The sequence below is a fragment of the Micromonospora rubida genome (assembly GCF_009908295.1).
In the GTDB taxonomy this organism is placed as follows: Bacteria; Actinomycetota; Actinomycetes; order Mycobacteriales; family Micromonosporaceae; genus Micromonospora; species Micromonospora rubida.
On record NZ_JAAALO010000002.1, the window covers coordinates 161,490 to 217,754 of the forward strand.

54 protein-coding genes (1 of these 54 cut by a window edge) are annotated in these 56,265 nt (G+C 72.6%); 24 read left to right on the top strand and 30 right to left on the bottom strand.

Annotation, left to right across the window (positions count from 1 at the left end):
• Nucleotides 1-154: 154 nt before the first annotated feature.
• The 3 genes from GVV04_RS05150 to GVV04_RS05160 all read right to left on the bottom strand — a co-directional run bounded on the left by GVV04_RS05150 (nt 155) and on the right by GVV04_RS05160 (nt 3,222).
• The gene (locus GVV04_RS05150; protein WP_161685024.1) at nt 155-1,501 is read right to left on the bottom strand and encodes a M16 family metallopeptidase; all 1,347 of its coding nucleotides are present in this window, start codon (nt 1,499-1,501) and stop codon (nt 155-157) included.
• Nucleotides 1,502-1,586: 85 nt separating this feature from the next.
• On the bottom strand, nt 1,587-2,879 hold the full coding sequence (locus GVV04_RS05155) for a M16 family metallopeptidase (RefSeq protein WP_161685026.1): 1,293 nt from the start codon (nt 2,877-2,879) through the stop codon (nt 1,587-1,589).
• Nucleotides 2,880-3,006: 127 nt separating this feature from the next.
• Complete coding sequence (locus GVV04_RS05160; RefSeq protein WP_161685028.1) at nt 3,007-3,222, bottom strand: hypothetical protein; 216 nt, start codon at nt 3,220-3,222, stop codon at nt 3,007-3,009.
• A gap of 407 nt (nt 3,223-3,629) precedes the next feature.
• Between GVV04_RS05160 and GVV04_RS05165 the strand changes: the two genes are divergently transcribed.
• From GVV04_RS05165 to GVV04_RS05175, 3 genes are all read left to right on the top strand, one after another.
• Entirely contained in the window at nt 3,630-4,724 is a 1,095-nt protein-coding gene (locus GVV04_RS05165; protein ID WP_161685030.1) for a 3-deoxy-7-phosphoheptulonate synthase, read from the top strand.
• Nucleotides 4,725-5,008: 284 nt separating this feature from the next.
• Entirely contained in the window at nt 5,009-5,233 is a 225-nt protein-coding gene (locus tag GVV04_RS05170) for a hypothetical protein (protein ID WP_161686677.1), read from the top strand.
• Nucleotides 5,234-5,325: 92 nt separating this feature from the next.
• On the top strand, nt 5,326-5,526 hold the full coding sequence (locus GVV04_RS05175; protein WP_161685032.1) for a hypothetical protein: 201 nt from the start codon (nt 5,326-5,328) through the stop codon (nt 5,524-5,526).
• Between the two features lie 106 nt (nt 5,527-5,632).
• On the opposite strand, the gene GVV04_RS05180 is transcribed toward GVV04_RS05175, so the two are convergent.
• The 3 genes from GVV04_RS05180 to GVV04_RS05190 all read right to left on the bottom strand — a co-directional run bounded on the left by GVV04_RS05180 (nt 5,633) and on the right by GVV04_RS05190 (nt 6,905).
• The gene (locus GVV04_RS05180; RefSeq protein ID WP_161685033.1) at nt 5,633-6,172 is read right to left on the bottom strand and encodes a DUF1360 domain-containing protein; all 540 of its coding nucleotides are present in this window, start codon (nt 6,170-6,172) and stop codon (nt 5,633-5,635) included.
• Nucleotides 6,173-6,243: 71 nt separating this feature from the next.
• Nucleotides 6,244-6,579 carry a hypothetical protein gene (locus tag GVV04_RS05185; protein ID WP_161685034.1) on the bottom strand — a complete coding sequence of 112 codons (336 nt, stop codon included), beginning with the start codon at nt 6,577-6,579 and terminating at the stop codon, nt 6,244-6,246.
• A complete protein-coding gene (locus GVV04_RS05190) occupies nt 6,579-6,905 on the bottom strand; it encodes a DUF6158 family protein (protein WP_161685035.1) in 327 nt (108 codons plus the stop codon). Before GVV04_RS05190 ends, GVV04_RS05185 begins: the two co-directional genes overlap by 1 nt.
• 119 nt (nt 6,906-7,024) lie before the next feature.
• Here GVV04_RS05190 and GVV04_RS05195 point away from each other — a divergent pair, with 119 nt between their 5' ends.
• Both GVV04_RS05195 and GVV04_RS05200 read left to right on the top strand, forming a co-directional pair.
• On the top strand, nt 7,025-7,477 hold the full coding sequence (locus GVV04_RS05195; RefSeq protein ID WP_161685036.1) for a hypothetical protein: 453 nt from the start codon (nt 7,025-7,027) through the stop codon (nt 7,475-7,477).
• A gap of 50 nt (nt 7,478-7,527) precedes the next feature.
• Nucleotides 7,528-7,854: a DUF3817 domain-containing protein gene (locus tag GVV04_RS05200; protein WP_161685037.1), complete on the top strand. Its 327-nt coding sequence runs from the start codon at nt 7,528-7,530 to the stop codon at nt 7,852-7,854.
• Nucleotides 7,855-7,882: 28 nt separating this feature from the next.
• On the opposite strand, the gene GVV04_RS05205 is transcribed toward GVV04_RS05200, so the two are convergent.
• On the bottom strand, nt 7,883-8,368 hold the full coding sequence (locus GVV04_RS05205) for a DUF6232 family protein (protein WP_328822218.1): 486 nt from the start codon (nt 8,366-8,368) through the stop codon (nt 7,883-7,885).
• A gap of 534 nt (nt 8,369-8,902) precedes the next feature.
• Between GVV04_RS05205 and GVV04_RS05210 the strand changes: the two genes are divergently transcribed.
• A complete protein-coding gene (locus GVV04_RS05210) occupies nt 8,903-9,892 on the top strand; it encodes a C40 family peptidase (RefSeq protein ID WP_161685040.1) in 990 nt (329 codons plus the stop codon).
• 74 nt (nt 9,893-9,966) lie between these two features.
• Here the strand turns inward: GVV04_RS05210 and GVV04_RS05215 are convergent, their stop codons facing one another.
• The 4 genes from GVV04_RS05215 to GVV04_RS05230 form a co-directional block, all read right to left on the bottom strand.
• Nucleotides 9,967-10,956 (bottom strand): sigma-70 family RNA polymerase sigma factor, encoded by a 990-nt coding sequence (locus GVV04_RS05215; protein WP_201753057.1) that lies wholly within the window; start codon nt 10,954-10,956, stop codon nt 9,967-9,969.
• Nucleotides 10,957-11,416: 460 nt separating this feature from the next.
• On the bottom strand, nt 11,417-12,370 hold the full coding sequence (gene murQ, locus GVV04_RS05220) for an N-acetylmuramic acid 6-phosphate etherase (RefSeq protein WP_161685044.1): 954 nt from the start codon (nt 12,368-12,370) through the stop codon (nt 11,417-11,419).
• Complete coding sequence (locus GVV04_RS05225) at nt 12,367-13,281, bottom strand: MurR/RpiR family transcriptional regulator (RefSeq protein WP_161685046.1); 915 nt, start codon at nt 13,279-13,281, stop codon at nt 12,367-12,369. Before GVV04_RS05225 ends, murQ begins: the two co-directional genes overlap by 4 nt.
• Before the next feature lie 174 nt (nt 13,282-13,455).
• Complete coding sequence (locus tag GVV04_RS05230; RefSeq protein ID WP_161685047.1) at nt 13,456-14,175, bottom strand: dTMP kinase; 720 nt, start codon at nt 14,173-14,175, stop codon at nt 13,456-13,458.
• 153 nt (nt 14,176-14,328) lie between these two features.
• Here GVV04_RS05230 and GVV04_RS05235 point away from each other — a divergent pair, with 153 nt between their 5' ends.
• The 10 genes from GVV04_RS05235 to GVV04_RS05275 all read left to right on the top strand — a co-directional run bounded on the left by GVV04_RS05235 (nt 14,329) and on the right by GVV04_RS05275 (nt 23,451).
• On the top strand, nt 14,329-14,913 hold the full coding sequence (locus GVV04_RS05235) for a nucleotidyltransferase family protein (RefSeq protein ID WP_161685049.1): 585 nt from the start codon (nt 14,329-14,331) through the stop codon (nt 14,911-14,913).
• A gap of 86 nt (nt 14,914-14,999) precedes the next feature.
• The gene (locus tag GVV04_RS05240; protein ID WP_161686679.1) at nt 15,000-15,230 is read left to right on the top strand and encodes a hypothetical protein; all 231 of its coding nucleotides are present in this window, start codon (nt 15,000-15,002) and stop codon (nt 15,228-15,230) included.
• Between the two features lie 13 nt (nt 15,231-15,243).
• Nucleotides 15,244-16,017 carry a metallophosphoesterase family protein gene (locus GVV04_RS05245; protein ID WP_161685051.1) on the top strand — a complete coding sequence of 258 codons (774 nt, stop codon included), beginning with the start codon at nt 15,244-15,246 and terminating at the stop codon, nt 16,015-16,017.
• A complete protein-coding gene (locus GVV04_RS32100; RefSeq protein ID WP_201752967.1) occupies nt 16,008-16,151 on the top strand; it encodes a GPGG-motif small membrane protein in 144 nt (47 codons plus the stop codon). Before GVV04_RS05245 ends, GVV04_RS32100 begins: the two co-directional genes overlap by 10 nt.
• Nucleotides 16,152-16,320: 169 nt before the next feature.
• The gene (locus GVV04_RS05250) at nt 16,321-16,815 is read left to right on the top strand and encodes a TspO/MBR family protein (protein WP_161685053.1); all 495 of its coding nucleotides are present in this window, start codon (nt 16,321-16,323) and stop codon (nt 16,813-16,815) included.
• A 315-nt stretch (nt 16,816-17,130) separates the two neighbouring features.
• A complete protein-coding gene (locus GVV04_RS05255) occupies nt 17,131-18,477 on the top strand; it encodes an ABC transporter substrate-binding protein (protein ID WP_161685055.1) in 1,347 nt (448 codons plus the stop codon).
• Nucleotides 18,478-18,547: 70 nt separating this feature from the next.
• A complete protein-coding gene (locus GVV04_RS05260) occupies nt 18,548-19,597 on the top strand; it encodes a carbohydrate ABC transporter permease (protein ID WP_161685057.1) in 1,050 nt (349 codons plus the stop codon).
• Nucleotide 19,598: 1 nt separating this feature from the next.
• The gene (locus GVV04_RS05265) at nt 19,599-20,564 is read left to right on the top strand and encodes a carbohydrate ABC transporter permease (RefSeq protein WP_161685059.1); all 966 of its coding nucleotides are present in this window, start codon (nt 19,599-19,601) and stop codon (nt 20,562-20,564) included.
• A 62-nt stretch (nt 20,565-20,626) separates the two neighbouring features.
• Nucleotides 20,627-21,694: a LacI family DNA-binding transcriptional regulator gene (locus GVV04_RS05270; protein WP_161685061.1), complete on the top strand. Its 1,068-nt coding sequence runs from the start codon at nt 20,627-20,629 to the stop codon at nt 21,692-21,694.
• Nucleotides 21,695-21,774: 80 nt separating this feature from the next.
• Entirely contained in the window at nt 21,775-23,451 is a 1,677-nt protein-coding gene (locus GVV04_RS05275) for a glycoside hydrolase family 13 protein (protein WP_161686681.1), read from the top strand.
• A 36-nt stretch (nt 23,452-23,487) separates the two neighbouring features.
• Here the strand turns inward: GVV04_RS05275 and GVV04_RS05280 are convergent, their stop codons facing one another.
• The 4 genes from GVV04_RS05280 to xylA all read right to left on the bottom strand — a co-directional run bounded on the left by GVV04_RS05280 (nt 23,488) and on the right by xylA (nt 28,889).
• A complete protein-coding gene (locus tag GVV04_RS05280; protein WP_161685063.1) occupies nt 23,488-24,912 on the bottom strand; it encodes an MFS transporter in 1,425 nt (474 codons plus the stop codon).
• Between the two features lie 101 nt (nt 24,913-25,013).
• On the bottom strand, nt 25,014-26,114 hold the full coding sequence (locus tag GVV04_RS05285; protein ID WP_161685065.1) for a DUF5925 domain-containing protein: 1,101 nt from the start codon (nt 26,112-26,114) through the stop codon (nt 25,014-25,016).
• A 41-nt stretch (nt 26,115-26,155) separates the two neighbouring features.
• Nucleotides 26,156-27,691 carry a xylulokinase gene (locus GVV04_RS05290; protein WP_161685066.1) on the bottom strand — a complete coding sequence of 512 codons (1,536 nt, stop codon included), beginning with the start codon at nt 27,689-27,691 and terminating at the stop codon, nt 26,156-26,158.
• Nucleotides 27,692-27,701: 10 nt separating this feature from the next.
• Nucleotides 27,702-28,889 (bottom strand): xylose isomerase, encoded by a 1,188-nt coding sequence (xylA, locus tag GVV04_RS05295; RefSeq protein WP_161685068.1) that lies wholly within the window; start codon nt 28,887-28,889, stop codon nt 27,702-27,704.
• A gap of 67 nt (nt 28,890-28,956) precedes the next feature.
• Here xylA and GVV04_RS05300 point away from each other — a divergent pair, with 67 nt between their 5' ends.
• Nucleotides 28,957-30,195, top strand: coding sequence for an ROK family transcriptional regulator (locus tag GVV04_RS05300; RefSeq protein ID WP_328822220.1), 1,239 nt, complete (start codon nt 28,957-28,959; stop codon nt 30,193-30,195).
• 91 nt (nt 30,196-30,286) lie between these two features.
• On the opposite strand, the gene GVV04_RS05305 is transcribed toward GVV04_RS05300, so the two are convergent.
• Complete coding sequence (locus tag GVV04_RS05305; protein ID WP_161685072.1) at nt 30,287-30,916, bottom strand: MarR family winged helix-turn-helix transcriptional regulator; 630 nt, start codon at nt 30,914-30,916, stop codon at nt 30,287-30,289.
• A gap of 99 nt (nt 30,917-31,015) precedes the next feature.
• On the opposite strand from GVV04_RS05305, the gene GVV04_RS05310 reads away from it, so the two are divergent.
• The gene (locus GVV04_RS05310; protein ID WP_161685074.1) at nt 31,016-32,146 is read left to right on the top strand and encodes a PP2C family protein-serine/threonine phosphatase; all 1,131 of its coding nucleotides are present in this window, start codon (nt 31,016-31,018) and stop codon (nt 32,144-32,146) included.
• Nucleotides 32,147-32,167: 21 nt separating this feature from the next.
• On the opposite strand, the gene GVV04_RS05315 is transcribed toward GVV04_RS05310, so the two are convergent.
• The 8 genes from GVV04_RS05315 to GVV04_RS05350 form a co-directional block, all read right to left on the bottom strand.
• A complete protein-coding gene (locus tag GVV04_RS05315) occupies nt 32,168-33,652 on the bottom strand; it encodes a sugar transferase (protein ID WP_161685076.1) in 1,485 nt (494 codons plus the stop codon).
• Between the two features lie 218 nt (nt 33,653-33,870).
• A complete protein-coding gene (locus tag GVV04_RS05320; RefSeq protein WP_161685078.1) occupies nt 33,871-35,613 on the bottom strand; it encodes a substrate-binding domain-containing protein in 1,743 nt (580 codons plus the stop codon).
• 186 nt (nt 35,614-35,799) lie between these two features.
• A complete protein-coding gene (locus GVV04_RS05325) occupies nt 35,800-36,837 on the bottom strand; it encodes a lactonase family protein (RefSeq protein WP_161685080.1) in 1,038 nt (345 codons plus the stop codon).
• Nucleotides 36,838-36,962: 125 nt separating this feature from the next.
• On the bottom strand, nt 36,963-37,565 hold the full coding sequence (locus tag GVV04_RS05330; RefSeq protein ID WP_161685082.1) for a GTP-binding protein: 603 nt from the start codon (nt 37,563-37,565) through the stop codon (nt 36,963-36,965).
• The gene (locus GVV04_RS05335) at nt 37,546-37,932 is read right to left on the bottom strand and encodes a DUF742 domain-containing protein (RefSeq protein ID WP_161685084.1); all 387 of its coding nucleotides are present in this window, start codon (nt 37,930-37,932) and stop codon (nt 37,546-37,548) included. Before GVV04_RS05335 ends, GVV04_RS05330 begins: the two co-directional genes overlap by 20 nt.
• Nucleotides 37,922-38,344, bottom strand: coding sequence for a roadblock/LC7 domain-containing protein (locus GVV04_RS05340; protein ID WP_161685086.1), 423 nt, complete (start codon nt 38,342-38,344; stop codon nt 37,922-37,924). The genes GVV04_RS05335 and GVV04_RS05340 overlap by 11 nt, the downstream gene beginning before the upstream one ends.
• Nucleotides 38,344-40,698, bottom strand: a complete 2,355-nt coding sequence (locus GVV04_RS05345; protein ID WP_161685088.1) for a sensor histidine kinase — start codon at nt 40,696-40,698, stop codon at nt 38,344-38,346. The genes GVV04_RS05340 and GVV04_RS05345 overlap by 1 nt, the downstream gene beginning before the upstream one ends.
• A gap of 239 nt (nt 40,699-40,937) precedes the next feature.
• Entirely contained in the window at nt 40,938-42,428 is a 1,491-nt protein-coding gene (locus tag GVV04_RS05350) for a catalase (RefSeq protein WP_161685089.1), read from the bottom strand.
• 253 nt (nt 42,429-42,681) lie between these two features.
• On the opposite strand from GVV04_RS05350, the gene GVV04_RS05355 reads away from it, so the two are divergent.
• Together GVV04_RS05355 and GVV04_RS05360 are read left to right on the top strand one after the other, a co-directional pair.
• On the top strand, nt 42,682-43,341 hold the full coding sequence (locus GVV04_RS05355; RefSeq protein ID WP_161685091.1) for a hypothetical protein: 660 nt from the start codon (nt 42,682-42,684) through the stop codon (nt 43,339-43,341).
• An 11-nt stretch (nt 43,342-43,352) separates the two neighbouring features.
• The gene (locus tag GVV04_RS05360) at nt 43,353-44,432 is read left to right on the top strand and encodes a hypothetical protein (RefSeq protein ID WP_161685093.1); all 1,080 of its coding nucleotides are present in this window, start codon (nt 43,353-43,355) and stop codon (nt 44,430-44,432) included.
• Between the two features lie 121 nt (nt 44,433-44,553).
• Here the strand turns inward: GVV04_RS05360 and GVV04_RS05365 are convergent, their stop codons facing one another.
• Nucleotides 44,554-44,928, bottom strand: coding sequence for a winged helix-turn-helix transcriptional regulator (locus GVV04_RS05365; RefSeq protein WP_235965719.1), 375 nt, complete (start codon nt 44,926-44,928; stop codon nt 44,554-44,556).
• A 162-nt stretch (nt 44,929-45,090) separates the two neighbouring features.
• On the opposite strand from GVV04_RS05365, the gene GVV04_RS05370 reads away from it, so the two are divergent.
• The gene (locus tag GVV04_RS05370; protein WP_201752969.1) at nt 45,091-46,023 is read left to right on the top strand and encodes a quinone oxidoreductase family protein; all 933 of its coding nucleotides are present in this window, start codon (nt 45,091-45,093) and stop codon (nt 46,021-46,023) included.
• 411 nt (nt 46,024-46,434) lie between these two features.
• On the opposite strand, the gene GVV04_RS05375 is transcribed toward GVV04_RS05370, so the two are convergent.
• The 3 genes from GVV04_RS05375 to argS form a co-directional block, all read right to left on the bottom strand.
• Nucleotides 46,435-46,611 (bottom strand): DUF397 domain-containing protein, encoded by a 177-nt coding sequence (locus GVV04_RS05375; RefSeq protein WP_161686684.1) that lies wholly within the window; start codon nt 46,609-46,611, stop codon nt 46,435-46,437.
• A 184-nt stretch (nt 46,612-46,795) separates the two neighbouring features.
• The gene (locus tag GVV04_RS05380; protein ID WP_161685097.1) at nt 46,796-47,188 is read right to left on the bottom strand and encodes a hypothetical protein; all 393 of its coding nucleotides are present in this window, start codon (nt 47,186-47,188) and stop codon (nt 46,796-46,798) included.
• 148 nt (nt 47,189-47,336) lie between these two features.
• A complete protein-coding gene (gene argS / locus GVV04_RS05385; protein ID WP_161685098.1) occupies nt 47,337-49,058 on the bottom strand; it encodes an arginine--tRNA ligase in 1,722 nt (573 codons plus the stop codon).
• A gap of 368 nt (nt 49,059-49,426) precedes the next feature.
• Between argS and GVV04_RS05390 the strand changes: the two genes are divergently transcribed.
• Nucleotides 49,427-49,795, top strand: coding sequence for a hypothetical protein (locus tag GVV04_RS05390; protein WP_161685099.1), 369 nt, complete (start codon nt 49,427-49,429; stop codon nt 49,793-49,795).
• Nucleotides 49,796-50,025: 230 nt separating this feature from the next.
• On the opposite strand, the gene GVV04_RS05395 is transcribed toward GVV04_RS05390, so the two are convergent.
• Nucleotides 50,026-51,789: a glycoside hydrolase family 6 protein gene (locus GVV04_RS05395; protein ID WP_161685100.1), complete on the bottom strand. Its 1,764-nt coding sequence runs from the start codon at nt 51,787-51,789 to the stop codon at nt 50,026-50,028.
• Nucleotides 51,790-52,373: 584 nt separating this feature from the next.
• On the opposite strand from GVV04_RS05395, the gene GVV04_RS33875 reads away from it, so the two are divergent.
• Nucleotides 52,374-53,630 carry a putative sodium/potassium/calcium exchanger gene (locus GVV04_RS33875; protein WP_161685102.1) on the top strand — a complete coding sequence of 419 codons (1,257 nt, stop codon included), beginning with the start codon at nt 52,374-52,376 and terminating at the stop codon, nt 53,628-53,630.
• Between the two features lies 1 nt (nt 53,631).
• The gene (locus GVV04_RS05405; RefSeq protein ID WP_161685104.1) at nt 53,632-54,357 is read left to right on the top strand and encodes a class F sortase; all 726 of its coding nucleotides are present in this window, start codon (nt 53,632-53,634) and stop codon (nt 54,355-54,357) included.
• Between the two features lie 78 nt (nt 54,358-54,435).
• Here GVV04_RS05405 and GVV04_RS05410 read toward each other — a convergent pair whose 3' ends face one another.
• Nucleotides 54,436-56,265 carry the 3' portion of an NAD-glutamate dehydrogenase gene (locus GVV04_RS05410; RefSeq protein WP_161685106.1) on the bottom strand. 3,231 nt of this gene lie beyond the right edge of the window, so the window shows 1,830 of its 5,061 coding nt (coding positions 3,232-5,061); the start codon falls outside the window, past its right edge; the stop codon is at nt 54,436-54,438.

A 56,265-nucleotide genomic window follows, 5' to 3' on the forward strand; every position in this document is an offset into this window, starting at 1 on the left:
CGGGCCGCCGTTGGGCGGGCCGGTCGGCGGGCCGCCGTTGGGCGGGCCGGTCGGCGGGCCGCCGTTGGGCGGGCCGGTCGGCGGGCCGCCGTTGGGCGGGCCGGTCGGCGGGCCGCCGTTGGGCGGGCCGGTCGGCGGGCCGCCGTTGGGCGGGTCAGCCGACGGCGTCGACGATCTCGCCGAGGTTGGTGGCGGCGAGATCGTCGCGGATCAGCGCGGCGTCGCCCTCCACCACCAGGGTGAGCGACTCCGGGTGCAGGTGGCCCGCTGCGGCGGCCGAGACCTCCTCGACGTCGGCGGCGAGCAGCGACTCACGCAGCCGGGCGTGGTAGTCGTCCGGCAGGTCGTGCACGACCAGGGTGGTCAGCGCCGACGCGATCGCCCGGGGGCTCTGCAGCTCGACCGAGAGCTGCCCGGCCCGCCAGGACCGGGCCACCGCAAGCTCGTCCTCGGTGACCCCGCCGACCTGGGTACGGCTGATCTCGCCGACCGCCTCCACCAGCGCCGGCGCGGTCACCGCCGTCTGCACTCCCGAGCTGACCGCGAACCGGCCGAACCGCCGGGACGAGGCGAACTCGCCCCGGATGCCGTACGTGTATCCGCGCACCTCGCGGATCAGGTGGTTGAGCCGGGAGGTGAACGCCCCGCCGAGCACCGTGCCGGCCAGCAGCGACGGCACGTGGTCGGGGTGTGCCCGGTGCGGCGACGGGTGGCCCAGCCGCAGCGTGGACTGCACCGACCCGGGCCGGTCGACCAGGATGATCCGCCGCCCGGCGCGCAGCGACACGTCGATCGGGCCGCCCGGGGAGACCGGGCCGCCACCGGTGCCGGCGAACGCCGCCGCGCCGAGCGCGTCCAGGTCGAGGCGCTCCAGGTCGCCGACGACGATCAGGGTCCCGGGGCGGAGGAACCACTCGGAGTGGAAGACGGTGATGTCCTCCGGGTCCAGGCCGGCCACCGAGTCCGGGTCGCCGTACATCGGGCGGCCCCACCGGTTCTCCGCGCCGAACAGGTCGGCCCGCAGGGCCGCGTCGGCCCGGGGGCCCGGGTTCGCCCAGTCCATCCGCAGCGCGGTGGCCTCGTCGTCGCGGACCCGCCGCACGTCGTCCGGGTCCAGCCGGGGCGTCCGGACGGCCTCGGCGAGCAGCTCCACGGCGGCGGGCAGCCGGTCCACCGGCACCTGGACGCTGACCTGGAACGAGTCCCAGTCCAGCCCGGTCACCAGCTCGGTGCCGAGCCCCTCCACGGCCAGCGCGTACGCGGTGGCGTCCCGCTGCGCGGTGCCCTCCTCCAGCGCCTTGGCCAGCACCGCGCCGAGCCCTTCCCGGCCGGCCGGCTCCCGCCCGGCGCCGGCGTCGAGCAGCAGCAGCGCCACGGCCAGGTTCTGCCCGGGCAGGTGCGCGGCGACCACCTGGCCGCCGGCCACCGAGCGGCGCACCACCTGCGGGAACCGGTACGGCCGGGCCAGCCCCGGCCCGGGGCGGTCGGCGATCAGGCTCATCGGGGTTTCCTTCCGTTCACGACTGCGGGGCCGGCGGGCAGCGGGGAGCGGCGGCCCACCGGGCGGCGCCGCTCGGTCGTCGCCCTCACGCGCTCTCCTCGGGCAGGTAGGTCAGGGTCACCCGGTTCTCGGGGCGCAGCATCTCGGCGGCGAGCTCGGCGATCTGGTCGGCGGTCACGGCGAGCCAGGCGGGCAGCCGCTCGGCGGCGACGGCCGGATCGCCGAACTGGGTGGCGTACCGGCCGAGGGTGTCGGCGCGTCCGTCGACCGTGGACATCTGCCGCCACCACCCGGTGCTCAGCAGCGCCTTGGCCCGGTCCAGCTCGACGGCGGTGACCGGCACGGTGGCCAGCTCGTCGACCACCTCGGTCACCCCGGCGGCCAGCCGTTCGCCGCTCACCCCGGGGCGGGCGGTGGCGGTGGCGATCAGCGGGGCGGGGGCGTGCGCGAGGTCCACCCCGTAGGAGCCGACCAGGTCGGGCTGGGCGATCCGCTCGCCGTCGGCGAGGCGCTGGTAGAGCCGGCTGCCCCGGCCGCTGCCCAGCACGGTGGCGAGGACGGTGAGCACGTCGTACCCGGGGGTGCCGAAGGCGTGGGTGCGGTGCGCGACGAAGACGCGGGGCGCGGGCACCGCGGCCGTGACGGTCTCCGCCACCGGCCCGCCACCGCCCGGCACGTGCCGGCCATCCGGCGCGGCCGGGATCGACTCCCGGGCCGGAAGGGCGCCGAAGTACTTGTCGGCCAGCGCGAAGACCTCGGACGCGGTGGCGTCGCCGACCACGGTCAGCACCGCGTTGTTCGGCGCGTAGTAGGTGCGGTGGAAGTCCTGGAAGGTGGTCAGGGCGGCGGCGTTCAGGTCGGCCATCGACCCGATCGTCGCGTGGTGGTAGGGGTGCCCCGGCGGGTAGAGCAGCGGCAGCAGCCGCAGCCACGCGTCGCCGTACGGGACGTTCTCGTAGCGCTGGCGGCGCTCGTTCTTGACCACGTCCCGCTGGTTGTCCAGCGTCTCCTGGGTCAGCGCCGGCACCAGGCCGCCCATCCGGTCGGCCTCCAGCCAGAGCGCCAGCTCCAGATGCTCGGCCGGGACGGTCTCGAAGTAGTTCGTCCGGTCGGGGTTGGTGGTGGCGTTCAGGGAGCCGCCGGCACCCTGGACGAGCTTCATGTGCTCGGTCTTCGCCACGTTCACCGAGCCCTCGAACATGAGGTGCTCGAAGAGGTGGGCGAAACCGGTCTGCCCGTCCGGCTCGTGCCGGGAGCCCACGTCGTACCAGAGGTTCACGGCGACTGCGGGGGCGGCGCGGTCCTCGCTCACCACCACGCGCAGGCCGTTGTCCAGTCGGGTCGTTTCGATCGGCCAGGGGTAACCGCTGTCGGGCATGGCCCGACGCTATCCGATCGGGGGGACGGAAAGGTGACGCGACCGTGGTCCGGCGCGGCGACGCGCCGCCGCCCGCGCCTCCCGCCGGCGTAGGCCGGGGCGCGGACGGCCGCCGCACCGGGTCGGCTCAGTCGGGAGGCTCGATCGGGTCCACCGTCTCCTCCGAGGTGCGCTGCTCCGGCACCGTGTCCAGGGCGGCGTTCTGGTCCGCCTCCCGCAGGTCCGACTCGGTGAGGATGGCGGCGGCCTGGGCCCGCGGGTCGTCGCTGCCGGCGGCGGCCTCCTCGGGCAGCAGGTGGGCCCGGGACTCGATCCGGTCCTGGTCGCTGTGAGCATTCGTCATGCCGGCCTCTGTACCCCGTACGCGGCTCATCGGAACGGGCCGCACGGCGACCTGCCCGCGACGGTGGCGCGCAGCAGCGCACGACGGTCCGTTCGAACCTCCCGGGCACGGCTTGGCGCGCTGGCGCAGCTCACGACGGATCAATCGATGATGGCGAACGTCAGGCGCGGCTTCGCCGACGGCCGGATGAGCCTCCCCCATCGAGTCGGGTACCCTGGGCGTCGTGACGCGTTCGTATCGATGGTTTAGGCAGCCGGCTGGAGGAGCCGGTGACTTCACCATGATCTGACGTCACTCCTCTTCGAGCCGGCCGGGCAGGAACATTGGTTCCTGCCCTTTTGCGTACGAGCAGCCGGCTCGACCTCGGGCGCCGGCCCCGGGGCACGGTCGGCGGAAGGAACCCCACCGTGAGCACCCCGGACAACCATCGCGTCATCGACCAACGGATCGATCGCGTCGTGCCATTGACCACCCCTGCCCTGCTGCACCACCACCTGCCCCTGGACGCGACGCTCACCGAGGCCGTGCTCGACGGCCGGCGCGCGGTCGGCGGGGTGCTCGACCGCGCCGACGACCGGCTGCTGGTGGTGGTCGGCCCGTGCTCGGTGCACGACCCGGCCGCCGCGCTGGACTACGCGGCCCGGCTGCGGACCGCCGCCGACCGTCTCGCCGACGACCTGCTGATCGTGATGCGCGTGTACTTCGAGAAGCCGCGCTCGACGGTCGGCTGGAAGGGCCTGATCAACGACCCCGGGCTCGACGGCTCGGGCGACGTGAACACCGGCCTGCGCACCGCCCGCGCGCTGCTGCTGGACGTGCTGCGGCTGGGCCTGCCGGTGGGCTGCGAATTCCTCGACCCGATCACCCCGCAGTACATCGCCGACACGGTGGCCTGGGGTGCGATCGGCGCCCGCACGGTGGAGAGCCAGGTGCACCGGCAGCTCGCCTCCGGCCTGTCCATGCCGATCGGCATGAAGAACCGCCCCGACGGCAGCGTCGGCACCGCCGTGGACGCCATCCGGGCTGCGGGCGTCCCGCACGTCTTCCCCGGCATCGACGTCTCCGGCACTCCGGCGATCATGCACACCCGGGGCAACGCCGACGGCCACCTGGTGCTGCGTGGCGGCAACGACGGCCCGAACTACGACGCCGCCTCGGTGGCCGGGGCGCTGGACCTGCTCCGGGCGGCCGGCCTGCCGGAGCGGGTGGTGGTCGACGCGAGCCACGCCAACAGCGGCAAGGACCACCGCCGCCAGCCGCTGGTCGCCGCCGACGTCGCGGACCAGCTCGCCGCCGGCCAGCGCGGGATCGTCGGCATCATGCTGGAGAGCTTCCTGCTCCCCGGCCGGCAGGACCTCGACCCCACCCGCGAGCTGGAGTACGGCCGCTCCGTCACCGACGCCTGCCTCGGCTGGGACACCACCCAGGAGGTCCTCGACACCCTGGCCACCGCCGTCCGCGCCCGCCGCACCACCACGGCCTCCCTGGCCCTCCCGGCCTAACCCCACCACCCCCACGCCCCCACCCTTCCCGCCTCGGTGATCAAGAGCTTTGCGTCAGGTCCAGCGCGATTCCTGGACGCAAAGCTCTTGATCACCGCCTATCGAGCGTGGGGGCGAGGTCGGTGACGTTTGACCGTTTCTGGCTCGGGTAGCTGACCGGCGTGACCGACGACGCACCTGTGACGGACGCAGCCGTGGACGACGCCGAACTGGCCGCCGACATCGAGCTGGCCGAGGACGCCGAACTGGCCGTCGACACCGAACTGGCAGCCGAGGACGCCGAACTGGCCGAGGACGAGGAGCCTGTCGAGGAGCCGGACACCCAGCCCCTCGACGAACTGCTCGACGAGATCTACCACGGCCAGGAGCGGATCAGCCAGGCGGACATCTACCGCCGGGCGGTCGCCGCTGAGCTTCCCGCGGCGCTGCTCACCCGGATCGCCGCGCTGCCCCAGGGCGAGTACGCGGTGGACGAGGCGGCCGACCTGCTGGGCGGGTCGGCCGTCTGACGCCTCGGGTTCGGGCGGCACGAGCAGGCACCGGGCCGTCACCGGGCCGACCGCGGCACCGACCCCGCCCCCACCACGGAGAGGACAGCGAGATGACCGATCGCGAGGAGCAGCGGGAGGAGCACGTCCCGGCGCTCGGCCAGCCGCCGGAGGGCCCGGACACCATGCCCGAGCCGGACTTCGCCGATGAGCACGACCTCACCGCCGTCGACCCCGACATCATCACCGGCGACGAGGACGATGAGGAGCGCGAGACGGAGTCGCCGCACGGCTGGTCCGGCATGCAGCGCTGACGCCGGACGGGACGACAGGCAGCGCCGACGCGGCCGAGCAGCATGCAGCGCGCTGACGCCGTACGAGTACGGGGAGGGGCCCGGGCCCCTCCCCGTACCGTGTCAGTCAGTCCTTGTCGTGACCGCCCTCGGCGGCCTGCTGGGCAATGGCGTAGCCCATCTGGAGGAAGTCGGAGGCCGCCACCGCGGTCAGCGCGGTGGCCACCAGCCGGGTCAGCCGGGGGGCCAGCACCAGGCCACCGGTGAGCCCGGTGGCCACCCAGACCGCCAAACAGAACGGGCAGCTCAACAGCTCCCCGATGGCGTGCCGGGTGGGGCTGCCCGAGTCCCGGACCTGCTCCATCACCTCGCCGGAGCCGCTCGGCCGGTCGTACCGGGTGAACGGGGCGCGCAGCGGGCTGGTCACCGCGTCCTTGGACAGCAGCCGGCTGAGCTTGTGGGTGGCGATGGAGAGCAGCACCACGTCCGACGGGCTGGGACGTTCCGGCACCGGCCGGCCGGTCGCCCTGACCAGTGCGGCGATCGTCGCGGTCACACCGGCGTAGGTGCCCATCGCCACCAGGTAGCCACCGAGCGGCCGGTGCTCGTGCGGCGCGTACGCCTGGCGCAGCCGCGCCACCTTCTGCTTCAGGCTGCTGTTGCTCAACCCGGTCTCCTCGTTCTCTGTTCTCTGCGCGTGCGGCGCGCTGCCCGCCGGCAGCGGATCCGGGGGCCGGCTCACCCGGCGGTCAGGTTTTCGGCCACCTCGCGGGCGAGGTTGGCCAGGGTCTCCTCGGCCTGTCCCGGGTCCGCCTGGCCGGACGCACCGGTCAGGTCGAGCTGAACCTGGGCACCCCCGGCGGGAGCGGGCTCCACCCGGATCTCGGCCGACCAGCCGGAGGCGGAGCCGCTGGCCCACCGGGCCCGCATCTGCCCCGGGCTGACGTCGGGGCGGCTGCGACCGTCGGACCGCAGCGGCTGGGGCAGCCACGCGGCGGCCCGGTCCGGGTCGGTGGCCGTGCTGAACACCACCTCGGGTGGCGCGGACATCCCGCGCTCCGCGTGCGCCGCCATCACTCGTCCCGCAGCCGGGCCGGGTCGACCTCGCGTCCCGGATGCCGGGCGAGGTACTCGGTCTCAAGCTCCGCCGTACGACGCAGGTGGTTCGCGAGCGCCGAGTCCGCCGCGTGCCGCAGCGTGTCCAGCCGGGTGCGGTGCAGGCTGTGTATCTCGCGGATCAGGTCCTCGTCGGCGAGCACGGTGGGGTCGATCCCCGGCTCGCCGTCGACGGCCCCGTCGTCGGTGGACATGTCGTGGACATGGTCGCCGTCCCACTCGGGCATTCGCTGCTCCGGGCTGGCTTCCACCGGGCCGCCGGTCTGCCGCACTGGTTCGGTCATCGTCGCCCCTCGTCTCGTCTGGGCTGGCGTCTAGACGGATGCCCACACCGGCCACCACCAAACCCCCGAACTACGACGCCGCGTCGGAGATCGTCCCGGCTCCCGGTACCCTCGAACCCATGAAACGGCTCTGGACACCGGCGTGGATCGCCCGCCACGTGGCCATGGTCGTGCTGGTCGTCAGCTTTCTCGGGCTGGGCTGGTGGCAGATCACCCGGGCCGCCGACGGCAACTCCATCAGCTGGGGTTACGCCATCGAGTGGCCGGTCTTCGCCGCGTTCGTCGTCTTCGTCTGGTGGCGTGAGCTGTGGCACACCCTGCGCTCCGCCGCCGACGGGCCGTCGGCGGGCGGCGGGGAGACGGGCGGCGAGGGGCAGGTGGGCGGCGACGTCATGGTCGACGCGGCCGTGTCGTCCGGCACCCCGACAGGGGTACGCCGACCCGTGCGGGTCGTCCGGGTGCCGGCGGTGCCGGCCGGCGGCCCCGAGGACGCCGACCTGGCCGCGTACAACCGCTACCTGGCATGGTTGAACGCCAATCCGGGCGCCCGGCCCGGTGACTTTCCCGGTTGACGCCGGTTCGCGACTACCCGGCCGAGGCCGGTTCGGAAGGACGGACGAAGGTGGGCGGAGCCCTTACCCGGTACCGCGTGATCGCCTGGATCGTGGGCGTGGCGCTGGCCGTGCTGGTCCTGATCGGCATGCCGCTGAAGTACGGGTTCGACGAGAAGACGGTGGTCGCGGTCGTCGGGACCGCGCACGGCTGGCTGTACATGCTCTACCTGGTGGCGACGTTCGACCTGTCCCGCCGGGCGGACTGGCCGCTGAAGCGGATGCTGCTGGTGATGCTCGCCGGCACGGTGCCCTTCGTGTCCTTCTACGCCGAGCGGCGGGTGAGCCACTGGCTGGCCCCCGAGCACGCCCGCACCCCGGAGCCGGTCACCGGCTGACGCTGCCCTCCGCGCTGACCGGCCGGTGTCAACGGTCCGGGTGCCAGAACCCCTCCACGGTGGCCGGCGCGACGCCCCAGCCGCCGTACCGCACGCCCTCGCGGGCCCGGTGCACGGCGCGGCTGACCTGCCCGAACTGCCGCTGGTCGTCGCTGCTGAACAGCAGCACCTCGACGCCCCGGTGCCAGCCCCACAGCTCGTACGGCGGCGGGCGCCAGCGGGCGCCGGCCACCGCGAGCAGCACGGGCAGCAGGGCCACCGCCCCGAGGGCCAGGTACGCCCCGGCGGTCAGCCGTTGCAGGCCGCCGGTGAAGCCGAGCAGCAGCCCCACCCCGGCGATCATGACGGCGGTCACCGCCACCGCCCGGACGGCGATCCGGTCGTGTGGGCCCCGGGCGGTGTGCAGGTGGGTCAGGTCGGCGATCGCGAAGCTGCTGTGGCCGACGGTGAACCGGTCCGTCGTGACGACGATCCCGGGCTGGGCGTAGAGCAGGGCAGGGGGCGCGGGGGTCACCCTCGGTGACCGGCGCGGGCGGGTAGCGGAGCCATCTCGGACCAAGGCTGTCTCCCACGGCTGAGGGGCCGGGAGCGGTTCCCGTGGCGCCGGTGGACGCCTGACGGGATTCCCGGCTCCGCTCCATTCTCTGACCGTCGCGCCAGCCCAGGCCCGGTTTTTCGGACCCGGGGGCGGGCCTGCGGCCCCCTTCGCGCCGGCAAGAGGCCACCATTTCCGGCTTGTCCGGCTATTAATCGTCCCGTCCGGCGGCATCCGCCCAGAACGACGAAAGCCTCGGATCGCCCGTTCGGCGCCTCAGGCCCTGCCGGTAGTGCCGGAACGACTCCCCTTTCACTACAGAACGTGATTGCATCTCGCGACACATCCGGCCGTTTCGCCACTTTCGCCCATGCTTCACCTGCGGGTAACTTCCGTCCCGGGTTAGGTTGTGCGGGTCGGACCGGTCGACGGCCGTCCACCCGGACAGCCCCGGGCCGGCGTCGCCGCGGCGTCCGCGACGCCCGGCGACTGGTGGGGAGGAGCCCTCCGCTCTTGTCGTCCCTCAGAAATTCGCTGCGCGCACTGGCGGCGGCCGGCCTCGCGGCCGTGCTGATCGTCCCGGCGTCGGCGGCTCAGGCCGAGCCGTCGCCCGCCGAGCTGACCCAGCGGATCGAGAAGTCCTCGACCGAGCTGGAACGGGTCGTCGAGTCCTACAACAAGCTCACCGAGGACATCAAGGCGAACAAGGCCGCTGCGGCCAGGCTGACGGCCCGGATCGGGCCGCTGGAGGCGCAGACCGCGCAGAGCCGGGCGGACGTCGGCGAGATCGCCGTCACCGCATACAAGACGGGCCGGCTGGACACCGCCAACGCACTGCTGAGCGCGGGCGGCCCGAGCAACCTGCTGGCCCGGTTGGACACCCTCGACCAGCTCACCCGGCAGCGCCAACAACGGATCTCCGGCTTCACCGAGAGCCAGCGCCGGCTGCTCGACCAGAAGGCCCGGCTCGACGCGACGCTGGCGAAGCAGGCCGCGCAGGCCAAGCAGCTCGCCGCCGGCAAGAAAAAGATCGAGAAGGACCTGGCCGAGCTGTACGAGATGCGCCGTCAGGCGTACGGACGGGCCACCGAGCCGGCGGCGCCGAGGGCGAAGTCGAAGTCGGGCGGGAGTTCCGCCGAGCAGGCGCCCGCCGTTTCCGGCCGGGCGGGCACCGCGGTCCGGTACGCGTACGGCGCCATCGGTAAGCCCTACGTCTGGGCCGCCGACGGCCCGAACGGGTACGACTGCTCCGGCCTCACCTCCGCCGCCTGGCGGGCGGCCGGCAAGTCGCTGCCGCACAACACGAAGATGCAGTGGGGCGTGGTCAGCCACATCAGCCGTAGCGAGCTGCGCCCGGGCGACCTGGTCTTCTACAACAGCCTCGGGCACGTGTCCATCTACGTCGGCGGGGGCCAGGTGATCCACGCGCCGACCTTCGGCCGCAACGTGGAGAAGCGGGACGTCGACCTGATGAAGCCCTACGGGTACGGCCGGGTCCGCTGACGGCCCCGACAATGACGGCGAACGGCCGGCGTCCCCCTGTCGGACGCCGGCCGTTCGCCGTCATTTTCACCAGGTCAGGCGGCCTGCAACCCCTCCGCCCGGGCGAGTTCGCGCAGCCGGCCAAGGGCCTGGATCTCCAGCTGCCGGATCCGCTCCCGGGAGAGGGAGAACCGCGAGGCGACCTCGGTCAGTGAGTGCTCCCGCCCGTCCTCCAGGCCGTAGCGCGCCCGCATGATGCCGGCCGACCGGTCGTCGAGGTGGTTGAGCAGACCCTCGATGCGCTGCCGCTCCAGCCCGGTGAGGACGATGTCCTCAGGCGACGGGGCGTCGCTGTCGGCGACCAGGTCGCCAAGCTTGGTGTCCCCGTCGTCGCCGACCGGGGTGTCCAGCGACACGGTGTCCTGCGACCAGCGGACCAACTCGTTGACCCGCGCGACGGTCACGCCGAGGGACGCCGCGATCTGCTCCGGCTCCGGGTCGCCGCCCAGCTCGCGGGTCAGCTGCCGGACCACGTTCCGCATCCGGTTGACGTCCTCGACCAGGTGCACCGGCAGCCGCACCGTGCGCTCCTGCTGGGCGATGGCCCGGCTGATCGCCTGGCGGATCCACCACGTCGCATAGGTCGAGAACTTGTAGCCCCGCTCGTAGTCGAACTTCTCGACCGCCCGGACCAGGCCGGTGTTGCCCTCCTGGATCAGGTCGAGCATGGGCATGCCCGAACGCACGTAGCGGCGGGCGATGGAGACGACCAGCCGCAGGTTGGCGCGGATGAAGAGGTCCTTCGCCCGCTCCCCCTCGGCGACCACGCCCTCCAGGTCGTCCCGGTCGGCACCGACGGGAATGCGGTCCTCGTCGAGCAGGTGCTGGGCGTAGAGGCCAGCCTCGATCGCCTTGGAGAGGTCGACCTCCATGGCGGCGTCCAGCAGTGGCGTCCGGGAGATCTCGTGAAGGTAGACTCCGACCAGGTCGCGCTCCTCGGCCACCTCGTCGGTTCGCATGCCGATGTTCTTGTCCACGTTGTCCACGGTCCCCTCGCTCGCGCCGGTTGCCCGGTTCCTTGCCATCCCCACGTCCATCAGCCCTCCCCGTGACTTCCGCTGTGCCCACCGGTGCTGACCTGACACCTGCACAACAGTTAAGACGGGCCCGGGATTCCATGTCGTGAGTCGAAAGTGTCACGAATGCCTGAGTAGTAGCTGAGAGCCCGGTCCATGTTTGCTGTCAGCACCCCTGTCGGGCGACTCGCCGTTCGCGCCACGGACTTCCGGCGGACCGTCGGAATGCCACCGCCCAGGCATGGCATCACTGCCGGCCCCGGGCGCACAGCGACCCGCGTCACCGCGGTGCTGCGATCCTGGTCACCGCCTGATACGCGCCGACGGACCGGTCGGTTCATTCACGGACACTGAATACCCTCACCCCGGTTGAACAATCCGGGGTGGGTGTGAAGTCCCACTCCGGCCGGGGCCGTGACCATCGTCACGGTCGTGTCCCGACGCGGCGTCCCGGTGACGGAACCGCCGCTCAGGAGGCGAGCAGGGCGATGGCGCCGCGGACCTGGTGGGCGGAGCGGGCCAGGGCGGCCCGGGCGGCGGACACCTCGGCCCCGGAGACCAGCGACACGAGGGCGGTCTTCAGGTCGCCGTCGGCCTCGTGCAGGGCCAGCCGGCAGACCTCCTCGGCGCAGCCGGTGGCCTCCACCAGGATCGAGATCATCCGGCCCCGCAGCTTGGCGTTGGTGGCCACCACGTCGATCATCAGATTCGAGTAGACCCGGCCCAGCCGCACCATCACGGCGGTGGAGAAGGTGTTGAGTACCAGCTTCTGCGCGGTGCCCGCCTTCATCCGGGTCGACCCGGTCACCACCTCGGGGCCGGTGTCCACGCCGATGAAGACGTCGACCGCCGAGGCGGCCTTCGCCTCCGGGTTGGCGCAGACCAGCACGGTCGAGGCCCCCTGCTCCCTGGACGCGGCGAGCGCCCCGAGAACGTACGGGGTGCGCCCGCTGGCGGCCAGGCCGACGACCAGGTCGCCGGCGCCGACGCAGTCCGCCGCCGCGGCCGCTCCGCCCCCGTGGTCGTCCTCGGCGTCCTCGACGGCCCGCCACATCGCGTCGGGGCCGCCGGCGATGTGGGAGCAGAACCAGTGCCGGGGCGAGTTGAAGGTGGGGGCCAACTCGGCGGCGTCGAGCACCCCGAGCCGGCCGGAGGTGCCGGCGCCGAAGTAGTGCACCCGGTGCCCGCCGCGCAGCGCGGCGACCGCGAGGTCGACGGTGGCGGCGATCTCGTCGAGGACCGCCGCGACGGCGGCCGGCACCCGGCGGTCCGCCTCGTTGATCACGGTGAGCACGTCCCGGGTGGACATCAGGTCGAGGTCGACGCTGAGCGGGTTACGCCGCTCGGTCGGCGCGCCCACCCGGACCACCGGGCGGGCCGGGACCGCGGCCACCTCGTCGGGCTCGACCCGGCCGGCGGTCATCCCCGCCTCCGGGTGGAGCCGACCCGGTGGGTCTGCACCGCCTCGGCGGTGACCTCCAACGCCTTGCGGGCCCGCGTCCGGTTGCGGGCGGCCACGCCGACGAAGAGGCAGTCGACCACGGTCAGCTGGGCCAGCCGGCTGGCCATCGCGCCGGAGCGGTAGGTGGTCTCCCGGGCCGCCGTGGTGAGCACGAAGTCGGCGACGTCGGTGATCGGCGAGCGGGGAAAGTTGGTCAGCGCGGCCGTGGCCGCGCCCCGGGACCGGGCCTGCTCCAGCACCTCGATCACGTCGGCCGTGGTGCCGGTGTGCGAGATGCCCAGGGCGACGTCGCCCTTGCCGAGCAGGGCCGCCGAGGTGAGCGCGGTGTGCACGTCGGGGAAGTAGAACGCCGTCCGGCCGATGCGGTGCAGCTTCTGCTGAAAGTCGGAGGCGACGAAGCCGCTGGCGCCCGCGCCGTACACCTCGATCCGGCCGGCCCCCACGATCGCCTCGACGACCTGCTCGCAGACGGCCGGGTCGAGCTGCTCGGCCGTCTCCTCGACGGCCCGCGCGTCGTTGAACGCGATGGTGGCGATGATCTGGGCCAGGTCGGCACCGGGCGGGATGTCGCCGCCGACCACCCGGGCGTCCGGGGGCTCGATCCGGCGGGCCGCCTCGGCGGCGAGCCGGATGCGCAGCTGCGGGTAGCCGTTCATGCCGACCGAGCGGCAGAACCGGATCACGGTCGCCTCGGATGTCTCAGCGGTGGTGGCGAGGTCGGTGATGGTGCGCCGGGCGGCGTCCGCCGGGTCGGCGACCACCAGCCGTGCCACCCGCTGCTCAGCGGGCGACAGCGAGGGCAGCAGGCCGCTGATGTGGACGATCAGTCCACCCGGCTCGTGACTCGCAGAAATCTTCGGACTCTTCGCCACGGATGAAACTTACTTTCATGAAGCGTGAGCGTCAACCATCTCCCCGCGTATCGGAAAAAAGTACTCTGGACGTTCATCAGTGTTGCGCCGAACACTGCCATTTCCGCAGCCTCCGGCGCTTCCCCCGGGGCCCGGCCGCCGTGTTGGCCGGCGGCCCGATGCGAGCGTTCCGGCCTACGGGCGGGCCTGAGCTGCCAGCCGGCGGCCCCCGCCCCGGTCTGCCGCGTCGACCCGGCCAGGACCGGCCGGCGCGGGCCGCTCGGCCGGCAGCCACGCGGCCAGGTGGGCCCGGATCTGCCGGGACACCTCCTCCGGCGGGCGACCGGCATCGACCACCACGAAGGTCGGAAACTCGGGCAGCGTCCGGTACGCGGTGTCGGCGGCGGTCAGCCAGCCCATCGTCTCGTGGTCGGTGCCGCGCCGCTCGATCCGCCGGTACGCCTCGGCTGGGTCGACGGTGAGCAGGAAGGTGACCTGCGGCAGCGGGAACATCCAGTACCCGGCGCGGGCCAGCCGCTCCCAGCGCTGCCCGCCGTGCGCCCGGATGCTGGCGTACTGGCAGGCGGAGTAGCGGTCCATCACGGCCGTGCGGCCGGTGACCACGCAGCTCAGCAGGGCCGCCGCGATGGCGAGCCAGCGCAGCAGGGACTCGACGGCGAGCAGGCCGCGCCGGCCGACCAGCCGCTCGGCGTCCGGGCGGCCGAGCCGTTGTGCGAGGCGGCCGAGCCAGCGACGCCCGCCGGCGTTGCGGTGGTATGTCGCCGGCCGCCCGGCGGCGGTGAGCGCCTCGGCGAGATGGTGGGCCTGAGTGGTCTTGCCCGAGCCGTCGATGCCGATCAGGGCGACGGCGCGCAGTCGGGCCTTGCCGCGCCGCTCCCGCAGAGATCTGGCCACCCTCCCCAGCCTATCGGACCCGTGCCCACTTCGGTGATTTGTCCCGTCCGCACCCCATTGCCACCGTCGGGTCGGGCTCAGGTGTGGGCGACCTCTGTGCCGGGTACGCAATTCGAATCCGCCTGTCCACCTAACGACCGACGGGAGAGCCAGATGGCCGAGCGCGGGGACGAGACCCTGGTGCACACGCTCAAAAAGGTCGCCGCCGTGCTCAAACAGTCCGAGATCCCGTTCGCCCTCGGCGGCAGCTTCGCGGTGTACGCCCACGGCGGGCACTCCAGCGACCACGACGTCGACTTCCTGATTCGTGGGGAGGACGTCGACCGGGCCCTGGAGGCACTGATCGAGACGGGCTTCACCGCCGAGCGACCGCCCGAGGACTGGCTGGTGAAGGTCTACGACGGCGGCCGGATGGTGGACCTGATCCACCGGCCGATCGAGACCCCGGTGACCGAGGAGACCTTCGCCGACACGATCGTCCGGCCGGTGGACGCGATCCACATGCCGGTGCTCTCGGCGAGCCAGCTCATGGTGCACAAGCTGCTCAGCTTCTCCCAGCACTACTGCGACTTCGCCCGGGCGCTGCCGCTGGCCCGGTCGCTGCGGGAACAGATCGACTGGGAACGGGTACGGAAGGAGACGCAGCACTCGCCGTACGCCGAGGCGTTCCTGGTGCTGCTCGACCGGCTGGACGTGGTGCCGCAATCCGGCGCCACCGAGGAGAGGGAGATCGTGTGAGCGCCTACCGCGACCACGCCGCCGGGACGCCCGCCGTCGCCGCCGGCCCGCCCGCCGTCGCCGCCGCCGGCCCGCCCGACGAGTACGTGGAGGCCGAGATCCAGCGGCTGCTCGCCGAGGACCCGGCCGTCGCCGAGCAGGGCATCACCGTGGTTCGCCGGGAGCGGGGCCTGGTGCTCTACGGCGAGGTGGAGAGCCCGCACCGGCGGGAGGAGATCCTGCGCCGGGTGGCCGAGCGCTTCCCCGACGTGCCGGTCACCAGCGACATCGGGGTGATCCGTGCGCAGGCGCCCACGGAAGTCGAGCAGTTGCCGTGAGGGAGGTCGAAAGGTGATCCGGATCGCCGCCGTGGGCGATGTGCACGTGGACCAGGACGTGGTGGGCCGGTTCCGGCCCGCCCTCAACGAGCTGCCCGACTGCGCCGACGTGCTGCTGCTCGCCGGTGACCTGACCCGGCACGGCACCGAGGCCGAGGCGCGCTGCGTGGCCGAGGAGTTCGGCGGGCTGGGGGTGCCGGTGGTCACGGTGCTCGGTAACCACGACCACCAGCACGACCGGGTGCCGCAGGTGGTCGAGGTGCTCCAGGAGGCGGGCATCCGGGTGCTGGAGGGCGAGGGGATCGTGCTGGAGGTCGCCGGCGGGCGGCTCGGCGTGGCCGGGGTGAAGGGCTTCGGCGGCGGCTTCGCCGGCCGGTGCGCCAGCGACTTCGGCGAGCCGGAGATGAAGTCGTTCGTCCGGACCACGAACGAGAGCGCGGAGGCGCTGGGCGTGGCGCTGCGGGGGCTGGACTGCGACCTGCTGGTCGCGCTCACCCACTACTCCCCCGTGCCCGACACCCTGGCCGGCGAGCCGCTGGAAATCTACCCGTTCCTCGGCTCGTACCAGCTCGGGCAGGCCATCGACTCGGCGCCGACCGCGCTGGCCCTGCACGGGCACGCGCACGCCGGCAGCGAGCGGGGCACCACCCCGGGCGGGGTCCGGGTCCGCAACGTCGCCCACCCGGTGATCAAGCAGGCGTACAGCATCTTCCACCTGGGAGATCATCTGGACGCCGGCGAGGTTTCCCGGATCAGCCACTCGGGTATTCAGCAGCCATGGAGCTGATTCTTTGGATTCTCGCAGTCGTTCTCGTGGTCGCCGGCGTTCTGGCACTCTTCCGCCGGCAGATCCTGTGGGGCGTCGTCCTCATCGTGGTCGGGCTGTTGGTCGGCCCGGGTGGTGTCAGCATCTTCAGTTGACGCCTGAGCTCGTATCCCCCCTCCCTGACCCGCCGGGGTCGTCGTGACCGGAGCTCCGTCCTCCCAGACAGGAGCACCGGACAGGACGGCCCCGGCGTCCTGCTGTGCGTAGGCCGGGTGGGCCCGCGGGCGGCGTTTGGCTGCCCGGATCGCCGGGCACCTCCTCGACATGACAGTTTCGGACGGCGTCCGGCGGTCGACCGGGGCGCGGAAGTGGTGGGCGCTGCTCGGCTTCGGGGCGGCGGTGACGGTGGCCGCCGCCGTCGGCGGGCTCGGCGTGCGGGGCACCTCCGAGGAGTACGCGAGCCTGAACCAGCCGGACTGGGCGCCCCCGTCCTGGCTGTTCGCCCCGGTCTGGACCCTCCTGTACGCGCTGATCGCCATCGCGGGGTGGCTGGTCTGGCGGCGGGTCGGCTTCGGCCCGGCGCTGTGGGCGTGGACCGCCCAGCTCGTGCTGAACGCGATCTGGACCCCGCTGTTCTTCGGTGCCGGCCGGTACGGCCTCGCCTTCGCCGAGATCGTGCTGATGTGGCTGGCCATCGGGCTGACCGTGGCGCTCTTCGCGAAACTCTCCCGCCCGGCGACGGCGCTGCTGCTGCCGTACTGGGCCTGGGTCACCTTCGCCGCCGCCCTGAACTGGTCCGTCTGGCAACTCAACTGGTAGTAGGGGCCCCTGTCACCACCGAACTCGCGCCTCAGCAACGCGGGACGTTGAGGATGTAGGCGTCGGCGATGAACCGGCCAATCTTCAATGAACCGCCCCCGGCTCGACAGAGATCTTCGCTCCCCGAAGGCCCCGGGCGCCCGCGACCCCTATGCGTGGGAGCGCGCCCACTAGGGGTGAGCAGGTTTCGGGATTGTTACTCGTCCGTGTCCGGCCGGGGCTGGACTCATCCCAATGCAAGCGCTTGCATATGTTGACGCCCATCGGACCGGCGCTGCGTCGAGCACGACCGCGCCGGCAAGGAAGGAGAACGGCATGGCGGTCTCTGCCAGACCACGCCAGGCTCTCGCGGTCGTTGGCGTACTGGGGCTGGCGCTCAGCGTCACTGCCTGCGGCACCGGCGACGACAAGAAGAGCGACAAAGCGGGCTCCACGGAGTGCGCGGCATACGAGAAGTACCAGGGTCACGACGGCAAGAAGGTCACGATCTACTCGTCGATCCGGGACATCGAGGCCGACCGCCTCGCCCAGTCCTGGAAGCAGTTCGAGGACTGCACCGGCATCAAGATCGACCACGAGGGCAGCGGCGAGTTCGAGGCCCAGCTCGGCATCCGGGTCGACGGCGGCAACGCGCCCGACATGGCCTTCATCCCGCAGCCCGGCCTGATCAAGCGGTTCGTCGACTCCGGCAAGCTCAAGCCGGCCAGCGCCGACACCAAGGCGATGGCCGAGCAGAACTACTCGGCCGACTGGCTGAAGTACAGCACCGTGAACAGCCAGTTCTACGGCGCCCCGCTCGGCTCGAACGTCAAGTCCTTCGTGTGGTACTCGCCGAAGACGTTCAAGGAGAAGGGCTGGACCGTCCCCACCACGTGGGACGAGCTGACGGCCCTCAGCGACAAGATCGCGGCGAGCGGCACCAAGCCGTGGTGCGCCGGCATCGAGTCCGGTGACGCCACCGGCTGGCCGGCCACCGACTGGATCGAAGACATGATGCTGCGGACGCAGACCCCCGAGGTCTACGACCAGTGGACCACCCACGGCATCCCGTTCAACGACCCGAAGGTCGCCGAGGCCCTGGACAAGGCCGGCACCATCCTCAAGAACGAGAAGTACGTCAACGGCGGCTTCGGCGGCGTGAAGAGCATCGCCACCACCTCCTTCCAGGAGGCGGGCACGCCGATCACCGCCGGCAAGTGCGCCCTGCACCGGCAGGCGTCCTTCTACGCCAACCAGTGGGCGAAGGGCACCAAGGTGGCCGAGGACGGCGACGTCTTCGCGTTCTACTTCCCGGCGATCGACCCCGCCAAGGGCAAGCCGGTCCTCGGCGGCGGCGAGTTCGTCGCGGCCTTCGCCGACCGCGCCGAGGTCCAGGCGGTGCAGACCTACCTGGCCTCCGGCGAGTACGCCAACAGCCGCGCCAAGATCGGTGACTGGGTGTCGGCGAACAACAAGCTCGAACTGGCCAACGTGCCGAACCCGGTCGACAAGCTCTCCGTCCAGATCCTCCAGGACCAGAAGACCGTGTTCCGCTTCGACGGCTCGGACCTGATGCCGGCCGCCGTCGGCGCCGGGACCTTCTGGAAGGGCATGGTCGACTGGATCAACGGCAAGGACACCGCCACGGTGCTCAAGGGCATCGAAAGCAGCTGGCCGAAGTGATCCCGGCGGTGGGCCGGCCCTCTTCAACGGGCCGGCCCACCGGCCTCATTGAGACCCCGAAGGAGGGTTGATGGAGTTCGACTTCGCCGAAGAGCAGCCGAAGCTCCTCATGCTGATGTACGGGCTGATCGCGTTCGTCGCGGTCGTCGGGGGTCTGCTGCTACTCCTCGACGCCGTGCCGTCCTGGTTCGCCCGACGCCGCGAGGCGCAGCTGGTCGCCGCCTCGGCGAGCGGGGCCCCGCTGCCCCGCCGCCCGAAGCAGCGCGAGGGCATGTTCGCGTTCTTCTTCCTGCTGCCCGCGGTGCTGCTGCTCCTCGTCGGCCTGGTCGTCCCGGCCATCCGCACCACGCTGTTGTCGTTCATGGACGGCAGCAGCGACAACTGGGTCGGCCTGCGCAACTACACCTGGATGTTCTCCGAGGACTCGATCGTCCGGGTGCTGATCAACACGCTCGTCTGGGTGCTGTTGGTGCCGCTGGTCGCCACCGCGTTCGGGCTGCTCTACGCCATCATGGTGGACAAGGCCCGGTTCGAGTCGGTGGCCAAGTCGCTGATCTTCATGCCGATGGCGATCTCGTTCGTCGGTGCCGCGATCATCTGGAAGTTCGTCTACGCCTTCCGCGGCGAGGGGCAGGAGCAGATCGGTCTGCTCAACCAGATCGTGGTGAGCCTCGGCGGTGAGCCGAAGCAGTGGCTGCTCGATTCACCGCTGAACACCCTGCTGCTGATCGTCATCATGGTCTGGATCCAGGCCGGCTTCGCCATGGTGGTGCTCTCCGCCGCGATCAAGGCCATCCCGGGCGACATCGTCGAGGCCGCCCGGCTCGACGGGGTCAGCCCGTGGCAGATGTTCTGGCAGATCACCATGCCGAGCATCCGGCCGGCGCTGATCGTCGTGGTGGTGACGCTGTCGATCGCCACGCTCAAGGTCTTCGACATCGTCCGGACCGCGACCAACGGCAACTACGACACCAGCGTCATCGCGAACGAGATGTACAACCAGTCGTTCCGGTACGGCCAGAACGGGCAGGGCTCCGCGCTGGCGGTCTTCCTCTTCGTCCTGGTGATCCCGCTCGTGATCTACCAGATCCGCAACCTGCGTCAACAGCGGGAGGGCTGAGATGACCACCACGACGCCCACGCTTCCCGCCGGGGCCCAGGCGACCGGAAAGACCGCCACGACCGCCGGGCGGGTCCGCAAGCGGCTGAACAGCCGCACCGCGACGGTGATCTCGGTCGTTATCGCGGTGGTCTGGACGATCCCGACCTTCGGCCTGCTCGTCTCCTCCGTCCGGCCCGAGGACCAGATCAAGTCCAACGGCTGGTGGACGTTCTTCACCGACCCGCAGTTCACCCTGGAGAACTACCAGGAAGTGCTGTTCGGCAGCTCGTCCTCGTCGGGGCAGCTCGCCAGCTACTTCATCAACTCGCTGGCGATCACCATCCCGTCGGTGCTGTTCCCGCTCGCGTTCGCGTCCCTGGCCGCGTACGCACTGGCGTGGATCAACTTCAAGGGCCGGGACTGGATGTACATCGCGATCTTCGCGTTGCAGATCGTCCCGCTGCAGATGGCCATCGTGCCGCTGCTGAAGTTCTTCTCCACCGGTGTCAGCCTGGGTGGGGTCACCATCATGCCCGCCTGGGACCTGGTCGACGAACAGAAGTTCGCACAGGTGTGGTTCGCGCACACCTGCTTCGCGCTTCCGTTCGCCGTCTTCCTGCTACACAACTTCATCTCGCAACTGCCCAAGGACCTGATGGAGGCGGCCCGGGTCGACGGGGCCACCCACCCGAAGATCTTCCGCACCATCGTCCTGCCGCTGATCACCCCGGCCATCGCGGCCTTCGGGATCTTCCAGTTCCTCTGGGTCTGGAACGACCTGCTGGTCGCGCTGATCTTCGCCGGGGGCGGCAACGAGACCGCGCCGCTCACCGTCCGGCTGGCCGAGATGGCCGGCACCCGGGGCAACGAGTGGCAACGGCTGACCGCCGGTGCGTTCGTCTCGATGATCGTGCCGCTGGTCGTGTTCCTGTCGCTCCAGCGGTACTTCGTGCGCGGCCTGCTCGCCGGCAGCGTCAAGGGCTGAACCGAACGACCGCCGCCGCCCGGGACCGGGCGGCGGCGGTCGGGTGCCGGAGCAGAGCAACCATGACGAATATCGATGATGTCGCCCGTCTGGCCGGCGTCTCCACGGCCACCGTCTCCCGCGCGCTGCGCGGCCTCCCGACCGTCGCCGCGGCCACCCGTCGCCGGGTGCTCGTCGCCGCCGAGCAGCTCCAGTACGCGGTCTCGCCGAGCGCGTCGCGGCTGGCCAGCGGCCGGACCGCCACCGTGGCGGTGGTGGTCCCCCGGATCACCCGCTGGTTCTTCGGCACCGTGGTCGAGGCGGTCGAGGAGACCCTCAACGAGTCCGGCTACGACCTCCTGCTCTACAACCTCGGGGGCCGGGAACGTACCCGGCAACGGGTGCTGCGCGCCACGAACCTGAACAAGCGGGTGGACGCGGTCATGCTGGTCGCCACCCCGCTGCGCCCGGCCGAACTGGCCGAGCTGACCACGCTCGACCTGCCCGGGGTGACCATCAGTTCCGGCAGCGGCGTGCCCGGCTGGCCCTGCGTACGCATCGACGACGTGGCGGCGGCGCGGACCGCCACCCGCCACCTGGTCGACCTGGGTCACCGCCGGATCGCCCACATCTCCGGCGACCCCGACGACGAGTTGGCCTTCACCGCCCACCTGGACCGCCGCCGGGGCTACCGGGAGGCGCTGCGCGCCGCAGGCGTGCCCCTGGACCCGAGCCTCGACATCGAGTCGAAGTTGACCGTCGACGGCGGCAACCTGGCCGCCACCGAGCTGCTCGCCCGGGGCGAACCGCCGACGGCGATCTTCGCCGCCTGCGACGAGATGGCGATGGGCGCGATACGCGCCCTGCGCGACGCCGGCCTGCGGGTGCCGCAGGATGTCAGCGTCATCGGCATCGACGACCACGAGATGTCCGGGGTGCTCGGGCTGAGCACGATCGCCCAGCCGGCGGCGGAACAGGGCCGGCTCGCGACGCGCATCCTGCTCGACCCGCTCGGCGGCCGGGCCCTCCCCGAGCCGGTCCGGCGGATCGTCCCCGCCCCCGGCGACACGGCCGAAACGGCGTCCGGGCCGGTGATCCTGCCCACTCGGCTCGTCGTGCGGGACTCGACCGCGCCGCCCCGGCGAGACTGAACGGATTCACCCGCCCACCGGACGGGAACATGACCGGCGGGAACACGACCGGCTACGGCGTCGACACACAGGAGAAGGCCCTGAACACCAACGCGACCCAGCAGGAACCGTCCGCCGGCCCGGCCACCGGTTGGTGGGCCGAGGCCGTCATCTACCAGATCTACCCGCGCTCGTTCGCCGACTCCGACGGCGACGGGATCGGCGACCTGCCGGGCATCACCGCCCGCCTCGACCACCTGGTCGAGCTTGGGGCGGACGCGATCTGGCTCTCGCCGTTCTATCCCTCGCCGCAGGCCGACGCCGGCTACGACGTGGCCGACTACCGGGACGTGGACCCGCTGTTCGGCCGGCTCGCCGACGCCGACCGGCTGATCGCCGAGGCCCGTGCCCGCGACCTGCGGGTGATCGTGGACCTGGTGCCCAACCACACCTCGTCGGCGCACCGCTGGTTCTCCGCGGCCCTCCCCGCCGCGCCCGGCAGCCCGGAGCGCGCCCGGTACGTCTTCCGCGACGGCCTCGGCCCCGACGGCGACCGCCCGCCGAACGACTGGCGCAGCGTCTTCGGCGGCCCGGCGTGGACCCGGGTCACCGAGCCGGACGGCCGCCCCGGCCAGTGGTACCTGCACCTGTTCGACCCCGGCCAGCCCGACCTCGACTGGGACAACCCGGAGGTCCGCGCCGAGTTCCTGGACGTGTTGCGGTTCTGGCTGGACCGTGGGGTGGACGGCTTCCGGGTCGACGTGGCGCACGGGCTGGTCAAGCAGGCCGACCTGGCGGACTGGCAGGAGCCGCAGGAGATCCTCTCCGGCAACGAGGTCGACAAGCCGCGCCCGCCCATGTGGGACCAGGACGGCGTGCACGAGATCTACCGGGACTGGCGACGCCTGCTCGACGAGTACCCCGGGGAGCGGATCCTGGTCGCCGAGGCGTGGGTGGAGCCGGCCGAGCGGCTGGCCCGGTACGTCCGGCCCGACGAGATGCACCAGGCGTTCAACTTCGAGTACCTGCTCGCCGCCTGGACCGCCCCCGCCCAGTACGCCGTGGTCACCCGCTCGCTGGAGGCCACCGACAAGGTGGGCGCCCCCACCACCTGGGTGCTGTCCAACCACGACGTCGTCCGGCACGCCTCCCGGCTCGGCCTGCCCGTCGGCACCCCCAAGCCGAACGGCATCGGCATCGGCGACCCGCAGCCGGACGCCGCGCTCGGCCTGCGCCGGGCCCGGGCGGCCAGCCTCCTGATGCTGGCCCTGCCCGGCTCCGCGTACCTCTTCCAGGGCGAGGAGCTGGGGCTGCCGGAGCACATGACGCTGCCCGACGAGGCCCGGCAGGACCCGACCTGGGAGCGCAGCGGGCACACCGAGCGGGGCCGGGACGGCTGCCGGGTGCCGATCCCGTGGGAGGCCGACGCCCCGTCGTACGGCTTCGGGCCGACCGATGCGAGCTGGCTGCCGCAGCCGCCGGTGTGGGCCGAGTACGCCCTGGACCGGCAGCGCGGGGTGCCCGGCTCGACGTACGAGCTGTACCGGACCGCGCTGCGGCTGCGCCGCGAGCACGGGCTGGGCCGGGGCACCCTGTTCTGGCTCTCCTCCGGCGACGAGGTGCTGGCCTTCCGCAACGGCGCGGTGGCCGTGCTGACCAACTTCGGCGACGCGGCGGCGCCGCTGCCGGCGGGGGCCGAGGTGCTGCACGCCAGCGCCCCGCTGACCGCCGACGGCGCGGTCCCGACCGACGTCACCGTCTGGTACCGGGCCGCCTGACAGACGTGGGCAGGGCCCCTTCCCGGGGGCCCTGCCTCACAGGCGGTCGGCGCGGGTGTGCAGCAGGTCGTGCACGGCGTCGATGTCCCGGGGCGAGGTGCGGGAGGCGAGCCAGTACATGACCCCGGTGGGGATGAAGAAGAGCTGGAACGCGGCCAGCCCGACGGCGTAGTTCAGCGGCGGCGGGAAGGCCACCCGCAGGGCGTGGAAGGCCACCCCGACCAGCCCGTTGCCGGCCGCCCGGCCGACCCCGTTGACCAGGTTGCCGAGGCTGTAGACGGTGCCCCGGTGCTCCGGCGGGTTGACGTCGGCGATCAGGGCGAACCAGTTCGGCGAGTTCGCCGAGGTGAGCGCCAGCGCCAGCACGGCGGTGAGCAGGCTCAGCCCGACCGTCGGCTCGGTGACGACGCTCGCCAGCACCGCGCCGACGATCGCGCCGGTGCCGCCGCCGTCGGGCACGTCGATGCGGATCGGCACGAAGAACAGGACCAGGTAGAACGGCAGGGCCGCGAGGATGCCCACCGCCGCGACCAGCGCCCTGCCCCGGGGGGTACGCCGCTGAAGCGCGTCGCCGACCAGGCCGCCGACGATGGAGAACACCCCGCCGAGCTGGAACAGGGTGGCGAAGACGCTGCCCACCACGACGGCCGTGGCCGCCGAGTAGCCCTGGTCCTCTGCCCGCTCGGCGAAGAGCACCGGCAGCCAGACCAGCGAGCCGAAGGCGGCCTGGGCGGTCAGGCCCTGGAGCACCAGCCACCGGTTGGTCCGGCGGTCCAGGATCCGGGGCAGGTCGGCCCGGGTGATCCGGTAGTCGTACTCGGCGCCGGTGGCGAGCGCCTCGGCCAGCTCCGGCTCGCTCTGCCCGCGCCGGATGTCGTACGTGAACAGGTACGCGCAGGTCGCGGCCAGCCCGACGACGGCGAGCAGCCAGAACGGCCGCCGCCACTCGGTCGCGCCCAGCAGCCCGCCGGCGAGCGTCCCGGCCAGGGTGCCGACGCCCTGGGACAGCCCCCAGAAGCTCATCACCAGCCCGCGCCGGCGCGGCGAGATCAGGTCGGTGACCACCGAGAAGCCGACCGAGCCGACCGCGCCGAGGCCCACCGCCGCGACGAGCTGGGCGGCCAGGAACGTCGGGTAGTTCTGGGCCAGGGCGCTGCCGCCGGTGCCGGCCGCCCAGACCAGGGTGCCGACCATCAGCAGCGGCTTGCGGTCGGTCCGGTCGCCGACGTACGCCCAGCCGACCGCCGCGACGGCGCTGACCAGGAAACTGACCGCGGTGACCAGGCCGAGCAGCCGCTGCGGCACGCCGAGCGCCCCGGAGATCGGCCCGTACAGCGGCGGGACGAGGCCGATCGCCACGTTGTCCAGGGAGGCGAGCAGCACGAAGACCACGACGCTGTAGAGCCGGTGGACCGGGCCGCCGCCGCGGGCCGCCCGGGGCCCGCTCCTGGTCGAGGTCATGTCGGGCAGCCAACCAGGCGCGGACGACGGCCCGGTGAGCGGCCCCCACCGGCGACAGCCGGCGGGTCACCCGCCCACTCCGCGAGGGCAGCCCCGTCCGGTCAGAGGTAGCCGCCGATTTCGGCGTGGACGGAGGGGGCGGTGGGAACGCCGGCACGCAACGCGTACAGCTCGGCCAGCGTCGCCCCGACGGACGGCACCCCGGCGGCGGTGCCGAGCCAGTCGGTGGCCTCCCCATACGACAGCGGGCCCACCTCGATCCGGGCCAGGCAGCGGCCGGGGCGGACCACCGCCGGGTGCAGCCGGGACAGGTCCTCGTTCGTGGTGATCGCGACGAGCACGTCCCGCCCCTGCCCGAGCAGCCCGTCGGTCAGGTTGAGCAGCCGGGACAGCGCCTGCCCGGTGGCCTGCTTCGCCTCGCTGCGAATCAGCTCGTCGCAGTCCTCCAGGATGAGCAGCCGCCACCGCCGGCCGGTGCCGCTCTCCGCGTCCTCCTCCTCGCCGACGGCGACCTCCGACAGGTACGACGTGTCGGCGAAGAGAACCTCGGGGTCGAGCACGCTGTCGACCTGGCACCACTGCCGCCACTGCCGACTCAGCGCCCGCAGGGCGGTGGTCTTCCCGGTGCCGGGCGCGCCGTGCAGCAGCACCAGCCGACCGGTGATGGCCTCCGGGGTGACCGCCATCAGCGCGTCCAGGTCGGCCCGCGCGGTCCTCGTGTAGTTGCCGCGGATCAGCGGCCATTCGGGGGCGGCGATGGACCGCAGGTCCCGCTGGGCGCCCCGGCGCGGGTTCTGGTGCCAGAAGCCGATCCGCCCGGTGTCCGGGTCCTCCGGCTCGGCGGCCCCTTCTACGATCCGGTCGAGGGCCGCCCGGCCGATCTCGTCGCTGACGGCGGTGACGGTCACCTCGGCGCCCCGCCCCTTCCAGGTCACCACCCGGGCGGTCCAGCCGTCGCCGGCCAGCAGTCGGGACCGCTGCCGGTGCTCGGTGGCGGTGCGCAGCAGCCGCCCGTCGGGCGGGGTGAGGGTCGCCTCGGGACGGACCCGGGACAGCCGCACGGTTTGTGACCAGGGGTGGCGGCCGGTGACGAAGTCTGCCAGCGCCAGCGCGTCGATCACGTCGCACGGGGTGTCCGCGTCGTCGTACTGGAGGACCGAGGGCAGGTGACGCGGGCCGTCACCGGCGGGGATGGGCAGCATCAGTCGATGATCCCCAGCCGGGCCGGCCCGCGTACAGCCCATTACGCCGATTCGACGCGGTCGAGCACCCGGTCGCGGGCGGCGGCGTAGCGCTCGCGGACGGCGGGGACGGGGTGGGCGGAGTGTTCCTCGGCGCCGGCCGGTGACCAGTCGGGCGGGGCGTCGCCGCCGAGGGCGAGCCAGGCGGCCTGGCGGGCCGCGCCGTCGGCGACGTACTCCCCCGGCGGCGGGACGACGACCGGCCGGCCGAAGACCTGCGGCGCGATGCGGCGCACCGCCGCCGAGCGGGCGCCGCCGCCGACCAGGATCACCCGGTCGACCCGGGCCCCCTGGGCCAGCAGCGCGTCGAGGCCGTCGGCGAGCGCGCAGAGCATCCCCTCGACGGCTGCCCGGGCGAGGTGGGCGGGGGTCGAGGTGGCCAGGGTCAGCCCGTGCACCGCGCCGGTGGCGGACGGCCGGTCCGGGGTCCGCTCGCCCTCCAGGTAGGGCACCACGACCAGCCCGTCCGCGCCGGGCGGCGCGGACAGCGCCAGGTCGGACAACTCGGCCAGGTTTACCCGGAGCAGGCCGGCGGCGGCGTCGAGCACCCGGGCCGCGTTGAGCGTGCAGACCAGCGGCAGGTACCGGCCGGTGGCGTCGGCGAACCCGGCCACCGCGCCGCTGGGGTCGGCGGCCGGGGCGTCGGCGACGCTGAACACCGTGCCGGAGGTGCCGATGGAGACGATCACGTCGCCGGGCCGGGCGCCGACGCCGAGCGCCGCGGCGGCGTTGTCCCCGGCCCCCGGCCCGAGCGGCACCCCGCCGGCTGCCGGGCCGGCCCCGAACGACGATCCGGCCCCGAACGGCGGACTGGCACCGGACGGCGGGCCGGCACCGGACGACGGACTGGCCGACGGCGACGAGCTGGCCAGGGCGGTCGGGTCCAGGGTGCCGGCGGCCTCGGCCGGACCGAGCACGACGGGGACCGCCAGCCGACGGCCGAAGGCGCGTTCCAGCAGGTCGAGGCGGTATTCCCCGGTGGCCGGGGACCAGTAGCCGGTGCCGCTGGCGTCGCTGCGGTCGGTGCGCAGGGCGGCCAGGCCCGGCGCGCCGGCCAGCCGCCAGGTCAGCCAGTCGTGCGGCAGGCAGACGGCGGCCACCCGGGCGGCGTTGGCCGGCTCGTGCCGGGCCAGCCAGCGCAGCTTGGTGGCGGTGAAGCTGGCCACCGGGACCGAGCCGACCGCGTCGGCCCAGAACCGGCGGCCGGCCCCGCCGCCGCCGGCCTCCTCGATCAGCTCGGCGGCGGCCCCGGCCGACCGGGTGTCGTTCCACAGCAGCGCGGGTCGCACCACCCGGCCCGCCTCGTCGAGGCACACCATGCCGTGCTGCTGCCCGGCGACGGAGATCGCGGCGACGTCGCCCAGCCCGCCGGCGGCGTCGACGGCCGACCGCAGGGCATGCCACCAGGCCGCCGGGTCGATCTCGGTGCCGTCGGGGTGCCGGGCGCGGCCCTCGCGGACCGACGCGCCGGTCTCGGCGTCACGGATCACCAGCTTGCAGGACTGGGTGGACGAGTCGAACCCGGCGACCAGGGGCACGGCGGCGACCTCAGCGGGCGCCGAGCAGGTGCTCGACGGCGAGCTGGTTGAGCCGGACGAAGCCGAAGCCCTTCGCGGCGGCGGCGTCCACGTCGTACTCCTCGAACGCGGTGCGGTCGGCGAGCAGGTCGGCGTAGCCCTCGCCGGGGGCCAGCGTCGGGGTGGCCAGGTCGGGCACCCGGCTGGCGGCCAGCGCCTCGGCCACCTCCGGGTCGGCCCGGAACGCCGCCGCCCGCTCCCGCAGCAGCAGGTAGGTGCGCATGTTCGCCGCCGCCGAGGCCCACACGCCGGTGAAGTCCTCGGTGCGGGAGGGCTTGTAGTCGAAGTGCCGGGGGCCGTCGTAGGCCGGGCCGCCGCCCGGGCCGCCGTGTTCCAGCAGGTCGACCAGGGCGAACGCGTTGAGCAGGTCGCCGTGGCCGAAGACCAGGTCCTGGTCGTACTTGATGCCGCGCTGGCCGTTGAGGTCGAGGTGGAACAGCTTGCCCTGCCAGAGTGCCTGGGCGACGCCGTGGACGTAGTTCAGCCCGGCCATCTGCTCGTGGCCGACCTCGGGGTTGAGGCCGACCAGGTCCGGACGGGCCAGGGTGGAGATGAACGCCAGCGCGTGCCCGATGGTCGGCAGCAGGATGTCGCCGCGCGGCTCGTTCGGCTTCGGCTCGATGGCGAAGCGCAGGTCGTATCCCTGGTCGACGACGTACTGGCAGAGCAGGTCGACGGCCTCGCGGTAGCGGTCCAGCGCGGAGCGGACGTCCTTGGACAGGTCGTACTCGGCACCCTCCCGGCCGCCCCACATGACGAAGGTGCGGGCGCCCAGCTCGGCGGCGAGGTCGATGTTGCGCAGCACCTTGCGCAGCGCGTACCGCCGCACGTCGCGGTCGTTGCTGGTGAATCCGCCGTCCTTGAACACGGGATGGGTGAAGAGGTTGGTGGTGACCATCGGGACGACCAGCCCGGTCGCGTCGAGCGCCCTGCGGAACCGGGTGATGCGGCCGTCGCGGGTGGCCGGGTCCGCGCCGAAGGGGATCAGGTCGTCGTCGTGGAAGGTGATCCCGTACGCGCCCAGCTCGGCGAGCTTGTGCACGGCCTCGACGGCGTCCAGCTCGGGGCGGGTGGCGTCGCCGAACGGGTCGCGGGCCTGCCAGCCCACCGTCCAGAGGCCGAAGGAGAACTTGTCGGCGGGGGTGGGACGGGACGCCATGGCGGACCTCCGGCAGCTATTTGTTCAGTGGTTGAATTATTTGACCGGCGTGTGGCAGTGTCAAGGGGTGATCCGTCCCGCCGCGCCGGCTACGGCGGTCCGCCAGGGCAGCCTGCGCGAGCTGAACCTCGCCGTGGTGCTCGGCCGGATCGCCGCCGCGCCCCGCCCACCGTCGCGGGCCGCCGTGGCCGCCGCGACCGGCCTGACCCGGGCCACCGTCTCCGCCGTGGTCGACGACCTCGTCGCCGGCCGGCTGGTGGGCGAGTCGGAGCCGGCCCCCCGCACCGGCGCCGGGCGCCCGGCCCGGGGCCTGGTGCTGGCCGGCGACGGCCCGGCCGGGCTGGGCCTGGAGATCAACGTCGACTACCTGGCCGCCTGCGTGGTCGACCTGGCCGGCGAGGTCCGGCACCACACCGTGCGCCGGGCCGACCTGCGCCCGGTCTCCCCCGCCGACGCGCTGGCCCGGCTCGTCGGGCTGGCCGCCGCCGCCCGGGCCGACGCCGAGCGGCAGGGGCTCACCCTGGCCGGGGCCGCCCTCGCGGTGCCCGGGCTGGTCGACGCGGCCGGGCTGGTCCGGCTCGCCCCGAACCTCGGCTGGCGGGACGTGCCCGTCCCCGACCTGCTCTCCGGCCATCCACCGCTGGTCGAGCCGGTCCCCGGCATCCCGGCGCTGGTGGTGGAGAACGAGGCCAACCTGGCCGCGCTGGGCGAGCTGCACGCCGGCCCGGACGGGCCGGTCAGCTTCCTGCACGTCTCCGGCGAGGTCGGCATCGGCGCCGGGATCGTCCTCGACGGCGCCCTCTTCCGGGGCGTACGCGGCTGGAGCGGCGAGATCGGTCACATCCCCGTCCGGCCGGACGGCCGACCCTGCCGGTGCGGCGGCCGGGGCTGCCTCGAACGGTACGCCGGCCAGGAGGCCGTCCTCGCCGCCGCCGGGCTGGACCGGGCGGACCTGCCGGCCGACACCGCCGCGACCCGGCTGGCCGACCTCGCGCTCGCCGAGCACCCCGCCACCCGGGCGGCCCTGGCCGAGGCGGGGCAGGCGCTCGGGATCGCGGTGGCCGGCGTGGTGAACCTGCTGGACCTCGACACCGTGGTGCTCGGCGGCGGATACGCCCTGCTCACGCCCTGGCTGCGGCCACCTGTGCTGGCCGAGGTGTCCCGGCGGGTGCTCACCGCCAAATGGTCGCCGGTGACCGTGCGTTCCTCGGCGCTCGGCCCGGAGGCCGCCGTGGTCGGCGCGGCCGGCTCCGTCGTCCGGCGGATCGTCGCCGACCCGGTCGGGTGGCTGAACCGCACCGGCTGAACTGATCTTCGCCGATGCGCGGCGGGCGCCCTCGCCCCGGGTGATCCAAGTCGCCGGCCGCGGCTGCTGCGAGCGGGGAGGCAGACCGGGGTCAGGCCGTGCGCGACCAGCCGCCCGCGGCGGCCTCGCCGGACCACCCGCTCGGGGGGTCGTCGGCCGACCGGCCGCGCGGCATTCCGCCGGGCCGGTTCCCGCTCGACCAGCCGGCCTGCGGCTCCCCCGAGGGCCAGTCACCCGGCCCGGTCGATGTCGCCCGCTCCCCCGACCGGGTCTCGGCGGACGGCTCCGCCACCGGCGGCTCCGGCGGGTGCCGGTGCCGGGCCACCTCGTCGAACTCCTGAAGGCCGGCGAGCAGCGCCTGCCGCCCCTCGGGGGTCATCCCGGCCAGGATCACGGCCAGCCGCTGCCGGCGGTCGTCCCGCAGCTCGGCGAGGAGCCATTCGGCCTCCGCGGTGAGGTGCAGGGAGATCTCCCGGCGGTCGGACCGGCCGGGCTCGCGCTCCAGCATGCCTGCGGCCACCAGCCGGTCGCAGAGCCGGCTGGCCGAGGAGAGCAGCATGTCGAGCAGCGTCGCCAGCCTGCGCAGATTGATCCCGTCGTGCTGCTCGACCACCATCACCGCGCGCAGTTGCGCCCCCGAGAGCCGGCTGGTGGTCCGCTCGCGCGCCGCCTCGAAGACCGTGAGCAGGGTGCCGGCGGCCGCATCGAGGGCGGCGGCCATACTCGCTTCTGGTCCGCGTGGACCGTGTTCTTCGGACATGGTGGGCACGAGACTACCCGGCGTCCCTGGTCGCCGGCCCTCCGAAACAGAGGAGCGACGATGATCGGTGCGGAAGACCGGGCCCGCCGGACGCTGACCGAGGCGCCGGCCGACCTGCTGGTCGACCGACTCGCCGCGGACCTCGAACGGTCGTACGGGATCACGGACGTCGAACTGCTCCAGGTCGACTACCGGCTCTCGGCGCTGCTTCCGCTCATGGAAGGTGAGCCGGTGACCGGGCCGGGACACCCGGCCTGGCGGTGCTTCGACCACCAGGAGCCGATCCTGGCCGACCGGACCGGCTACTTCCCGGTCAGCATGCGGGGGGAACGACGCGGGGTGCTGCGGGTCTTCCCGTTCCCCGAGGACCCGGCCGCCCGCGACGAGCTGCTCGGGATCGCCACCTCCCTCGGCCACGAGCTGGTGGCGGTGAACGACGGCACCGACGTGTACCGGACCGCCCGTCGCAGCCGCCGGCTCACCCTGGCCGCCGAGATGCAGTGGGAGCTGCTGCCCGGCCGGAGCCGGATCCGCCCCTCGTTCAGCCTGGCCGGGCAGCTCGAACCGGCGTACGCGGTGCGCGGCGACAGCTTCGACTGGTCCGACGACGGGAACCGGCTGTGGCTGTCGACGATCAACGGGATGGGTGAGGGGGTCGTCGCGTCCGCGCTGACCGCGCTGGCCACCCATGCCCTGCGCAACGCCCGACGGGGCGGGCTCTGCCTGGCCGACCAGGCGGCACTGGCCGACCAGGCGCTGTACGCCCTGCACCGGGGCGAGCAGCACGTCTCGGCGTTGCTACTGGAGCTGGACCTGGCCAGCGGGACGATGACGGTGGTCGACGCCGGCTCGCCCCGGCTGGTGCTGCTGCGCGGCGGCGAGGTGGTCGAGCAGCCCCTGGAGGCGCAGTTCCCGCTGGGCATGTTCGACGGGACCGACTACCAGGAGCAGCAGTTCACGCTGCGCCGCGAGGACCGGCTCTTCGTCCTCAGCGACGGCGTCGTCGAGGCGACCGGCCAGGACGTCCGGTACGGCGAGACGGCGCTGGACCGGTTCCTGCGCCGGACCGGCCCGATGGAGCCACTGGAGGCGGTCCGGTCGCTGCTCGGCGACCTGCGGGCGTTCGTCGCCGGCGACCTCATCGACGACGCGGTGGTGGTCTGCCTGGACTGGACCGGCCCCCAGCCGTGACCGGGCCCTGCCGGCGGGCGGTCAATAGGCGCCCCGGCTGCGCATCACCGCGCCGAAGGTCTTCCACATGATCGTCAGGTCGGCGGCCAGCGACCAGTTCTCCACGTAGTAGAGGTCGAGCCGGATGCCGTCCTCCCAGCTCAGGTCGGACCGGCCGCTGACCTGCCAGAGGCCGGTCATGCCGGGCTTGACCAGCAGCCGCCGGGCCACGTCGCCGTCGTAGCGGGCCACCTCGGAGGGCAGCGGCGGGCGCGGGCCGACGAGGCTCATCTGGCCGAGCAGCACGTTCATCAACTGGGGCAGCTCGTCCAGCGACCACTTGCGCAGCACCCGGCCGACCCGGGTCACCCGGGGGTCGTCGCGCATCTTGAACATCAGACCGTCGGTCTCGTTGCGGGCGGCCAGCTCGGCGAGCAGGGCGTCGGCGTTGACCACCATGGTGCGGAACTTGAACACCCCGAACTCCCGGCCGCCCTGGCCGACCCGGGTCTGCCGGAACAGCACCGGCCCCCGGCTGTCGACCTTGATGGCCAGCGCGATCACCCCCAGCAGCGGCAGGAGCAACGCCAGCGCCACGGTGGCGGCGGACCGGTCGACGAAGCCCTTGACCAGCTTGCGGGCCCCCCGGAACTCGGGGGCCTCGACGTGGATCAGGGGCAGGCCGGCGACCGGACGGGTGTGGATGCGGGGGCCGGCCACGTCGGTCAGCGCGGGCGCGACGACCAGGTCCACCCCGGTCCCCTCCAGCTGCCAGCCGAGCCGCCGCAGCCGGGTCGCGGTCAGCTCGCCGGAGGCGGTGACCGCCACGGTGTCGGCGCCGATCGCGGTGGCCGCCTGCGGGATGCCCCGGAACGAGCCGACCACCGGGACGTCGCCGAGCCGCTGCGGCACCGGCGCCAGCAGCGCGTCCGGGATGCAGGCGCCGACCACCTGGTAGCCGGCGTACGGCTCCCGGCGCAGCTGGTGCACCAGCTCCAGCACGTGCGCGGTGTCGCCGACCACCAGCACCTTGCGGGACCAGCCCCGGCCCTGGGACCGGGCCCGGTGCAGCCGCTTGCGGGCGGCGAACCGGGCCATTTCCAGGCCCAGCATGCCCACCGCGAACGAGATGGCCAGGAAGCCCCGGGAGACGCCGACGTCGGCGATGTAGCCGGCGATCGCGGTGCCGCCGGCGAGCCGAAGGCTGGCCGCGCTCACCCGGCGGTACTCGTCGGCCCCGTAGCCCAGCACCCGGTCGTCGTAGCAGCGCAGCACCTTGAGCGAGACCAGCCAGGTGAGCACGAGCGCGGGCGCCACCACGACGTACGGGATCTTCGAGCCCACCGGCTCCTCGTCGCCGAACCGGGTGACGTAGCCGACCAGCACGGCGACGGCCAGCACGGCGGTGTCCAGCACCACAAGCGTGCGGACGTACGCCCGCTCGTCGACGCGGGCCACCGGCCCGGCCCGGTGGTCACCGGGACGCGACGACGTCCTGGTGGGAGTCAACAGCGTCGTCGGCGTCACCGGACCTCCCCACTTCTGCTGAGGCCGAACCCGGTCGACGGTCGGTCATCTTCACGGGACCAGCGACGGTGGAACACGTCGACATCTTGCCTTAAAACCATGGCCACCGATCGTCTCGGACGTATTGCCGTCATTTACCTCCGAGGAGCATCCACGGAGAGACCTTCCGTCGCGCCGGGTCCACCGGCGCGACGGTCCGATCTGTACTTATTGGTGGCTCAGCGTGGAGCGTTCGGGCGGAGCGCGATCGCCTTCAGGAAGATGTCACCGATCCTGGTCGGGTCCTTGGTGACGAAGTTCCCCCCACCGGTGACCTCGGTGATCGACTCCAGCTCGGCCTTGCTGACGTCGGCGCCGATGCCGATGATGACGACCTGGACCGGCCGCTCGGGGTCGGCGATCCGCTTCAGCTCGGAGAGCAGCTTCTGCTGGGGGATGCCGTCGGCGTCCTCGTTCTTGCCGTCGGTGAACAGCACCACCGAGTTGACCCGGCCCGGTTCCCAGTCGTTCTGGACCTCCTGGTACGCGGCCAGCAACGTGTCGTACAGGCCGGTGTCGCCGTTCGAGGGCCGGATCGTGGCCAGCCCCTGCTCCAGCCGGGAGCGGTTGCCCGACAGCGGGTTGATCGGCACCAGCTCGCGGTAGTCCCGGGCGCCCACCAGCTTCGTGGAGAAGGTCCACAGCCCGATCGACCACGAGTCGTCGAACAGGTTCAGGCCCCGGCTGGCCGCCGCCACCGTGACCTGCGCCCGGGTGGCGTTGTTGGCGCCCGGCACCGGCTGCTTCATCGAACCGGAGACGTCGATCACGCACAGCATCCGGCCGGACTGCGTGGCGATCGACCAGCTGGAGACCACGCGCTCTATCGCCGTCGGGTCCAGGAAACCGGAACCGTTGCCCCCCGGCGCGGGCGTCGCGCCCGCGCCGCCGGCCGGGCTCGGCGCGCCCTGCGGCGCCTTGAATCCCTCGCCCCAGCCACCGTCCGGCGCGCGCAGCGACCGCTCGGCCAGCCGGTCGCGGAATTCGGGCGCGGTGAGCACCTTGAACAGGGCCCGGGCGGCGGACTGCTTCGCCGGATCGACACCGGGCAGCACCGCGTACGGGTAGTCCAGCGGCACCGGCGACGGTTCGAGGTAGAGCGCCGCCAGCGGGATCGGCGGCTTCCCCTTGTTGTACGCCATCACGTCCTCCTCCGACAGCGCCGCGGCGCCGAGGCCGCTGGCGAGCACCGTCGGGTCGGAGGAGCGCGGGAACCGGGCGAGCAGGTCCTCGCGCAACGCGGACCGGCCGGTGGCCAGGGCCCGCAGCGTGCCGGTGGTCGCCTCCTGCGCGTCGCCGCCGGAGGCGCTGGCCGCCGCGGTCAGCGACAGCAGCCCGGACAGGCCGGCCGCGTCCTGGGTCGGCTCCACGATCCCGGTACGCAGCGGCTTGCTGCTGCTCACCTGCCGCAGCAGGTCGGACCAGGTCAGCTTCCTCTCCGGCCAGCCGAGCCGGGAGGAGGCCACCGGCTCGGGCACCGCCACCACGACCGGGCTGCGGGCGATGGAACCGCCGTTGCTCGGGGCGAACGCGGTGGCCCCGGCGCTCTTCAGCCGCAGCAGCCAGGTCGAGGAGTCCGGCACCCACACGTCCGGGGTGACCACGGCGCCGCCGGGCTGGCCCACACCGGGAAGCTGCACGCCGTGCTTGCTGGCCACGGCCGCGGCGACGTCCACGGAGTCGGCGGCCGAGACGTCGACCGTGATGCAGGTGCCACCGGCCGCCGCGCCGTCGGCCACCCACTCGGCGGCGGCGGCCCGCACCGCGGGCGCGAGCTCGGGGGACGCCGCGACGGTGAGCTGGACCTGCCCCGAGCATGCCGGCTGCGCCAGTTGGCGGTACCCGAACCAGGCGCCCGCGACGACGAGGACCAGCGCGGTCGCCGAGGCGACGGCACCTGCTCCACGGAGACTTGAACGCATGCGATGGCGGCCTGACACGGTGACCATCTTGCGTAACCGCTGCGGGCACTGCCACGTCCGTTCGGACGAAAGTTACTCAGCAGACACAGCTCCCGACATTTCGCGACCCTGAGTCACCAGCCCGCTTCCCGGCGTTGCCGAACCGCTCCTGAGCAGGGCCGGAGTGGAATGCCGGAAGCCGCCCGGTCAGACCAGGACGCAGGTCGGGCTGGGCACCGGGACGGGCTCGCCGACCGGCGTCGGCACCCCCGTCGCCGGGTCCACCTGGAACACCCGGACCATGTCGGCGCGCTCGTCCGCGACGTAGAGGTGCCAGCCGGCCAGCACGATGTGCCGGGGCCACTCCCCGCCGGTCTCCACCTCGGCGACCAGCTCGGGCAGCTCCCCCGCCAGGGCGAAGACCGACACCGTGCCGGGGCCCCGGTTGCCGACGTAGAGGAAGCGGCCGTCCGCGCCGACCATGATCTCGGAGGGCTGGACATGGCCGGCGCGGGTGCTGGCGTCCACCCGGCCGCGCTGGTGCAGCGCCCCGTCCGGGGTCAGCTCGTACGCGGTCACCGTGCCGTCCAGCTCCCCCGCCAGCCAGCAGCGCCGGCCGTCCGGGTGCCTGGCCAGGTGCCGGGGGCCCGAGCCGGCCGCCGTGTGCACCCGAGGGGCCCGGGGCAGCAGTCGGCCGGAGGCGGCGTCGAGGTCGTACCGGTAGACGGAGTCGGTGCCGAGGTCGACGGCGAGCAGCGGCCCCGCGTCCGGCGCGGGGGACACCATGTGGCAGTGCGCCCTCTCCTGGCGCTGCGGGTCCGGCCCGTGCCCGGAGTGCACCACCAGGTCGCTGCGCTCGCCGGGGACGCCCTGCGGGTCGAGTGGGAGGACGGCGACGCTGCCCCCGCCGTAGTTGGCGACGACCAGGTGCCCGCCGTCCGGGGTGACGGCCAGGTGACAGGGCTCCGCGCCGCCGGTGCCCTGCACGCCCAGCGGGGTCAGGTCGCCGTCCGGGCCGGCCCGGAACGCGCTGACCTCCCCCTCGGCCAGCTCGTTCACGGCGTAGAGCACCGGCAGGACGGGGTGCCGGGCGAGGAAGGACGGCGACGGGGTGACCGCGACGGTGCCGAGCGGGGTCAGCGCTCCGGTTCCCGGGTCCCGGCGGGCGGCGGCGATCCCGTCGCCCCGGCCGCCGCTGGCCGCCGTGTAGCCACCGAGGTGGACGATCGTCTGCTGCCCGGTCACCCGATCCGCCTTCCGCCGCTGCCTGTGTCGATCCCACCAGTTCTTTCCCCGCCATCCGCGAGTCAGCCCTGATTTCCGCGAATCGGCCCGATCGCCCTCCGGCCGCGAGCCGCGCCGGGGCCGGGTCAGGCCACCGGCACCGGCTCGCCGCGCTGCCGGGCGACGTGCTCGACCAGCGAGATCAGCACCTCCTTGCCGGACTGCCGGTCCCGGGCGTCGCAGAACACCAGCGGCACCCCCGGGTCCAGGTCCAGGGCCTGCCGTACGGAGTCCAGGCTGAACCGGCGGCCGTCGTCGAAGCAGTTCACCCCGACCACGAACGGGATGTCCCGCTGCTCGAAGTAGTCGATCGACGGGAAGCAGTCGGCCAGCCGGCGGGTGTCGGCGAGCACCACCGCGCCGAGGGCCCCGAAGGCCAGCTCGTCCCAGAGGAACCAGAACCGGTCCTGCCCGGGCGTGCCGAAGAGGTAGACCTGGAGGTCCTCGTTGATGGTGATCCGGCCGAAGTCCATCGCCACCGTGGTGGTCGACTTCCCCTCCACCCCGGAGGTGTCGTCGACGCCGATTCCGGCCCCGGTGAGGACCTCCTCGGTCTGCAACGGCCGGACCTCGCTCAACGCGCTCACCAGCGTCGTCTTGCCGGCGCCGAAGCCGCCGGCGATCAAGATCTTCAGGGCCAGCGGGATCCGCACCCTTGTTCCGTCACGGTCATAGCGCACGGAGTCCACTGACCACCGCCTTGAGGATGTTGTCGTCGGGTAGGAAAGTGGTGCCGGCCGGCGCGTGCACGGAGACCAGGCCACGGGTGAGCAGGTCGCCGACCAGCACCCGGACCACGCCGACCGCGAGGTCCAGCTCGGCGGCGAGCTCGGCGACCGGCACCGGCCGGCGGGCCAGCTCGACCAGGCGCCGGTGCTCCGGGTGCAGTCGCGGGTGGGCGGCGGGGTCGACGATCCGGGCGGCGAGCACGAAGGCCACCAGGTCGAGACCGATCGGTGGCCGGACCCGGCCACCGGTCAGGGTGTACGGGCGGACCACCGGCCCGGCGTCGGCGTCCAGCCACTCGTGCTGCGGCCCGGGAGACTCAGCCCGCATCGGCAGCACCCGACCCGACCCGGGCCGGCGCGGTGAGGTACTCGCCCACCCGGATGACCAGCATCGCCATCTCGTACGCCACCAGGCCGATGTCCGCGTCGGCCTCGGCGACCACCGCCAGGCACGCGCCCTGGCCGGCGGCGGTGACGAAGAGATATGCCGACTCCATCTCCACCACGGTCTGCCGGACGCCCCCGGCGTCGAGGTGCCGGCTGGCGCCCTTGGCCAGGCTGGAGAAGCCGGAGGCCAGGGCGCAGAGATGCTCGGCGTCGCTGCGGTCGGAGTCGGCCGAGGCACCGAGCAGCAGCCCGTCCGCCGACAGCACCACCGCCTGGCGGGCGGCCGGTACCCGGTCCACCAGGTCGTCGAGCAACCAGTCGAGATCGACGTTCGGCTTCGTCGTGTGCACCACTAGGCATCCCTCTCAGTTGCGGTCGGGGGTTGCGGAAGCGCCGCCGGGGTGTCCGGATCCGGTGACCCGGCGGAGGCGGAGGCGGAGGAGACGGTGGTGGGGGTGCCGGGGGGCGGGACGGGACCGCCGGTGGCGCCGTCCCGGCGACCCCGGGCGGTGCCGGCCTGGAGGGCGGACATCAGCCGGCGGGCCTCCTCCGGGGCGCGCGGGGCCGGCGCGTCCAGGGCGGCCGGCCGGGGGCGGGCGGCGGGGCCCCGCCGGCGCACCCGACGGGGCAGGCCGTCGCCCTCATTGGACGGGTCGACCGGCACGGCGCGGCTGGGGACCAGGGGCACCACGGCGCTCTGCGAGCCGGCCCGCTCCCGGGTGATCCGGGCCGGACGCGTCCGGGGCAGGGTGCTGAGCCGGGTCACCTTGGCCATCCGCCGGTCGTCGACCGAGCCGTCCGGCGCGACGGCCGACGGCCCCGGCGGCTCGGTGGTGACCAGGTCCGGCGGGACCAGCACCACGGCGGTGACCCCACCCTGGGCCGCCCGGCGAAGCCGCACCCGGACCCCGTGCCGGGCGGCGAGCCGGGCCACCACGAACAACCCGAGCCGGGCGCTGTCGGCCGGGTCGAACTCCGGCGACGTCGCCAGCCGCCGGTTGGCCTCCTCCATCGCCGGGGCGGACATGCCCAGCCCCTGGTCGGTGATCTCCAGCGCGTACCCGTTGGGCAGGCTCTGCCCGCGCACCGCCACGCGCGTGCCCGGCGGGGAGAACGCGGTGGCGTTCTCCAGCAGCTCGGCGAGCAGGTGGGTGACGTCGCCGACCGCGCGGCCCACCGTGGCGGCGGGCTGCATGTCGGCGACGTCGACCCGGTCGTACGACTCGACCTCGGAGATGGCGCCCCGGACCAGGTCGACCATCGCGACCGGGTTGCGCCAGCCCCGGCCCGGCGCGGCACCGGCCAGGATGACCAGGTCCTCGGCGTGCCGGCGGAGCCGGGTGGCCAGGTGGTCCACCCGGAACAGCTCGGCCAGCTCGTCCGGGTCCTCGACGCGGCGTTCCATCCGGTCCAGCAGGGCGAGCTGCCGGTGCACCAGACCCTGGCTGCGCCGGGCGATGTTGAGGAAGACCTCGTTGAGCCCCCGGCGCAGGCTGACCTCGTCGACGGCGGCTCGCACGGCCGTGCGGCCCACCTCGTTGAAGGCGTGGCCGACCTGGCCGATCTCGTCGCGGCCGTACTCCAGCGTGGGCGCCTCCCGGGCCACGTCCACGTCCTCGCCGCGGCGCAGCCGGGCCACCACGTCCGGCAGCCGGTGTTCGGCCATCTCCAGCGCGGCGGTCTGCACCCCGGAGAGCCGCTGCGCCAGCGACCGGCCCACCCGCAGGGACACCAGCACCGACACCACCACGGCGACGAGCCCGAGCACGCCGGCGGCCCCGAGGCGGGCGAGGATGCCGATCGCCACCGGGACCGTCCGCTCGGCCAATCCGTCGGCCTGGGTCAGCTCGAAGTCGCGCAGGCTCCGCTGGACGGCGTCCTGGCTGGTCTGCCAGGCCCGGACGTCCACGGCGGGCGCCCGGACGGGGTCGGCCCGGATCAGGGCGTCCTGGAGTGCCCGCAGCCGGGCGAAGGCGTCGCTCTCGGCCAGCCGCTGGTACGCGGCCCGGTCGTCGGCCGGCAGGTCGGCCACCGCGGACTCGATCAGGAAACGCTGGTTGCCGATGGTCTGCACGAGCTGGGCGTGCTCGCCCTCGGCGAAGCGCCCGCTGACCAGCACCCCGGCGAGCAGCGCGTCGGCCTGCCCGAGCAGCTCCCGGGAGCGGCCGAGCGCGGTCAGCGCCAGGGCCTGCCGGTTCAGGTCGTCGTCGGGCAGCGTGGCCAGCGCCGAGAACGCCTGGAACGCCGCGCCGACCATGCCGCTGTAGAGCCCGATCGCGCCGGTGCGGTCGACCTCCCGGCGGTCGATGAAGCCCCGGCCGGTGGGCAGCCCGTCCAGCGCGCCGAGCAGCCGGTCGACGCGGGCGTCGAGCAGGTCGTCGGCGGCGTCGCGCAGGCGTTCGCCGGAGACCCGGCCGCGCAGCTCGGCGACCGCGACGTCGGTGCGCCGCCGCTGTTCGGCCAGCGCCGGCAGCGCGGCATCGCCGGCGAGCTGCACCACGCTGAGCCGGCGCTCCCGTTGCAGCTCGGCGACGACCGTCTCGCCCGGCCGGCCGAGGTCGGACAGGAGGGTGCTGGCGGAGAGCAGGTCCCGGGCCGGGCCGAAGGTGAGGGTGGTCGCGAAGATCCAGAGCACCAGCAGCGCACTCACCGGCGCGACGACCAGCGCCGTCAGCTTCGAGCGGATCGGCCAGTCGCGGGTGTTCATCAGACCTCGCCCGGAAGGTGTGGCAGCGGGTGGCGCCGACGCCGACGCGGGCTTCGCCCGCCGCGACACCGAGGCACCGGCACGGCGCCTTGGGCAGGATACGTAATCACCGGCCGTTGCGGTACCGGTCCTCTTGCCCCGCGCGCTCACCCCGGCACCCTCCGCTGTGGACGGTCACGGGCGAGCGCCCCGCCCGATGCCGGGCGGGGCGCTCGTCGATGCCGGTCAGGCCTGGTGGATCAGGCGTCGGCGGAGATGCCGAGGCCCTCGGCGACCCGGCGGCCGTACTGCTCGTCGCACTGGTCGAAGTGCCACACCATCTTCTCCTGGATGTGCTTGTCGCACTGGCCCAGCAGCGTGATCATGTTCTTCACCAGGTCGTCACGCTCCCACTCGGGCATGGTGCGGAACCGCTCGCCGGCCTGTGCGTAGTTGTTCTGCCGCTCGATCGGGGCCCGCATGAGCTGGCCGGAGACGAACGGGCGGTACTCCCGGTACGACTCGCCGGCCTCCTGCAGGCCGGCGACGGAGGACGGCTCGAAGTTGATGTGCGGATTGCCGCCCCGGTTGTCCACCCCGTACGACATCTGGCCGCCGTCCTGGTTGGTGCTGACCTGGACGTCCTCGCGCGGCGCGTTGACCGGGAGCTGGAGGTAGTTCGGGCCGACCCGGTAGCGCTGGGTGTCCGAGTAGGAGAACGTCCGGCCGACCAGCATCTTGTCGTCGGAGAAGTCCAGGCCGTCGACCAGCACGCCGGTGCCGAAGGCGATCTGCTCGTTCTCGTTGTGGAAGTTGGTGACGTTGCGGTCGAGCGTCATCACCCCGACCGGGCGCAGCGGGAAGACGTCCTCCGGCCAGGTCTTGGTGTCGTCGAGCGGGTCGAAGTCCAGCTCCGGGTGCTCGTCGTCGCTCATGATCTGGACGTTGAGCTCCCACTGCGGGTGCTCGCCGCGCTCGATCGCCTCGTGGAGGTCCTTCGAGGCGTGGCCCAGCTCGGTGGCCTGGATCGCCGCCGCCTGCTCCTCGGTCAGCGACTCGACGCCCTGCCGCGACTTCCAGTGGTACTTGACCAGCACGCCCTCACCGGCGGCGTTGACCATCCGGTAGGTGTTCACCCCGAACCCGTCCTGGGTGCGGTAGTTGGCCGGGATGCCCCGAGGGCTGAACAGCCAGGTCAGCATGTGCATCGACTCGGGCGTGTTCGACATGAAGTCGAAGATCCGGTTCGGCTCCTGGCGGAAGGTCACCGGGTCCGGCTTCAGCGCGTGGATCACGTCCGGGAACTTGATCGCGTCCCGGATGAAGAAGATCGGCAGGTTGTTGCCGACCAGGTCCCAGTTGCCGTCCTCGGTGCGGAACTTCACCGCGAAGCCGCGCGGGTCGCGCGCCGCCTCGGAGGAGTCCCGGCCGCCGATGACGGTGGAGAAGCGGATGGAGACCGGGGTCTTCTTGCCCTTGGTCTGGAACAGCTTGGCCCGGGTGTAGGTGGACGCCGGTTCGTCGCCGATCGTCCCGTACGCCTCGAACTCGCCGTGCGCGACGAAGCCGCGGGCGTGTACCACCCGCTCCGGGATGCGCTCCCGGTCGAAGTGGCTGATCTTCTCCAGGAAGTGGTAGTTCTCCAGCGTCGCCGGGCCGCGCGAGCCGACCGTCCGCTGCTGCTGGTTGTTGTGTACGGGGTGGCCCTGACGGGTCGTGAGGGTCGGCTTGCTGGCCTGCGGGTCGCTCATCGCTCTCCTCCGGTTTGTCTCGGACCTGATCGGCACCCCCACCCTGGCTCGCTTTCTGGAATCAGTCAAGTTTTGGCCAGGGCCGGTCGTGTGGGCCGGGTCATCCCGCCGGCCGGAAATCGGACGCCGGAGCCCACCGCGCCCGGAACCGCCCCTGCCGCGCCCCGGCACCCGGGATCACTGAGGAAATTCCCCCGGATCGGGATTGGCGATCAGTGGCCAGCGGGAATACCGGAGGGACGAAGGAGGAGCCATGTCGCCCACGCAGGTAATCGTCATAGTTCTGGTCGTGCTGGTGGTCGTCGCGGCACTGGCCGTGGTGCTCCGGCAGGCCGCCCGCCGCCGCGCGCTACAGGCCCGGTTCGGGCCCGAGTACGACCGCACCGTCGCGGAGCGGGACAGCCGCTCGGCCGCCGAGCGGGAGCTGCGGGACCGGGAGCGCCGGCACGCCGAGCTGACCCTCACCCCGCTCACCCCCGAGTCCCGGGCCCGCTACGCCGCCGCGTGGGAGGAGCTTCAGGTCCGCTTCGTCGACTCCCCCGCCGAGACGGTGAGCGACGCGGACGAGCTGGTCGGCCGGCTCGTCGCCGAGCGCGGGTACCCGACCGGGGAGTTCTCCGACCAGGCCGCCCAGCTGTCGGTCGAGCACGCCCGGACGCTGTCGCACTACCGGGACGCGCACGAGATCCGGCTGCGCAACGAGCGCGGCGAGGCCGGCACCGAGGAGCTACGGCAGGCCGTCGTCCACTACCGGACGCTCTTCGCCGACCTGCTCGGCGAGGACCCGGTGGGCAGCCGGGCGCCGGAGCGGGGCCAGCCGGAACACGTGCCCGGCCACCAGCCGGACGCCACGCCCGAGCAGCGGGCCGACGCCACGCCCACCGACCGTCCGCACGACGCCACGAGCCGTTGAGGAGAGCCACGATGCGCCAGGAGCAGCAGGCCAACAGCGACCACCCGGAGGCCGTCCGGTCCGCACCGGTTCCGGTCCCGTCCCCGGGCAATCGGCCCGCCGACGCCGGCCACCACCGGGATCGCGACGCCGACGGCCGGGTCGACCTGCCCGAGGACGTACTGGACGACCGGGGCACCTTCGACGACCCGACCGCGGCCGGGGAGCGGACCGGTGACTACGACACGGAGCAGCGGGCCGACCGTCGCCGGGACGCCGACGACCTCGACGACACCCGCCCGTACGACATGCGGAACGCCGATTCCGACGACGCGCCCGAGTTCCACGAGCCGGCGCCCCTGCCGACCACGTTCGGGGCCGCCTCGGTGGGCGACGCGGTGGCGGCCTCGGCCATGGCCAGCGGCCGGCCGGCCGACGAGCGGGACCCGCGCGGCGAGGACACCGCCCAGCCCGGCGACGGAGCACCGGGACGCACCGACGCGTTCGACGCCGAGCGCGCCGACCCGACCGCCGGGGACCGGCTGCACGACCGGGACCGCTGGGCGGCGGCCGAGGCGGCCGACGGGCCCGATGACGCACGGCACCCGGCCGACCGGCACACGGACGACGCTGAGACCGACCGGCACACGGACGACGCCGAGGCCGCCCGCGCCGAACGCCTCGGGGCGGACCGCAGCCGCGAGGACGCGGTGGTCGCGGGCGCTGCCGGATACGGCCGGCCCGAGCCGGGCATGACCGACCCGGACGCCGCCGCCCCGGACACTGCCGACGCGGGCGCCCTCGGCGCGGCCACGGCCCGGCCGACAAGCGGCGCGGTGCACGAGGACGCCACCGACCTCTTCGAGCCGGACGCCGCCCAGGCCTTCCGGGACCGCTGGCGCGACGTCCAGCTCCGCTTCGTCGACGACCCGAAGGCCGCCGCCGGGCAGGCCGAATCGCTGGTGGAGGAGGCCATCCAGGCACTCGCCACCGCGCTCGCCGAGCAGAAGAGCAAGCTGGGCGACTGGCAGCAGACCGGCGACGACACCGAGCAGCTTCGGATCGCGGTACGCCGGTACCGCGACTTCCTGGACCGGGTGCTCGGCCGCTGACCGCCCTTTTCGACGCCACCCTTCCGCACGCCCCGGCCACCAACGGCCGGGGCGTGCGGCGTGTCCGGGGACCTCGGATTTCGCGCTTTCCTCGAACCTTTTGACGAGAGCGCGCCGCTGGTCAGGCGGATTGAGTTGGGTGGTCGTAGACGTCGCGGGCGGCCAGGAGGGTGGACATGTGCTCGTGTGCCCAGTGTCGGCAGGCTGCGACGAGGTCGAGCAGGGTGCGCCCCAGTGGTGTCAGTTCGTATTCCACTCGTGGCGGGACCTCGGCGTAGACGGTGCGGGTGATCATGCCGTCGCGTTCGAGTGCGCGCAGGGTCTGGGTGAGCACCTTGGGAGTGACGCGGTGGATGGGGACGCGAAGCTCGGAGAACCGGCGTGGGCCTTGTTCGAGGCAGACAATGATCATCGCTGACCATTTGTCGCCGATCCGGATAGGCATGACGCTGCTGGGGCACCCGGGGTGGAACATGTCGGGGTCGAGCGGATCCATCAGTACCCTCACGGTATTTAGATACCTTTGAAGTAACCAGTATCTCATGGATACCTTCGCAGTCGACGACCCGCGCTTCGGGCCGCTGGTTTCTTAGGATCGCTGAGAGCGAGGGCAGAGAGAATGCGTGCTGTTCGGTTCCATGAGTACGGTCCGCCTGACGTGTTACGTGTCGACGAGGTGCCCGATGCACGACCGGGTCCCGGGCAGATGCTGGTCCGGGTCACGGCCGCAGGAATCGGGTTTGCTGACGTGCAGATCAGGGCCGGCCTGATGCGCACAGCAATGCCGGATCTTCCGCTGCCGTTCACGCTGGGATTCGAGATCGCGGGCACGGTTGTCGCGGTCGGATCCGGGGTGGATGCCAAGGCGGTCGGCGGGCAGGTCGTCGGCGCGACGTCCGGCGGCGGCTACGCGGAGCTGGCGATCCTGCCAGCAGCGGCGGCGGTGCCGCTGCCCGAGGGACTCGACGACCGGACGGCCGTGGCGTTGCTGGGCCAGGGGGCGACCGCGGTCGGCGTGGCCGGGGCTGCGGGCCTCACGTCGACAGACACGGTCCTGGTCGAAGCAGCCGCCGGAGGCGTGGGCAGCCTTCTGGTGCAGTTGGCCAAACGCGCCGGCGCCACGGTGATCGCCGCTGCCCGAGGTGAGGCGAAACTCGCGGTGGCCAAGCAACTCGGCGCCGACATCGTGATCGACTACAGCGCACCCGACTGGCCCCACCTCGTCCGAGAGGCGGTGGGCGGCAGTGTTTCGGTGGTCCTGGAGAGCACCGGCGGCGCCGTCTCCGAGGCAGCCTTCGACCTGCTGACACCCACGATCGGCCGAATGGTGGTCTACGGAACGACCAGCGGGCAGCCGCCGCGATTCGACCCGCTCGCCGTCTACCACCGGGCCGTGTCGGTCACCGGCTTCGCATCCGTGGCCCTCCCCGCACAGCAACTGGCTCGGCTGCGCGACCACGCGTTCGCGCTGGCTGACTCTGGTGAACTACGGCCCATCATCGGCGCGGTCATGCCGCTGGCTCAAGCCACCGCAGCTCACCAGGCGTTCGAAGAACGGGCGACGGTCGGCAAGACCATCCTCACGCCCTGATCGCCCTGCACGACAGGGCGGGCCAGCGGCCCGCATGGAACAGGCCGTGAAGACCGTAATTATCACAAGCCCAGTCGGCGCCGCGTACGAATGGACGCGGCGCCGGCCTCTTTCCTGCCGGAAGTGTCCTTCCCGTTGCGTGCCCTGCCGCGATCGCTGACCGACCTTCGCCAGAGCCCCGCCACACCGCCGCCGGCCGGAACCCGGCCAACCCCGCCCCTCGACCCGCGTGACCCCTTCCCGCTGTTCCCGATGCCCGCACTTTCACGGAAAGTGTGGCTATAGCCCGCGTCACCACCACACTTTCCGTGAAAGTGCGCGCAGGGGAGGTGGGGTGGTAGTCCACAGATCCGGGTCGCCGCCGCAGGAATGTCCTTTCGGGCGGGCATCCGGGCGCGCTGTCGCTGGCGGTCAGCTCAGGGCGTCTTCCCGCATGCTCGTCACGAAGGTCCGCCAGGATGCGGGGGCGAAGACGAGAGCGGGCCCCCGCATGTCCTTGCTGTCGCGCACGCCGACCACGCCAGGCAGGTTGTCGGCCACCTCCACACAGGCACCCTCGTCGCCGCTGCGGCTGCTGGCCGCCCTAATGGGGGACGGCCACGATGATCATCGGACGGGATTCGGGGCCGTCGAGCGCCCGGGCCAGCCCGCCCAGGTGCCGACGGCGGTCGACCGCAACATCATGATGAAGCTCGACCTACCACCCAACGACGATCAGAACCGCCAGGTGGCGGCCATCCTGACCTACCTGCGTGGACAGGACGGCTGACGATCAGCCGACCGCCACCGGTTGGCCGTTGACCGTCACCTTGGTCCCCTCCGGAACCTGGATCGAATAGCCGCCCTCGCAGTACCCGATCCAGCTGGAGCCGCACGGGCTGCCGAGATCCAAGGTGTCAGCAATCAACGACCACGCGGGAGTCTGTGGGCTCTTCCCCATCGTTGACGTGTGGACTTCGACGGTCACCTCGCTGCCCTCATCGACGTCGCCGGTGTCAGCCGACACCGTCACGGGCATGTTGGCGTTGTCGTGGACCACGTTGAGTGTCGTGCCGGTGAACCCGAACGACTCCTGCTCAGAGTGCTCACTTGATGAACACCCCGACAGTGCGAGGCTCGCGACGAAAACCGTTCCGATCGCGCAGTGGCGAAGAGTCTTTCTCATACCCCCAATTCCAACGAAGACCGGTCACCGGCGACATACGTCGAACCTGCGTCTTCTTGGTAGGGCCAGCCCTACCCCTTCGACGCCTTCCCTTCGCACGCCCCGGCCACCATCGGCCGGGGCGTGCGACGTGCGGGGTCGCCCCCGATCACATCCGGTCCGGTGCGCCGATCCCCAGGAGGCCGAGGCCGCGCGCCAGCACCCGTGCCGTGAGGTCGCACAGCGCCAGCCGGTCGTCGCGTACGCCGTCCTCGGCGCGCAGCACCGGGCACTTCTCGTAGAACGTGGTGAACGTCGCCGCCAGCCCGTACAGGTACGTGGCCAGCCGGTGGAACTCCAGCGACTCCGCCACCTCGGCGATCACGCCCTCGAACGCGAGCAGCTCGATCGCCAGCGCCCGCTCTGCGGGCTCGGAGACGGTGAGCGTCACCAGGTCCCGCACCGGGGTCACGCCACCCTGCCGGAAGATCGACAGGATCCGGACGCGGGCGTACTGGAGGTAGGGAGCGGTGTTGCCCTCGAAGGAGAGCATCCGCGCCCAGTCGAAGACGTAGTCCTTGTTCCGGTCGTTGGACAGGTCGGCGTACTTCAACGCGCCGATGCCGACCATCCGGGCCACCTCGGCGCGTCCCGCATCATCAAGCTGGTCGATCTCCTCGACGAGGGCCGCTGCCCGCGACACCGCTTCGTCGATGAGGTCGACCAGCTTGATCGTGTCACCGCCCCGGGTGCGGAACATCTTGCCGTCGGAGCCGAGGATGGAGCCGAACCCCACGTGGTGGGCGCGGGCCGGCGGCCGCAACCAGCCCGCCTCGCGGGCGATCTCGTAGACCATCTCGAAGTGTTGCCGCTGCGGGGACCCCACCACGTAGAGCAGGCGGGTCGCCTCCAACTCCTGGGTGCGGTACCGGATCGCCGCCAGGTCAGTGGCGGCGTACCCGAACCCGCCGTCGCGCTTGCGCACGATGAGTGGCAGCGGCTCTCCCTCGCGGTTGACGAACCCCACCGGGAAGACCACCTTCGCGCCGTCGCTCTCGCGCAACAGACCCAGCCGGTCCAACTCGTCGACGAGCGGGTGCAGCATGTCGTTGTAGAAGCTCTCGCCGAGGAAGTCCTTCTCTGTGAGGCACACGTCGAACCGGTCGTAGACCGTCATGAAGTACTTCTCGGACGCGGCCACGAGCAGACGCCACAGCCGTCGGGTCAGCTCGTCGCCGCCCTGTAGGGCGACCACCCGCTGCCGGGCCCGTTCCTTGAACGAGTCGTCGGCGTCGAACTTGACCCGAGCCGCCTTGTAGAACGAGTTGAGATCGCCGAGCGACAGCTCGGCGACGGCCTCGGACTCGCCGATGTCGAGCAGGTGCTCGATCAACATGCCGAACGGGGTGCCCCAGTCGCCGAGGTGGTTCGCCTTGATCACCCGGTGCCCGAGCCAGTCCAGCAGCCGGACGACGGCGTCACCGATCACCGTGGAACGCAGGTGGCCGACGTGCATTTCCTTGGCCACGTTCGGTGCCGAGTAGTCGACCACGACGGTGTCGGGAGCGGCCACCGACGGGATGCCCAACCGCTCGTCACGGGTCATCTCGGCGAGCAGGGACGCGAGGGCATCGGTCGCCACCGTGAGGTTGATGAACCCCGGCCCCGAGATCTCCACGGAGGTGCAGAGGTCATCGAGCTGGGCGACCCGTACGACGTCCGCGGCGACGTCACGCGGCTTGCGACCGAGCTGGCGGGCGAGCGCCAGCGCGCCGTCTGCCTGGAAGTCCGCGTGCTTCGATCGGCGCACGCCGGGCGAGGTTGGCATTCCTGCCACCAGGTCGAAGGCGGACGCGAGCCGATCGTGGAGCAGCTTCTCCAGGGTTGCCATGGGAGGACAATTTAGTGCAAGTGCCCCTCGACCTCCGCACGAATAAACCCGAAGCCGGGCCGCTCGATGATCGTTACGCGAACCCGTGCGGTGGCGTTGCCGGGCCGGGTGGTGCCGGGTGGAGCTAACGGTCAGCTCCGGGCAGCCCTCCGCACGTTCTCGACGAAGGTCGCCCAGGATGCGGGGGCGAAGACGACGGCCCCACCGGCCCATCGGCCCCACCCGGCCCGGACGGTGGCCGCAGGCCGGATGGACCTCCTTCCGGCTGCCGGTCGTTCCCCGGGTCCTGCACTGTCGGCATGCCTGGGGCCCTGCGGGGTACGCCGGGGGGATCAGGCAGGCACCCGGGACATCAGGAGGGCAGCAGGATGACGGATCGCGACCCGAATGCCGGGCGACCGCTGGAGGAGAGCCCCGAGGTGGCCTCGGCGGTGGACGACGAGAGCACGGTGCCGCAGTTCGTGACCGGTGGCGGACCCGACCGGGACACCCCGTCCTTCGCCGGGCCGGGGGACGCCCCGGAGGGCGCCGGCTCGACCGAGGACCTGCTCGGCGACCCGCACGGCGGGGGCACGGGGGCCGGCGGGGACAACATCCGCACCGGCGCGGAGCAGGAGTGGGAGCCGGAGGACCTGGTGCGCGCCCGGGGCCAGGACCTGACGCCGAAGAACATCGAGCGGGCCCGCCGCGACCTGGCCGAGCAGGGCCGGGCGGCGGTGGAGAAGACCGTGCCCTGAGCCTGCGTGACCAGATGACCGCCCGGCTGGCACTGAGTTGCCGTGATCGTCTGCTGTGTACCGGCACCAGCTCCGGCGTGTCGTGCCGGTCAGGCGCAGACGATCCCGGGGCCGGTACCGGCGGGGGCCCCTGGCCCGACCGGTGACGGTCGGGCCAGGGGCCCGGGGAAGCCTGCCGCTGAGAGTGCCTCACTCCTCGCCAGCGGCGGGCAGGCGTGCCTGGTGGAGCGTCAGAGCGCCGGGTAGGCGTTCTGCATGAGCTGGGCGAACTGTGCCGAGAACCAGGCGCCCGAGATCGGGGCGTCCGGCAGGGCGCCGCTCATGCTGTTGCCGTTGCGGGCGTTACCGGTGTAGGTCGGGTCGCACATCCGGTCGAAGCCCTTGCCCTCGTTGTTCGGGATCTCCTTGCTGGAGCCGTCCGACTCGCCCGGGGGCTTCACCCAGACGTAGGCGTCGATGCCGGACTCCGGGGCGGCCTTCGGACGCTCGCCGAGGCCCGCACCGGACTGGTTGCACCAGTTGCCGGCGTGGATCCGCCGGTCGACCCGGCCGCCGTTGACGTAGGTGTCGACGCTGGTCAGCGCGCCCGGGCCGGTGGGCCGGGCGGTGCCGCCCCAGCCGTTGCGGGAGGTGTCGATCAGCATGCCGATGTTGCTGTTGAAGCCGACCGAGACCAGCTTGGTACGGAACGCCTGGGCGAACGAGAGCTCGTCGGTGTAGAAGTTCCAGTCGATCCACTTCGACTGGCGAACGGACGTTCCGTTCACGTTGTCGGTGATCTTGACGTACGGCTCACGCAGCGCCGAGTAGTTGGCCGTGTTGACGATGAAGCCGTGCACGTTGTTGACGGTGCTGCCCGAGGCGACGGCGGCGGCCTTGAGCTGGTCGGCAGTCGGGCCGAAGTTGCTGTCCCAGCCGATCCAGCCGTGGTGCGCGGCGTCGATGTAGTTGTAAACGTTGCCGAGCGCGCCCAGCCTCGCCAGGGCGTACCCGACGCCGTTGACGTAGGCGCCGTTGGCCTTGACGGTGTCGCACATGGCCGTACCGCCGGGCTGGCCGGAGGTGTTCGTCACCAGGTTCGGCAGCGAGTCGATCTCGATGATGTTGATGATCCGGAGGCTGGCGTACTTCGCGTCGCTCTGGATCGCGGCGATCGGGTCGATGTACTCGGCCTTGTACCGGGGCAGGTCGTTCGGGCCCAGCTCACCGTTGGAGGCGAGCGCGGCGCAGTCCCGGCCGGGCAGGTTGTAGACCACGAACTGGATGTACTTGGCACCCTGCTTCAGCGCCTCGTCCAGGTGGGCACGGACGCCCATCGCCCCGTTGGAGCTGCTGTCCGGCGTGCCGTTGATCGCGGCGATCCGGTCGATCCAGACGGCGGTCGGGTTGTTGGACACCCGGTTGCCGCCGGCCACCGACTCGGCCTTGGCCTTCCACTCGGGATTCACGTACCCCTTGGCGTTCAGGTAGGGGTTGTCCACCTTCTCCCCCGGCGGGGTCGTCGGCGGGGGCGTGGTCGGGGGCGGGGTCGTCGGCGGGGGCGTGGTGGGCGGCGTCGTCGGGGTGCTGCCGTTGCAGACCACGCCGTTCAGGGTGAACGAGGTGGGCTTCGGGTTGCTGCCGCTCCACGCGCCGTTGAAGCCGATGCTCACGCTGCCGCCGCTGGCGATCGAGCCGTTGTACGACTCGTTCGCGGCGGTCACGTTCTGCCCGGACTGGCTCCACTTGGCCGACCAGCCCTGCTGCACCCGCTGGCTGCTGTTCGGGAAGGTGAACCCGAGGTTCCAGGAGCTGACCGCGTCACCCAGGTTCTTGATGGTGACGTTGCCGGTCATGCCGCCGGGCCAGTCGTTGGTGGTGTAGTCGATGCTGCACTGGGTCGCGGCCTGGGCCGCGGTGACCGGGAGGGCCACCAGGCCGCCGGCGACCAGGACACCCGCACCGGACAGTGCGAGCGCCCGGCGGTGGCCGGACAGTCTCTTCCTCATACTCATGCCACAGATCTCCTTGGGCGAGACCGGACTCGCGGCCCGGCGGAACGGCGCCCGACGTCCGGCAGGGACGATCGGCGGCGCCACGGGGGATTTCGGGATGCCCGACCCGGACGGGCGATTTTGGTGGTGGTACCCGCCCGGCACGAGAAACGGCCGGTCGGATCGGCGGACGGCGTCCGGTGGAACCGGTGCCCTCGACGTCTGCCTTGCGCGGTGTGGCTCCCCGTACCGCGTGGGGAAATTCTTGCATGGGAGCGCTTCCATGGCAATGGTTCGATGCTTGTTCGACTCGCCGAACAGGACGTCCGGAGCGGTACGGCGTGACAACACCGCTGGAGACAGCCCGGGACGAGGCACCCCCGTCCCCCGAAAGAGTGCGGCCCACGCAGCCGGGCCACAACCCTCCCCGGGGGCGGCAACGCCCGACGAAAGCCGATGAAGTGCGCTTACCGCCTCATCCACTCGAAGACCAGGAAACTGTAAAACACGAATCTTTCCCCCTATAGCTCGCGAATCGGTCTAACGTCTTGAGTAGCTCGGCTGACGCCGGGCTCAGGACGAACAGGGATGGAGTGACGCAGGTCATGGCAAACAAGATGCTCGGGAAGGTCGTTGCGGGTGCCGCCCTCGGGGGGGCCTCCCTGCTGGTGTTCACGCCGGGGATCGCGTTCGCGGACGGCCACCAGGACGGCGAGTCCCGCGACGGCAAGGTCTACGCCAAGCCGCACATCGTCAGGGCGGGCGACAAGGTCCAGCTCCTGGAGGTCTGCTCGGAGCGGCAGGAGCACGCCTTCGTCTGGTCCGAGGTCACCGGCAAGGTCAAGCTGCGCCCGGCCGAGGACCACCGCGGCCAGCGTGGCGAGGACAGGGACTCCGAGTCCGAGGAGCACGGCAAGGACGAGGGCAAGCCCGGCGATGAGCACGGCAAGCCCGGCGATGAGCAGGGCAAGGACGACGGCAAGGACGACGGCAAGGACAACGGCAAGCCGGGCGAGGACCACGGCAAGGACGACGGCAAGGACAACGGCAAGCCCGGCGGAGAGCACGGCAAGCCCGGCGACGAGCAGGGCAAGGACGACGGCAAGCCCGGCGACGAGCAGGGCAAGCCCGGCGAGGACCACGGCAAGCCCGGCGGAGAGCAGGGCAAGGACAACGGCAAGCCCGGCGAGGAGTCGGGTGGCAAGGGCGGCGGCGCTGCCGACACGTCCGGCGAGGAGGACTGGGGCGGCTACGAGCACGGCCAGAAGGCTGAGAAGGACCACGGCAAGGAGTCCGGCAAGGAGTCCGGCAAGAACCGGTCCGACGAGGGCTCCGGCTGGGGCCGGGACAAGGAGTCGGGCCGCGGCGAGGACTCCGGCTACGGCAAGGACTCGGGACGCGGCGAAGACTCCGAGTACGGCAAGAACTCGGGACGCGGCGAGAACTCCGAGTACGGCAAGAACTCGGGACGCGGCGAAGACTCCGAGTACGGCAACAACTCGGGACGCGGCGAAGACTCCGGCTACGGCAAGAACTCGGGACGCGGCGAGAACTCCGAGTACGGCAAGAACTCGGGGCGCGGCGAGGACGAGCGGTCCTGGGAGCACAAGAAGGACTTCGTCTACTACGGCGAGGCCGAGGTCTCCGAGGACGCCGAGCCGGGCCGCCACAAGCTCCACGGCTCCTGCGGCGAGGGCGAGCTGGTCGTGCTCCCGCGCGGCCACGTCGACGGCGGTGACGGCGGCGCGACCACCGGCACCAACCGTGGGATGGCCACCACCGGGGCGGGCATGGTGGGCGCCGCGGCGCTCGGCGGCATCGTGCTGATGCGGCGGCGTCGGGTCAATGGGTCCCTCGTCTGACGTGACGACGACCCCGGCCGGCGGCCGCCACGGGAGACCGTGGCGTGCCGCCGGTGCGGCCGTCGTCGTCACGCTCGCGATGGTCGGTGCCGGCCTGGTGGGCGCCTCGCTGCGCGGCACCGACCCCGCGCCCCGCCCGCCTCAGCCGCTGTCCCAGGCCAGCACGGACGTCCGCACCACCGCCGGGCCCGGCGGGAACGGCGTCGACCAGGAGCCCACCGACCCCGACACCGGGCCGGCCGGCGAGGGACAGCCGGCGGCCGGGCTGGGCCGGGCCACACCGACCACCATCGCCATCCCCCGGATCGGGGTCGACGCCCCGATCATGACGCTGGGCACCAACCCCGACGGCACCGTCCAGGTCCCACCGCTGGAGCAGGCCCTGAGCGCGGGCTGGTACTCCCCGGGGCCGAGCCCCGGCGAGACCGGCAACGCGGTGATCGTCGGGCACGTCGACTCGGCGAAGGTCGGCGGTCCCGCCGTCTTCTTCTCACTCGGCGCGCTCCAGCCGGGTGACGCCATCACGGTGTCGCGGGACGACGGCAGCCAGGGCACCTTCACCGTCGACGAGGTGAAGGCGTACCCGAAGAAGGCCTTTCCCACCGAGCTGGTGTACGGCCCGAACGACCGGGTCGGCCTGCGGGTCGTCACCTGCGGCGGGCAGTTCGACAAGAACGCGGGCAGCTACCTGGACAACGTCGTCGTCTTCGCGACGATGACCGGCTGAGAGGTGGGGACGGGCGGCCCCCGTAACGCGCCACGGCCGGTCGGGGACACCGACCGGCCGTGGCGTACTCCAGGCGACTCAGGCCGCCGAGGTCCGCACCAGGGTACGGATCTGACGCAGCAGCACCGACAGGGCGGCGAGATCCGCCCGGGACTCGTCGAACTCCCCCATCGCCCGCTGGGCGCGGTGGATCGAGGTGGCGTTCGACTGCTCCCACTGCAACACCCGCTCCAGCGGCGGCAGGTTGTTCGGGGTGGAGCCGAGGACCTCCGCGGTGAGCGCGGCCAGCGCGGCGTACAGGTCGTAGCGCAGCGCCATCCGGGCCAGCGTCTGCCAGCGGTCCTCCCGTGGCAGCAGGGAGATCTTCGACAGCAGGGAGTCGACCCGGAACCGGTCGGACAGGACGAAGTAGACCGAGGCCACCTCGCCGACGTCCCGACCGGTGCTCGTCGAGGTCTCCACCACGTCGAGCAGCCCGAAGCTGTACATCAGCCGGGTCGCCTGCTCGGCCAGGCCGCGCGGCAGCCCTCGGGAGGTCATCTCGTCGATGTGCTCGGCGATGGCCTCCCGCTCGCTGCCGTAGAAGAGGTTCTCCAGGCCGGGCAGCAGCCGGGCCACCCCGTCGCGCAGCCGGGCGGTCTCGGCCGGCACGTCGATCGGCGAGCGCCGGTTCGTGACCAGCCAGCGCACCGCCCGGTCGAGCAGCCGCCGGGTGTCCAGGTAGACGGCGGTCTGCAACTCGGGGTCGACCTTGCTGTCGAGCGCCTCGACGGCGTCCCACAGCTCGCGCAGCCCGAACACCTCGCGGACCACCACGTACGCCCGGATCACGTCCGCCGCGGACGCCGCGGTCTCCTCGACCACCCGGAACACGAACGAGATGCCGCCCCGGTTGATCGCCTCGTTCACCAGCACGGTCGTCACGATGTCCCGGCGCAGCCGGTGCTGGCCCATCCGGTCGGCGAACCGCTCCCGCATCGGGGTCGGGAAGTAGTTGACCAGCACCTCGGTCGTCCACTCCTCGTCGGCGAGGCCCTCGGCGAGGATCTCCCGTTCCAGCACGATCTTCACGTACGCCAGCAGCACCGCGAACTCCGGCGCGGTCAGCCCGGACTCTGTGCGCACCGCCAGTTCCTCGTCCGGCGGCAGCCCCTCCAGCGCCCGGTCCAGCGCCCCCGAGCGCTCCAGCTCGCCGATCATCCGGCGGTGCACCGGCAGCAGCGAGGCGGCCTGGGCCTGCGAGTTGTTGATCGCCCGGGCCTGGTCGTAGTTGTCCCGCAGCACCAGCTCGCCGACCTCTTCGGTCATCCCGGCCAGCAGTTCGTCGCGCTCGGGCCGGGTCAGCGCCTCGTCGGCGACCGCCGTGTTGAGCAGGATCTTGATGTTCACCTCGTGGTCGGAGCAGTCCACCCCGGCCGCGTTGTCGATGAAGTCGGTGTAGATCCGCCCGCCCGCCCGGGCGTACTCGATCCGCCCGAGCTGGGTGCAACCGAGGTTGCCGCCCTCGCCGACCACCCGGCAGCGCAACGCCTTGCCGTCCACCCGGATCGCGTCGTTGGACTTGTCGCCCACCTCCGCGTTGGTCTGGCTGGACGCCTTGATGTACGTGCCGATGCCGCCGTTCCAGAACAGGTCCACCGGCGCGGTGAGGATCGCCTTCATCAGCTCCTGCGGGGAGAGCTGGCTGACGTCGTCGTCCAGCCCGAGGGCCACCCGGACCTGCGGCGAGATCGGCACCGACTTCGCCGCGCGCGGGTACACCCCGCCCCCCTCGGAGATCAGCGACCGGTCGTAGTCCTCCCAGGACGACCGGGGCTGGTCGAACAGCCGCTTGCGCTCGGCGTACGAGGAGGCGGCGTCCGGGTCCGGGTCGAGGAAGAGGTGCCGGTGGTCGAACGCGGCCACCAG

What these genes read in the sequence shown, in the direction of transcription:
- GVV04_RS05285 (WP_161685065.1), bottom strand. Translation starts at nt 26,114, where the DNA reads ATGCTGCCCATCCCCGCCGGTGACGGCCCGCGTCACCTGCCCTCGGTC.
- GVV04_RS05310 (WP_161685074.1), top strand. Translation starts at nt 31,016, where the DNA reads ATGATCGGTGCGGAAGACCGGGCCCGCCGGACGCTGACCGAGGCGCCG.
- GVV04_RS05350 (WP_161685089.1), bottom strand. Translation starts at nt 42,428, where the DNA reads ATGAGCGACCCGCAGGCCAGCAAGCCGACCCTCACGACCCGTCAGGGC.
- GVV04_RS05235 (WP_161685049.1), top strand. Translation starts at nt 14,329, where the DNA reads ATGGCCGAGCGCGGGGACGAGACCCTGGTGCACACGCTCAAAAAGGTC.
- GVV04_RS05150 (WP_161685024.1), bottom strand. Translation starts at nt 1,501, where the DNA reads ATGAGCCTGATCGCCGACCGCCCCGGGCCGGGGCTGGCCCGGCCGTAC.
- GVV04_RS05255 (WP_161685055.1), top strand. Translation starts at nt 17,131, where the DNA reads ATGGCGGTCTCTGCCAGACCACGCCAGGCTCTCGCGGTCGTTGGCGTA.
- GVV04_RS33875 (WP_161685102.1), top strand. Translation starts at nt 52,374, where the DNA reads ATGGCAAACAAGATGCTCGGGAAGGTCGTTGCGGGTGCCGCCCTCGGG.
- GVV04_RS05355 (WP_161685091.1), top strand. Translation starts at nt 42,682, where the DNA reads ATGTCGCCCACGCAGGTAATCGTCATAGTTCTGGTCGTGCTGGTGGTC.
- GVV04_RS05390 (WP_161685099.1), top strand. Translation starts at nt 49,427, where the DNA reads ATGACGGATCGCGACCCGAATGCCGGGCGACCGCTGGAGGAGAGCCCC.
- GVV04_RS32100 (WP_201752967.1), top strand. Translation starts at nt 16,008, where the DNA reads ATGGAGCTGATTCTTTGGATTCTCGCAGTCGTTCTCGTGGTCGCCGGC.
- GVV04_RS05175 (WP_161685032.1), top strand. Translation starts at nt 5,326, where the DNA reads ATGACCGATCGCGAGGAGCAGCGGGAGGAGCACGTCCCGGCGCTCGGC.
- GVV04_RS05185 (WP_161685034.1), bottom strand. Translation starts at nt 6,579, where the DNA reads ATGGCGGCGCACGCGGAGCGCGGGATGTCCGCGCCACCCGAGGTGGTG.
- GVV04_RS05320 (WP_161685078.1), bottom strand. Translation starts at nt 35,613, where the DNA reads ATGCGTTCAAGTCTCCGTGGAGCAGGTGCCGTCGCCTCGGCGACCGCG.
- xylA (WP_161685068.1), bottom strand. Translation starts at nt 28,889, where the DNA reads ATGGCGTCCCGTCCCACCCCCGCCGACAAGTTCTCCTTCGGCCTCTGG.
- GVV04_RS05345 (WP_161685088.1), bottom strand. Translation starts at nt 40,698, where the DNA reads ATGAACACCCGCGACTGGCCGATCCGCTCGAAGCTGACGGCGCTGGTC.
- GVV04_RS05160 (WP_161685028.1), bottom strand. Translation starts at nt 3,222, where the DNA reads ATGACGAATGCTCACAGCGACCAGGACCGGATCGAGTCCCGGGCCCAC.
- argS (WP_161685098.1), bottom strand. Translation starts at nt 49,058, where the DNA reads ATGGCAACCCTGGAGAAGCTGCTCCACGATCGGCTCGCGTCCGCCTTC.
- GVV04_RS05215 (WP_201753057.1), bottom strand. Translation starts at nt 10,956, where the DNA reads ATGGCAAGGAACCGGGCAACCGGCGCGAGCGAGGGGACCGTGGACAAC.
- GVV04_RS05190 (WP_161685035.1), bottom strand. Translation starts at nt 6,905, where the DNA reads ATGACCGAACCAGTGCGGCAGACCGGCGGCCCGGTGGAAGCCAGCCCG.
- GVV04_RS05250 (WP_161685053.1), top strand. Translation starts at nt 16,321, where the DNA reads ATGACAGTTTCGGACGGCGTCCGGCGGTCGACCGGGGCGCGGAAGTGG.
- GVV04_RS05360 (WP_161685093.1), top strand. Translation starts at nt 43,353, where the DNA reads ATGCGCCAGGAGCAGCAGGCCAACAGCGACCACCCGGAGGCCGTCCGG.
- GVV04_RS05280 (WP_161685063.1), bottom strand. Translation starts at nt 24,912, where the DNA reads ATGACCTCGACCAGGAGCGGGCCCCGGGCGGCCCGCGGCGGCGGCCCG.
- GVV04_RS05260 (WP_161685057.1), top strand. Translation starts at nt 18,548, where the DNA reads ATGGAGTTCGACTTCGCCGAAGAGCAGCCGAAGCTCCTCATGCTGATG.
- GVV04_RS05265 (WP_161685059.1), top strand. Translation starts at nt 19,599, where the DNA reads ATGACCACCACGACGCCCACGCTTCCCGCCGGGGCCCAGGCGACCGGA.
- GVV04_RS05380 (WP_161685097.1), bottom strand. Translation starts at nt 47,188, where the DNA reads ATGAGAAAGACTCTTCGCCACTGCGCGATCGGAACGGTTTTCGTCGCG.
- GVV04_RS05335 (WP_161685084.1), bottom strand. Translation starts at nt 37,932, where the DNA reads ATGCGGGCTGAGTCTCCCGGGCCGCAGCACGAGTGGCTGGACGCCGAC.
- GVV04_RS05305 (WP_161685072.1), bottom strand. Translation starts at nt 30,916, where the DNA reads ATGGCCGCCGCCCTCGATGCGGCCGCCGGCACCCTGCTCACGGTCTTC.
- GVV04_RS05365 (WP_235965719.1), bottom strand. Translation starts at nt 44,928, where the DNA reads ATGGATCCGCTCGACCCCGACATGTTCCACCCCGGGTGCCCCAGCAGC.
- murQ (WP_161685044.1), bottom strand. Translation starts at nt 12,370, where the DNA reads ATGACCGCCGGCCGGGTCGAGCCCGACGAGGTGGCCGCGGTCCCGGCC.
- GVV04_RS05270 (WP_161685061.1), top strand. Translation starts at nt 20,627, where the DNA reads ATGACGAATATCGATGATGTCGCCCGTCTGGCCGGCGTCTCCACGGCC.
- GVV04_RS05395 (WP_161685100.1), bottom strand. Translation starts at nt 51,789, where the DNA reads ATGAGTATGAGGAAGAGACTGTCCGGCCACCGCCGGGCGCTCGCACTG.
- GVV04_RS05195 (WP_161685036.1), top strand. Translation starts at nt 7,025, where the DNA reads ATGAAACGGCTCTGGACACCGGCGTGGATCGCCCGCCACGTGGCCATG.
- GVV04_RS05155 (WP_161685026.1), bottom strand. Translation starts at nt 2,879, where the DNA reads ATGCCCGACAGCGGTTACCCCTGGCCGATCGAAACGACCCGACTGGAC.